At 71.4% G+C, this 56,767-nt stretch carries 48 protein-coding genes and 4 tRNA genes (1 of these 52 running past the window's edge); 29 read left to right on the forward strand and 23 right to left on the reverse strand.

Annotated features, from left to right (window positions below; all coding sequences use genetic code 11):
• Nucleotides 1-23: the end of a hypothetical protein gene (locus tag AC54T1_RS04265; RefSeq protein ID WP_484344090.1), read on the forward strand. The gene continues 337 nt to the left of window position 1, outside the view; 23 of the gene's 360 nt are visible here — the last part of the coding sequence; its start codon lies off the left edge, out of view; it ends in the stop codon at nt 21-23.
• A 13-nt stretch (nt 24-36) separates the two neighbouring features.
• On the opposite strand, the gene AC54T1_RS04270 is transcribed toward AC54T1_RS04265, so the two are convergent.
• Nucleotides 37-1,314 (reverse strand): MFS transporter, encoded by a 1,278-nt coding sequence (locus AC54T1_RS04270; protein WP_484344091.1) that lies wholly within the window; start codon nt 1,312-1,314, stop codon nt 37-39.
• A gap of 55 nt (nt 1,315-1,369) precedes the next feature.
• Between AC54T1_RS04270 and AC54T1_RS04275 the strand changes: the two genes are divergently transcribed.
• On the forward strand, nt 1,370-1,669 hold the full coding sequence (locus AC54T1_RS04275) for a GNAT family N-acetyltransferase (RefSeq protein ID WP_484344092.1): 300 nt from the start codon (nt 1,370-1,372) through the stop codon (nt 1,667-1,669).
• Between the two features lie 73 nt (nt 1,670-1,742).
• On the opposite strand, the gene AC54T1_RS04280 is transcribed toward AC54T1_RS04275, so the two are convergent.
• Nucleotides 1,743-2,486, reverse strand: coding sequence for a hypothetical protein (locus tag AC54T1_RS04280; RefSeq protein ID WP_496911159.1), 744 nt, complete (start codon nt 2,484-2,486; stop codon nt 1,743-1,745).
• A 138-nt stretch (nt 2,487-2,624) separates the two neighbouring features.
• A complete protein-coding gene (gene pgm, locus AC54T1_RS04285) occupies nt 2,625-4,295 on the reverse strand; it encodes a phosphoglucomutase (alpha-D-glucose-1,6-bisphosphate-dependent) (protein WP_496911160.1) in 1,671 nt (556 codons plus the stop codon).
• Between the two features lie 93 nt (nt 4,296-4,388).
• On the opposite strand from pgm, the gene AC54T1_RS04290 reads away from it, so the two are divergent.
• Both AC54T1_RS04290 and AC54T1_RS04295 read left to right on the forward strand, forming a co-directional pair.
• Nucleotides 4,389-5,216 (forward strand): DUF5926 family protein, encoded by an 828-nt coding sequence (locus AC54T1_RS04290; protein WP_496911161.1) that lies wholly within the window; start codon nt 4,389-4,391, stop codon nt 5,214-5,216.
• 199 nt (nt 5,217-5,415) lie between these two features.
• Complete coding sequence (locus AC54T1_RS04295; RefSeq protein WP_496911264.1) at nt 5,416-6,147, forward strand: glycosyltransferase; 732 nt, start codon at nt 5,416-5,418, stop codon at nt 6,145-6,147.
• Nucleotides 6,148-6,150: 3 nt separating this feature from the next.
• Here the strand turns inward: AC54T1_RS04295 and AC54T1_RS04300 are convergent, their stop codons facing one another.
• The 4 genes from AC54T1_RS04300 to AC54T1_RS04315 all read right to left on the reverse strand — a co-directional run bounded on the left by AC54T1_RS04300 (nt 6,151) and on the right by AC54T1_RS04315 (nt 12,642).
• Nucleotides 6,151-7,860, reverse strand: coding sequence for an alpha-amylase family protein (locus AC54T1_RS04300; RefSeq protein ID WP_496911162.1), 1,710 nt, complete (start codon nt 7,858-7,860; stop codon nt 6,151-6,153).
• On the reverse strand, nt 7,857-8,822 hold the full coding sequence (locus tag AC54T1_RS04305; RefSeq protein ID WP_484344097.1) for a TIGR03885 family FMN-dependent LLM class oxidoreductase: 966 nt from the start codon (nt 8,820-8,822) through the stop codon (nt 7,857-7,859). Before AC54T1_RS04305 ends, AC54T1_RS04300 begins: the two co-directional genes overlap by 4 nt.
• Nucleotides 8,823-8,890: 68 nt before the next feature.
• Nucleotides 8,891-11,386, reverse strand: coding sequence for a hypothetical protein (locus AC54T1_RS04310; RefSeq protein WP_484344098.1), 2,496 nt, complete (start codon nt 11,384-11,386; stop codon nt 8,891-8,893).
• 41 nt (nt 11,387-11,427) lie between these two features.
• The gene (locus AC54T1_RS04315) at nt 11,428-12,642 is read right to left on the reverse strand and encodes a diacylglycerol/lipid kinase family protein (protein WP_496911163.1); all 1,215 of its coding nucleotides are present in this window, start codon (nt 12,640-12,642) and stop codon (nt 11,428-11,430) included.
• 115 nt (nt 12,643-12,757) lie between these two features.
• On the opposite strand from AC54T1_RS04315, the gene serS reads away from it, so the two are divergent.
• The 5 genes from serS to AC54T1_RS04340 all read left to right on the forward strand — a co-directional run bounded on the left by serS (nt 12,758) and on the right by AC54T1_RS04340 (nt 18,529).
• Nucleotides 12,758-14,041 (forward strand): serine--tRNA ligase, encoded by a 1,284-nt coding sequence (gene serS, locus AC54T1_RS04320; RefSeq protein WP_484344100.1) that lies wholly within the window; start codon nt 12,758-12,760, stop codon nt 14,039-14,041.
• Complete coding sequence (locus tag AC54T1_RS04325; protein WP_484344101.1) at nt 14,038-14,850, forward strand: HAD family hydrolase; 813 nt, start codon at nt 14,038-14,040, stop codon at nt 14,848-14,850. The genes serS and AC54T1_RS04325 overlap by 4 nt, the downstream gene beginning before the upstream one ends.
• Nucleotides 14,851-15,056: 206 nt before the next feature.
• Nucleotides 15,057-16,436, forward strand: coding sequence for an ABC transporter substrate-binding protein (locus AC54T1_RS04330; RefSeq protein WP_484344102.1), 1,380 nt, complete (start codon nt 15,057-15,059; stop codon nt 16,434-16,436).
• A gap of 159 nt (nt 16,437-16,595) precedes the next feature.
• Nucleotides 16,596-17,585 (forward strand): carbohydrate ABC transporter permease, encoded by a 990-nt coding sequence (locus AC54T1_RS04335; protein WP_484344103.1) that lies wholly within the window; start codon nt 16,596-16,598, stop codon nt 17,583-17,585.
• Nucleotides 17,582-18,529, forward strand: a complete 948-nt coding sequence (locus tag AC54T1_RS04340; protein WP_484344104.1) for a carbohydrate ABC transporter permease — start codon at nt 17,582-17,584, stop codon at nt 18,527-18,529. Before AC54T1_RS04335 ends, AC54T1_RS04340 begins: the two co-directional genes overlap by 4 nt.
• 31 nt (nt 18,530-18,560) lie before the next feature.
• On the opposite strand, the gene AC54T1_RS04345 is transcribed toward AC54T1_RS04340, so the two are convergent.
• Nucleotides 18,561-19,157, reverse strand: coding sequence for a bacterial proteasome activator family protein (locus tag AC54T1_RS04345; RefSeq protein WP_496911164.1), 597 nt, complete (start codon nt 19,155-19,157; stop codon nt 18,561-18,563).
• Nucleotides 19,158-19,192: 35 nt separating this feature from the next.
• On the reverse strand, nt 19,193-20,197 hold the full coding sequence (locus AC54T1_RS04350) for an NAD(P)H-quinone oxidoreductase (RefSeq protein WP_496911165.1): 1,005 nt from the start codon (nt 20,195-20,197) through the stop codon (nt 19,193-19,195).
• A 187-nt stretch (nt 20,198-20,384) separates the two neighbouring features.
• Between AC54T1_RS04350 and AC54T1_RS04355 the strand changes: the two genes are divergently transcribed.
• The 6 genes from AC54T1_RS04355 (at nt 20,385) to AC54T1_RS04380 (ending at nt 28,610) form a co-directional block, all read left to right on the forward strand.
• Nucleotides 20,385-24,869, forward strand: a complete 4,485-nt coding sequence (locus AC54T1_RS04355) for a sensor histidine kinase (protein WP_496911166.1) — start codon at nt 20,385-20,387, stop codon at nt 24,867-24,869.
• 76 nt (nt 24,870-24,945) lie between these two features.
• On the forward strand, nt 24,946-25,395 hold the full coding sequence (locus AC54T1_RS04360; RefSeq protein WP_484344108.1) for a roadblock/LC7 domain-containing protein: 450 nt from the start codon (nt 24,946-24,948) through the stop codon (nt 25,393-25,395).
• Nucleotides 25,396-25,406: 11 nt separating this feature from the next.
• Nucleotides 25,407-25,817 (forward strand): DUF742 domain-containing protein, encoded by a 411-nt coding sequence (locus tag AC54T1_RS04365; protein ID WP_484344109.1) that lies wholly within the window; start codon nt 25,407-25,409, stop codon nt 25,815-25,817.
• Complete coding sequence (locus tag AC54T1_RS04370; protein WP_484344110.1) at nt 25,798-26,412, forward strand: GTP-binding protein; 615 nt, start codon at nt 25,798-25,800, stop codon at nt 26,410-26,412. Before AC54T1_RS04365 ends, AC54T1_RS04370 begins: the two co-directional genes overlap by 20 nt.
• 109 nt (nt 26,413-26,521) lie before the next feature.
• A tRNA-Ser gene (locus AC54T1_RS04375) sits at nt 26,522-26,607 on the forward strand.
• Between the two features lie 188 nt (nt 26,608-26,795).
• Complete coding sequence (locus tag AC54T1_RS04380; protein WP_496911167.1) at nt 26,796-28,610, forward strand: FUSC family protein; 1,815 nt, start codon at nt 26,796-26,798, stop codon at nt 28,608-28,610.
• A 60-nt stretch (nt 28,611-28,670) separates the two neighbouring features.
• Here the strand turns inward: AC54T1_RS04380 and AC54T1_RS04385 are convergent, their stop codons facing one another.
• Nucleotides 28,671-29,312, reverse strand: coding sequence for a GntR family transcriptional regulator (locus tag AC54T1_RS04385; protein ID WP_484344112.1), 642 nt, complete (start codon nt 29,310-29,312; stop codon nt 28,671-28,673).
• Between the two features lie 183 nt (nt 29,313-29,495).
• On the opposite strand from AC54T1_RS04385, the gene AC54T1_RS04390 reads away from it, so the two are divergent.
• The 5 genes from AC54T1_RS04390 to AC54T1_RS04410 all read left to right on the forward strand — a co-directional run bounded on the left by AC54T1_RS04390 (nt 29,496) and on the right by AC54T1_RS04410 (nt 34,145).
• The gene (locus AC54T1_RS04390; protein WP_496911168.1) at nt 29,496-30,497 is read left to right on the forward strand and encodes an ABC transporter substrate-binding protein; all 1,002 of its coding nucleotides are present in this window, start codon (nt 29,496-29,498) and stop codon (nt 30,495-30,497) included.
• An 8-nt stretch (nt 30,498-30,505) separates the two neighbouring features.
• Nucleotides 30,506-31,261 (forward strand): ABC transporter ATP-binding protein, encoded by a 756-nt coding sequence (locus AC54T1_RS04395; RefSeq protein WP_484344114.1) that lies wholly within the window; start codon nt 30,506-30,508, stop codon nt 31,259-31,261.
• Entirely contained in the window at nt 31,219-31,998 is a 780-nt protein-coding gene (locus AC54T1_RS04400) for an ABC transporter permease (RefSeq protein ID WP_484344115.1), read from the forward strand. Before AC54T1_RS04395 ends, AC54T1_RS04400 begins: the two co-directional genes overlap by 43 nt.
• A complete protein-coding gene (gene atzD / locus AC54T1_RS04405) occupies nt 31,995-33,023 on the forward strand; it encodes a cyanuric acid amidohydrolase (protein WP_496911169.1) in 1,029 nt (342 codons plus the stop codon). Before AC54T1_RS04400 ends, atzD begins: the two co-directional genes overlap by 4 nt.
• A gap of 243 nt (nt 33,024-33,266) precedes the next feature.
• Nucleotides 33,267-34,145 carry a CAP domain-containing protein gene (locus AC54T1_RS04410; protein ID WP_496911170.1) on the forward strand — a complete coding sequence of 293 codons (879 nt, stop codon included), beginning with the start codon at nt 33,267-33,269 and terminating at the stop codon, nt 34,143-34,145.
• Between the two features lie 181 nt (nt 34,146-34,326).
• On the opposite strand, the gene AC54T1_RS04415 is transcribed toward AC54T1_RS04410, so the two are convergent.
• The gene (locus AC54T1_RS04415; protein ID WP_496911171.1) at nt 34,327-36,027 is read right to left on the reverse strand and encodes a DUF262 domain-containing protein; all 1,701 of its coding nucleotides are present in this window, start codon (nt 36,025-36,027) and stop codon (nt 34,327-34,329) included.
• 186 nt (nt 36,028-36,213) lie between these two features.
• Here AC54T1_RS04415 and AC54T1_RS04420 point away from each other — a divergent pair, with 186 nt between their 5' ends.
• From AC54T1_RS04420 to AC54T1_RS04435, 4 genes are all read left to right on the forward strand, one after another.
• Nucleotides 36,214-36,504, forward strand: a complete 291-nt coding sequence (locus AC54T1_RS04420; protein ID WP_496911172.1) for a hypothetical protein — start codon at nt 36,214-36,216, stop codon at nt 36,502-36,504.
• A 108-nt stretch (nt 36,505-36,612) separates the two neighbouring features.
• Nucleotides 36,613-36,933, forward strand: coding sequence for a CAP domain-containing protein (locus tag AC54T1_RS04425; RefSeq protein ID WP_496911265.1), 321 nt, complete (start codon nt 36,613-36,615; stop codon nt 36,931-36,933).
• 100 nt (nt 36,934-37,033) lie between these two features.
• The gene (locus tag AC54T1_RS04430; protein ID WP_484344118.1) at nt 37,034-38,329 is read left to right on the forward strand and encodes a threonine/serine exporter family protein; all 1,296 of its coding nucleotides are present in this window, start codon (nt 37,034-37,036) and stop codon (nt 38,327-38,329) included.
• Between the two features lie 157 nt (nt 38,330-38,486).
• Nucleotides 38,487-38,575: transfer RNA gene (locus tag AC54T1_RS04435), tRNA-Ser, on the forward strand.
• Nucleotides 38,576-38,663: 88 nt separating this feature from the next.
• Here the strand turns inward: AC54T1_RS04435 and AC54T1_RS04440 are convergent.
• A complete protein-coding gene (locus AC54T1_RS04440; RefSeq protein WP_496911173.1) occupies nt 38,664-39,992 on the reverse strand; it encodes an FtsX-like permease family protein in 1,329 nt (442 codons plus the stop codon).
• Nucleotides 39,989-40,711 carry an ABC transporter ATP-binding protein gene (locus AC54T1_RS04445; RefSeq protein ID WP_484344120.1) on the reverse strand — a complete coding sequence of 241 codons (723 nt, stop codon included), beginning with the start codon at nt 40,709-40,711 and terminating at the stop codon, nt 39,989-39,991. Before AC54T1_RS04445 ends, AC54T1_RS04440 begins: the two co-directional genes overlap by 4 nt.
• Nucleotides 40,712-40,895: 184 nt before the next feature.
• Here AC54T1_RS04445 and AC54T1_RS04450 point away from each other — a divergent pair.
• Nucleotides 40,896-40,979 (forward strand) — tRNA-Ser (locus tag AC54T1_RS04450).
• Between the two features lie 67 nt (nt 40,980-41,046).
• On the opposite strand, the gene AC54T1_RS04455 is transcribed toward AC54T1_RS04450, so the two are convergent.
• Together AC54T1_RS04455 and AC54T1_RS04460 are read right to left on the reverse strand one after the other, a co-directional pair.
• A complete protein-coding gene (locus tag AC54T1_RS04455; RefSeq protein WP_496911174.1) occupies nt 41,047-42,363 on the reverse strand; it encodes an FtsX-like permease family protein in 1,317 nt (438 codons plus the stop codon).
• Complete coding sequence (locus AC54T1_RS04460; RefSeq protein WP_484344122.1) at nt 42,360-43,082, reverse strand: ABC transporter ATP-binding protein; 723 nt, start codon at nt 43,080-43,082, stop codon at nt 42,360-42,362. The genes AC54T1_RS04455 and AC54T1_RS04460 overlap by 4 nt, the downstream gene beginning before the upstream one ends.
• A gap of 216 nt (nt 43,083-43,298) precedes the next feature.
• Here AC54T1_RS04460 and AC54T1_RS04465 point away from each other — a divergent pair.
• Nucleotides 43,299-43,374, forward strand: a tRNA-Arg gene (locus AC54T1_RS04465).
• A gap of 74 nt (nt 43,375-43,448) precedes the next feature.
• Here the strand turns inward: AC54T1_RS04465 and AC54T1_RS04470 are convergent.
• The 6 genes from AC54T1_RS04470 to AC54T1_RS04495 form a co-directional block, all read right to left on the reverse strand.
• Complete coding sequence (locus tag AC54T1_RS04470; protein ID WP_496911175.1) at nt 43,449-45,182, reverse strand: alpha/beta hydrolase; 1,734 nt, start codon at nt 45,180-45,182, stop codon at nt 43,449-43,451.
• A gap of 28 nt (nt 45,183-45,210) precedes the next feature.
• A complete protein-coding gene (locus AC54T1_RS04475) occupies nt 45,211-45,549 on the reverse strand; it encodes a cupin domain-containing protein (protein ID WP_484344124.1) in 339 nt (112 codons plus the stop codon).
• A gap of 120 nt (nt 45,550-45,669) precedes the next feature.
• The gene (locus tag AC54T1_RS04480) at nt 45,670-46,212 is read right to left on the reverse strand and encodes a hypothetical protein (RefSeq protein ID WP_484344125.1); all 543 of its coding nucleotides are present in this window, start codon (nt 46,210-46,212) and stop codon (nt 45,670-45,672) included.
• Between the two features lie 26 nt (nt 46,213-46,238).
• Nucleotides 46,239-47,906 (reverse strand): ABC-F family ATP-binding cassette domain-containing protein, encoded by a 1,668-nt coding sequence (locus AC54T1_RS04485; RefSeq protein WP_484344126.1) that lies wholly within the window; start codon nt 47,904-47,906, stop codon nt 46,239-46,241.
• Nucleotides 47,907-47,999: 93 nt separating this feature from the next.
• Nucleotides 48,000-48,677, reverse strand: coding sequence for an ANTAR domain-containing protein (locus tag AC54T1_RS04490; RefSeq protein WP_484344127.1), 678 nt, complete (start codon nt 48,675-48,677; stop codon nt 48,000-48,002).
• Nucleotides 48,678-48,821: 144 nt separating this feature from the next.
• A complete protein-coding gene (locus AC54T1_RS04495) occupies nt 48,822-50,936 on the reverse strand; it encodes a thioredoxin domain-containing protein (RefSeq protein ID WP_496911176.1) in 2,115 nt (704 codons plus the stop codon).
• Between the two features lie 54 nt (nt 50,937-50,990).
• Between AC54T1_RS04495 and AC54T1_RS04500 the strand changes: the two genes are divergently transcribed.
• Both AC54T1_RS04500 and AC54T1_RS04505 read left to right on the forward strand, forming a co-directional pair.
• Nucleotides 50,991-52,730 carry a GAF domain-containing SpoIIE family protein phosphatase gene (locus AC54T1_RS04500; protein WP_484344129.1) on the forward strand — a complete coding sequence of 580 codons (1,740 nt, stop codon included), beginning with the start codon at nt 50,991-50,993 and terminating at the stop codon, nt 52,728-52,730.
• 76 nt (nt 52,731-52,806) lie between these two features.
• The gene (locus AC54T1_RS04505) at nt 52,807-53,886 is read left to right on the forward strand and encodes a YihY/virulence factor BrkB family protein (protein ID WP_484344130.1); all 1,080 of its coding nucleotides are present in this window, start codon (nt 52,807-52,809) and stop codon (nt 53,884-53,886) included.
• 31 nt (nt 53,887-53,917) lie between these two features.
• On the opposite strand, the gene AC54T1_RS04510 is transcribed toward AC54T1_RS04505, so the two are convergent.
• Together AC54T1_RS04510 and AC54T1_RS04515 are read right to left on the reverse strand one after the other, a co-directional pair.
• Nucleotides 53,918-54,118: a hypothetical protein gene (locus AC54T1_RS04510; RefSeq protein WP_496911177.1), complete on the reverse strand. Its 201-nt coding sequence runs from the start codon at nt 54,116-54,118 to the stop codon at nt 53,918-53,920.
• A 139-nt stretch (nt 54,119-54,257) separates the two neighbouring features.
• Nucleotides 54,258-54,896 (reverse strand): M15 family metallopeptidase, encoded by a 639-nt coding sequence (locus AC54T1_RS04515; protein ID WP_484344132.1) that lies wholly within the window; start codon nt 54,894-54,896, stop codon nt 54,258-54,260.
• A gap of 238 nt (nt 54,897-55,134) precedes the next feature.
• Between AC54T1_RS04515 and AC54T1_RS04520 the strand changes: the two genes are divergently transcribed.
• The gene (locus tag AC54T1_RS04520; protein WP_496911178.1) at nt 55,135-56,727 is read left to right on the forward strand and encodes an FAD-dependent oxidoreductase; all 1,593 of its coding nucleotides are present in this window, start codon (nt 55,135-55,137) and stop codon (nt 56,725-56,727) included.
• Nucleotides 56,728-56,767: the final 40 nt, after the last annotated feature.

Here is a 56,767-nt window from a genome sequence, read left to right on the forward strand (position 1 = left end):
CCGCGGGTACGCCCCTCGTCTGAGCCGCGGGGCACGTCAGCCGAGGGTCGCGGACTCCACCTGCACCTGCGCGGTGCGCCGCCGGACCAGCGGGACGGACGCGAGGGCCGCGACGGCGGAGAAGGCCGCAGCGACGAGGACAACCTCGAACCCGGCGTGCGCGCCGGCGTCGTCGATGCGCTGGCCCGCGAGGGACGTCCCGAGAGAGACACCGACCGCGAGGGCGGTGCCCAGCCACGTCAGCCCCTCTGTGAGCTGTGCGGACGGCACGACCGTCTGGATGAGGTTGTTGCCGTTGATGAGGGTCGGGGCGATGGCGAAGCCCGCGACGAACATCACGCCCGCGAGCGCCCACAGCGACGACACGAACACGAAGAGGGACACGCCCGCGGCCATCGCGAGCATCCCGACGACGAACCGGATCCACAGGGGCGACACCCAGTGCCGCGCCCCGTACCCGAGTCCCGAGATGAGCGACCCGGTCGCGAAGACCCCGAGGATCACGCCGGCGAGCGCCTCCTGGCCGGCCTCCTCCGCGAAGGCGATCGTCGCGACGTCGGTGGCACCGAAGATGGCACCCATGCCGATGAACACCCCGATGACGCCGAGCACCGCGCCGTCGCGCAGCACGGAGCGGCGCTTCACTCCCGGGACGGGCACCGACGGCGGCGGCTCGGTCGCCCGCAGGGACAGGAACCAGAAACCGCCGACCGCGACCGCGAGGAGCGGCACGACGAGCCCGGCGGTCGCCGTGACGCTCGTCGCGAGGATGGTCGCGAGCATCGGTCCGACGACGAAGCACAGCTCGTCGACGGCGGCCTCGAAGGAGTAGGCACGGTGCAGCTCACGGGGGTCGCTGATGAGGTGCGACCACCGGGCGCGGACCATCGACCCGACCGAGCCGACGGTCGCCCCGACGAGGACCGCGAACACGTAGAGCGTGACCTCGGGGGCGCGCAGCACGGCGCACAGGATGAGGCCCACGAGGGAGACGCACGTGACGGCGAACAGGGGACGCATGATGCGCGACTGCCCCGCACGGTCCACCCGGCGCGCGATCTGCGGCGAGCAGATCGCCTGGGCGATGATGTATGCCGCGCTCACCCGGCTGCCCAGCGCGTAGTTGCCGTAGATCTGCTGGAGCATGAGGACGATGCCGATACCGACCATCGACATCGGCAGGCGCGCGAGCGCCCCGGCGGCGGAGAACCGCGCCGCTCCCGGGTGCTGGAAGATCACGGCGTAGGGGTTGCGAGAAACCCTGGCACCGTCCTTGCGCGTGCTGCCATCGGTCGTGCCGTCATCCGTTCCCACGACCTCAGTCTCTCATCACGAGACGGCCCGACGAGGCTGTGTGCATGATGGCCCGATGAGCAACGACGACACGCGACCAGGCTTCCCCGTCACGCACGACGCCGCGCAGCAGCGTTTCGAGGCGGACGCGGACGGGCGGACCGCGGGGTTCCTCACCTACGAGCTCGACGGCTCGACGATGGTGACCACCCACACGATCGTCGAGCCGGAGTTCGAGGGCCGCGGCGTCGGTTCGGCCCTGGCGCGCGAGGCCCTCGGTCACGCGCGGGCGCAGGGTCTGCGCGTCGACCCGCAGTGCTCGTTCGTCCACGGGTTCGTCGAGCGCCACGCGGAGTACCAGGACCTTCTCGGCTGACCGTGGGCCGGGCGTGACGAAGGCCCGCACGGGCTGGGCGTCACCGCCCGTGCAGGCCTTCGTGGGGGATGCCTCAGGCGATGGTCGCGTCCGCGGTCGCTTCCTGGCGCTCGTCGTGCAGGAGCTCGCCCGCGTCGTCGGCCGGGGTGTACGTCACGTCGAAGGTGATGGGCGAGCCCGCCTGGTACTTGAAGTTCTCGCCGTAGGAGAACGACGCACCGGGCTCGAGGACGAACGGGGCCTCGGTGTTGCCGACGGCGATGGCGGAGTCGTTGACCTCCATCGAGGCGAAGAGGTCAGCGCCCGTGATGGTGTCCATGCCCTGCATGTACGGCCAGTCGGCGTAGCGCGCCTCGACGGCGACGAGGTTGAACGACATCGGCATCGGCTCGGTACCGGTGTTCGTCACGACGTAGTTGACGAACACGATCTCGTCGCCCTCCGCGATGATCGGCAGGTTGTTCTCGGGGTCGACGAACAGGCCGTCCTTCGGGGCCGTCGTGGTCCCCACCTGGTACACCTCGACGGAGAAGGCGTCACCCTCGATCGTCGTGAGCAGGTCCCCGGGCGTGGTCACCGGGTTCGCCCACGCGGCGCCCTCGCCGTTCCCGGCAGGAGCGTCGGAGTCGTCCTCCGCGTCCTCGCTCGGCTCGTCGGTCTCGGTCTCGGTCTCCTCGGGCGCCGGGTCCTCGGTCTCCTCGACGGCGGGCGTCGTCTCCGGTGCCGTCTCGTCTGAGGAGCAGGCGGCGATCCCGGCGAGGGCGAGCCCGGCGATCGTCAGGGTGGCCAGGGGACGGGTGACACGTGAGGTGCGCATGGAGGATCTCGTTCCGTGTGGTCGTGGGTGGTGACGTATGTGTCCTGTCCCACGACCCTAGGCAGACTCCCGTGCGCGGGCCTGCCACCTGGATGGGGAGAGGTACCCCTCCCCATCCAGGTCGGTGCAGTGGGTCCGTCAGCCCAGCGCGTCCGTGACGAGTGCCTTCGCGGCCTCCTGCACCTGGGTGAGGTGCTCGGGAGAGACGAACGACTCCGCGTAGATCTTGTACACGTTCTCGGTGCCCGACGGGCGGGCGGCGAACCACGCGTTCTCGGTCGTCACCTTGAGCCCGCCGATCGACGCCCCGTTGCTCGGCGCGGTCGTGAGCTTGGCGGTGATGTCCTCGCCCGCGAGCGTCGAGGCGCTCACCTGCTCGGGCGCGAGGCGCGCGAGCGTCGCCTTCTGCTCGAGCGTCGCGGGTGCGTCGACGCGGGCGTACCAGGACTGGCCGTGCTGCTCGACGAGCCGCGCGTGGTGCTCGGAGGGGGACAGGCCCGTCGTCGCGAGGATCTCGGAGCCGAGCACGGCGAGGAGGATCCCGTCCTTGTCGGTCGTCCAGACCCCGCCGTTCTTGCGCAGGAAGGACGCCCCGGCGGACTCCTCGCCACCGAAGCCGACGGAGCCGTCGAGCAGGCCGGGGACGAACCACTTGAAGCCCACGGGCACCTCGTCGAGCCGGCGGCCCAGGCCGGCGGCGACCCGGTCGATGAGCGCGGAGGAGACGAGGGTCTTGCCGATCGCGGCGTCCGGCGCCCAGTCGGGGCGCGCCCCGCCGTAGAGGTAGCTGATCGCGACCGCGAGGTAGTGGTTGGGGTTCATGAGCCCCGCGTCGGGGGTGACGATGCCGTGGCGGTCGGAGTCCGCGTCGTTGCCCGTGGCGATGTCGTACGGCGCGTCGCCCTTCATCGCCTCGACGAGCGAGGCCATCGCGTACGGGGAGGAGCAGTCCATGCGGATCTTCGCGTCCCAGTCGAGGGTCATGAACCCCCAGCGCGGGTCGACCTGGGGGTTGACGACGGTGAGGTCGAGGCCGTAGCGCTCGCCGATGGCGCCCCAGTACTCCACGGCCGCACCGCCGAGCGGGTCGGCGCCGATGCGCACGCCCGCCGAGCGGATGGCGTCGAGGTCGAGCACGGTCGCGAGGTCGTCGACGTACGCCTCGAGGTAGTCGTGGCGGTGCGTCGTGCCTGCCGCCAGCGCCTGGTCGAGGCTCACGCGCCGCACCTGTCCGACGCCGCTGCGCAGGATCTCGTTCGCCCGGTCCGCGATCCACGAGGTCGCGTCGGAGTCGGCGGGGCCGCCGTGCGGGGCGTTGTACTTGAAGCCGCCGTCGCGCGGGGGGTTGTGCGAGGGGGTGACGACGATGCCGTCGGCGAGCCCGGGACCGCTCGTGCGCACTCCCTGGGCGGTCGTCGCCTCGTTGTGCAGGAGGATCGCGTGCGACACCGCCGGCGTCGGGGTGTAGGAGTCGCGGGCATCGATGTACGTCTCGACGCCGGCTGCGGCCAGCACCTCGAGCGCGGTCTGCCACGCGGGCAGGGACAGGGCGTGGGTGTCGCGGCCGATGAACAGGGGGCCGTCGGTGCCCCGCGACGCGCGGTACTCGACGATGGCCGCGGTCGTCGCGATGATGTGGGCCTCGTTGAAGGCGTGGTCGAGGCTCGAGCCGCGGTGGCCCGAGGTGCCGAAGACGACCTTCTGCGACGGGTCGTCGACGTCGGGCGTGAGGTCGTAGTAGGCGCCGACGACGGCGTCCACGTCGATGAGGTCTGCTGGCTGGGCGAGGGTGCCTGCGCGTGGGTCCATGGACAGATCTTGGCACGCGTCCGGTTCGTCCGGCAGGGGATGGGCCGGACGCGTCCGGCTCCCGGGACTGACCCGTCCCGGTAGTCTCGTCACATGGCAAAGAACACGTCACCCGAGTTTGTGCTGCGTCCCTTCGAGGGGCTTCCCGGCGAGGCCGACCTCGTCGCCCTGCGCGAGGTCGTCCCTGCGGCGACCGCGACCGCGCGGACCACGAAGAAGTACGGCGCCCGGGACATCATCTTCACGACCGTGCTGCCCGCCGGGTGGCCTGCCCTGCACCGCGGTGACGGCGCCCTGTTCGTCGCGCTGCAGACCCACGCCGGGTCCGGCGACGCGAGCCGCGACCTCGCTCAGACGATCCTCGACGCCATGGAGCTCGAGCCCGGCAGCTCGCTGCCGAGCACCGTCCTGCCCGGCCCGGGGCCGCGCCTGCAGGACATCCTCGACCCGAGCGTCCCGTTCGAGGTCACCGTCCACGAGGGCTTCGACTACTGGATGGACCCGACGAACCCCATCTCGCCGGAGGTCCAGGAGTCCCTCGACGACGCGAACTCCTCGCTCGTCGAGACCCGCAAGCTCGCGGGCGTCGACAGTGCCTACTGGTGCCGCATGGGCGCACGCGAGTACCTGCGCTGGTCCCTGCCGTACGGCGAGGACACGGTCATCGACGCCGTGGCGCGCCTCCACGCCAAGCGCGAGTCCGGGTTCGCCGGCAGCAAGTTCCTCGGGGCCTTCCGCTCCTCCGGGATCGTCATCCCCGTGTGGGAGCTGCCCAAGGGATCGGAGGCCGAGGACATCGAGGCCGACGTCGTCGCGTTCTGGCCCGCCCTCAAGGCCGCGATCGAGACCGACGCGCCGCTCGACGCGAACGAGCGCCGCGCCCGCGCGGGCATCGTCGCCCGCCAGGTCACCCTCCGCTGACCTGCCGGGGGAGGTCGACGGAGACTAGGGTGGGGACGTGAGCGACGACACACAGGTGCATGCGGGTGCCCCCGACGCCCCGACCGTCCCGGCGGACCAGGACGGCTCGACGAGAGGCACCCGACCGGCGGTCGTCCGCCGGGCGAAGAGTGCCCCGTACGCGAGCGGTCGCCCGTCCGCCCGGCAGCGGGTCGCGGTCATCATCCCCGCCAAGGACGAGTCACGGCGCATCGCCGAGACGGTCCGTGCTGCTCGGGCCATCCCGCACGTGGACCTCGTGCTCGTCGTCGACGACGGGAGCGAGGACAACACGCAGGACGTCGCCCGGGACGCCGGAGCAGTCGTCGTCCGACACTCCCACAACCGTGGGAAGGCCGCGGCGATGGAGACGGGTGCCGCAGTCGTCGCGATGCGTGACGCCCCCAACCGTCCGCCGCGCCTCCTGCTGTTCATCGACGGGGACCTCGCGGAGACGGCCGTGAACACCGCTCCGCTCGTCGTGCCGGTCCTCGAGGGCCGGGCAGACATGTCGATCGCTCTGCTGCCACCCCAGCTGGGTGCCGGTGGCCGGGGGATCGTCGTCGGCGCGGCGCGTCGGGCCATCGCGTCCATGACGGGCTGGACACCGACGCAGCCGCTCTCCGGGATGCGGTGCCTGACGCGCGAGGCCTTCGAGGCGGCGACGCCGCTCGCCCGTGGCTGGGGCGTCGAGACCGGGCTGAGCATCGACCTCCTGCGGCTCGGGTACGTCGTGGTCGAGGTCCCGTGCGACCTGCGGCACCGACCGTCGGGCACGGACCTGCGCGGCCAGCTGCACCGGGCGAAGCAGTACCGCGACGTCCAGCTCGCGGTCAACGCCCGCCGGGTGCGGTCCGCGGGGGCCCGGACCCGTGCGAAGGTCACGAGATCCACACCGTCCGCGGACCGCTGATCCTCAGATGAGGCGCCGGTCGTCCTCCCGGACGACCCGCACCCACCGGTACCCGTAGGCGGGCAGCTCGAGCTCGGCGCAGCCGTCGTCCGACAGCGTCGTCGTCTGCGCCGCCAGCAGGTCGACGAGCTGCACCGTCGCGTCCGTCCCGGGCACCGTGAGCGGCACGGAGACCGGGTCGGCAGCGAAGTTGTGCAGCGCGATGACCTGCCCGCCCGCACCCGTGACGCTGTGCGCGAGCACCGCGTCGTGGGGCTGCTCGAGCACCGTGAGCTCGCCCCAGCCGATCTCGGGGGAGTTGCGGTACTGCCGCACGAGTGTCCGCATGAAGGACAGCAGCGAGTCCGGGTCGTGGCGCTGGTCCGCGACGTTGACGTGCTTCGGGGCGAACCCGTCCTCGGGGACCGGGGCGACGAGGTCCTTCGCCGCGGCACGGGAGAAGCCGCCGTTCACGTCCGCTGACCACTGCATCGGCGTGCGCACCGCCTCCCGGCCGCCGGCGGCGAGGTTCTCGCCCATGCCGATCTCCTCGCCGTAGAACAGCACGGGCGTGCCCGGCATGGAGAACAGCAGGCTGTACGCCATCCGCACGCGGCGCGGGTCCCCGGCGAGCATCGGCGGGAGCCTGCGCGTGATGCCGCGCCCGAAGACGCGTGCGGCCTCGTCGGGCGCGAACGCCTCGAACACCTCGTTGCGCTCGTCGTCCGTGAGCTTGTCGAGCGTGAGCTCGTCGTGGTTGCGGACGAAGTTCGCCCACTGTGACCGCCGGGCGAGCGGGGGCCGGTCCGCCAACGCCCGGGCCAACGGTCGGGCGTCCGACCGTGCCAGGGAGAGGTAGAGCTTCTGCATGGCGACGAAGTCGAACTGCATGGTCAGCTCGTCACCCGCGTCCCCGCCGAAGTACTCGAGCTGCTCGGCGCGTTCCAGGTTGACCTCGCCGAGCAGGATGCCGTCTCCGGTCCGGCGCCCGAGGAACGCCCGGAGCGCCCGGAGGTAGTCGTGCGGGTCGCCGTACGCGCCGGACGAGTCGGTGTCCTGGCCCGTCGTGCCGGGCGTCGCACCGCTGTCCGCGGCGGAGGGCTCGAGGAGGTACGGGACGGCATCCACCCGGAACCCGGACAGGCCGAGCTCCAGCCAGAAGCCCATGACCTTCGCGATCTCCTCCCGCACGCGCGGGTTCGAGACGTTGAGGTCGGGCTGGTGCTTGTAGAACCGGTGCAGGTAGTACTGCTTCGTCTTCTTGTCGTACTCCCACACCCCGTCCTCCTCGCCGGGGAAGACGGTCTCGGGTGCGTCCTCGGGCACGTCGTCGCGCCACACGTAGAAGTCGCGGAACGGCGAGTCCTTGCTCGAGCGCGCGGACAGGAACCACGGGTGCTGGTCCGAGGTGTGATTGACCACGAGGTCCGCGATGACCCGCATGCCGCGGTCGCGGGCCGTGCGGATGATCTCGACGACGTCGCCGTGGTGCCCGAGGCGTGGGTCGACGCCGTAGAAGTCGGTGATGTCGTAGCCGTCGTCGCGGTCGGGCGTCGGGTAGAACGGCATGAGCCACAGGCACGTCACGCCGAGCTCGGCGAGGTGGTCGAGGCGGTGCGCGAGACCGTCGAGGTCGCCGACGCCGTCGTCGTTCCAGTCCATGAACGTCTCGACGTCGAGGCAGTAGACGACCGCCGTCTTCCACCACAGGTCGGAGGTGTCGGTGACTCTCATGAGGCCTCCCGCAGGTGGGGCAGGACGTGCTCGCCGAAGACGTCGATGAACTGCGTCTGCTCGGCACCCACGTGGTGGAGGTAGATCTCGTCGAAGCCCAGGGACGCGTACTCGAGCAGCTGGTCGGTGTGCCGCGCCGGGTCGGAGGAGATGAGCACGGAGGAGTGCATGTCCTCCGGCGTCACGTGCTTGGCGGCCTCGTCGAACGCCTGGGGCGTGTCGAGGTCCCAGCACACCGGTGGCGAGAAGACGTTGGTGCGCCACTGGTGGTGGGCGATGTCGAGGGCCTCTGCGTCCGTGGGCGCATAGCTGACGTGCACCTGCAGCACGATGGGGCCGCGGCCACCGGCTCCCCGGTACGCCTCGATCATCGCCTCGAGGTGCTCACGAGGCTGCGCGATGGTCGCGAGGCCGTCGGCCCAGCCCGCGACCCAGGCGGCCGTCGCCGTGCTCACCGCGGCGCCGAGCAGGGGCGGGGGAGTCTCGGGCCGGGTCCACAGCCGGGCACGGTCGACCGTGACGAGGCCGTCGTGGCTGACCTCCTTGCCGGCGAACAGGGCACGCATGACCTCGACGCTCTCGGCGAGGCGGGCGTTGCGGACGTCCTTGCGGGGCCACGGGTCACCGGTGATGTGCTCGTTCGCGGCCTCGCCGGAGCCGAGGGCCGCCCAGAAGCGGCCGGGATACATGGCGGCGAGCGTCGACGCGGCCTGCGCGACGATGGCCGGGTGGTACCGCTGGCCGGGCGCGTTGACGACGCCGAGCCTGAGGTTGGTGGCCTCGAGCGCGGCACCGAGCCACGCCCAGGCGAACCCGGAGTGACCCTGGCGCTCGCTCCAGGGGGCGAAGTGGTCGGAGCACATGGCTGCGTCGAACCCGGCGGCCTCGGCGCGCCGGACGGCGTCGAGGAGTGCGCGGGGGTGGACCTGCTCGTGCGAGGCATGGAAGCCGATGGTGGGCATACGTGACCTCTCGGATCGGGAGCGGGGCCTCGAAGGTAGCGCGGTCCGTCCCGTCCAGCACCTGGTCGTCAGCTGTCGGTGCTCCCGCCGGCCGTGTCTCCCAGGAGTGCGGCCCGCGCCTCCGCCCGCAGCGTCGTGCGGCGCAGCGTGAGCATCCAGCTCGCGTACGTCGCCGTGAGCAGGGGGACGAGCACGGACATGCCGACGGCGAGGATGACGATCCCGGAGTCGTTGACGAGCGTCCCGATGCCCAGGGCGATGATCGTGCACACGACACCCGGCGTGAACATCGGGGCGTCGTTGTTGATCTGCCTGAGCGGCGCGCCCTCGGTGAGCCACCGGTACGGGGTGCTGTCCGGTGCGCGGGAGGCGGTGTGCAGCGGGCGGCCGAGCACGAGGACGATGACGAGGATCCCGGCGATGCCCACGAGCGCGAGCTCGTTGCGCAGGGTGCGGAAGTTCGCCTCGAGCTTGCGCATGACGACGTCGACCAGTCCGCCGTCGAGCACCGTGTCGACGAACCGCCCGAGGTGGGTGCGGTCGCCCGCGGGCCGCAGCCAGTCGACGAGAGCGAACCCGCTGACGATGACGGCCCCCACGAGGAGCACGAGCAGGACGCGCCGCCACGTGAGCCGGACGCCCGCCGCGAGGAGGGCGAGGATCGCGAAGGCGGGGACGAGCGCGGGTGGTCCCCCGAAGTCGGCGCCGATGCTCGGGGACCCGTCGAGCGTGACCGCGACGAGACCGATGACCACGATGACGAGCGCCGCGAGCCGGCGCCTGCCGAGCTCGACGAGCCGGTTGCTCGCTGCCGCAGCGAGCAGGACCGTGGTCGTCGCGAACAGCGCGAAAGCGGTGTTGTTGAACCCGTAGAACCGCCCGGCCACGGTCGGCTGGACCCCCATGAGGGCAGAGACCTGGAGGTGTGCCCCGGTCGCGACGTCGACGGCGAGCACGACGGCGGTGATCGTCGCGACGACGCCGACGGGGCCGAACAGCCAGGTCCGCCAGGGGGGCAGCACGGCGAGCGCCGTGATCGCGAGGATCCACCCGACGACGAGACCCAGGAGCGCCATCGACGGAGCACCGGCCCGCCACCACGGGCTGAGGTTCGCCAGGAGCGTCGAGACGGGGATGGCGGCGATCGCGATGCCGAGCGCCCGCAGGACGGTCAGGACGATGACGGGCACCTTGCTGATGGCCGGCGCGAGGCGGTCGGTGAGGCGGCCGCTGCTGCGGGCCGTCGTGTCGGGGCCACCGCGGCCCACCGCCTCGATGAAGCGGCGGCTGAACGCGAACGACACCGCGGCGAACAGCAGGAGGTTGACGACGACGTAGAGGGGGAAGAAGACGGGGATGAGCGGCCGGGCGGCGAGCGCATGGTCCTCCGCGTCGGTGAGGGCCGCGATGCGCTGGGCTGTGTCGAGCGTGGAGGGGTCCGCCGTCCACGGGGATCCCACGAGCACGCCGGTGGGGGCGTCGTCGGCGATGTGGAGGGCCGTCAGGACGGTCGGCAGGACGTCGGTGGCCTGGACGTACCCAGGCTGTCGGGTCGATCGGGAGGTGAGCAGGCCGACCTCCTGCCCGGCTCCGAGCATGACCGCGACCTGCATGCGTGGGGTGGTGGAGGGGTCGGCGAGGGAGGCGATGATCACCGTCGTGCTGCGCAGGTCCGGGTCGTGCTCACGGACACCGGCGAGCACCGCGGCGAGCGTCTCGTCGACGGCGGCGACGTCGGCGGCGTGCTGCGCCAGCCTCACCTCCTCCGCGACCTCCTCCTCGACCTCCTCCGAGGGCTCCTCGGAGGGCAGCAGGCTCTCGTCGACGGGCTTGGCCTCCACCGGGTATCCCTCGTCCCGCACGGAGCCGGCGTCGACGACGACGAGCGTGGCGCCGTCGAGCGCGCGCGCGACCTCGGGCCCGAGGGAGGTGTTGGCGGGGGTCGGGTTCGTCCCGGGTGTCGTCGGCGTGTAGCTGCCGGCGACGAGTCCCTCGGTCGTGGCCAGCGCGACAGCAGCACCGGGTCCGAGCGCCGCGGCGGGCAGGCCCTCCTCGGCGACGAGGTCGCCGAGCGTGCCCGGCCGCGCGTCGAACGACTGCTCGTCGACGGCCGCGAGGTACTCGTCCCAGCCGGGGACGGCCACGCCGGTCCCCGGTTCGGGGTTCTCGATGAGGCGGCAGGGTGCGGACCGGGCGTTGAACGCGTCGGCGGCGCGGTTGCCCGCCGAGACCGCGAGCCAGCCGTCCGCGGGGCACGTCGAGCTGTCCGCGCTGCGGGAGATGAGGTTTCCGGCGGCGCCGTCGGCGGCCGCGGACCACAGGGCGGGGGTGGCCTCGGGTGACACGTCCGCCCAGGAGATCCCGCCGGTCCCGACGAGCACGACGCGCTCGTCGCTCGTGGGGGCGGCCGCCGGCGGGGTGGCTGGCCGGTCCGCCGGGCCCGCTGCCGCACCGGGTGCCACGCCGGTGCCGACGAGCAGGAACGTCGCGAGGAGCGCGGCCCGGGCGGCCCGGCGGGGTCCCGCGGCGCGGCGCCGTCGGGGCAGGAACAGTGGTCGGTGCACCGGACCAGCGTAGACGCGGGTGTCCGGCACCGTCCGGCGTGCTACTTCGCGGAGAGCGTGGGGATGGGTGCCCGCACGACGAGCGCCGACGGCTCCACCCACGTGTGGCAGTCGACCGCCCGGCCGAGGACGTCTCCGTCGACCTGGACCTGCTCCCCGCCCTCGACGCGCAGGCGCACCCTCTCGGCACGGGTGTGGTCGATGCGCCCGATCTTGTTGGGCAGGTCGTTGCTCATCCCGAACCGCTGCATGGTCACCTCACCGAGGAGCTGCGCCCACCCGGCGATGCCGCCGCGGGTGTCGATCACCGCGACGTCGTGCACGCCGTCGTCGATGAGCGCGTCGGGGATGAGCGTGATGCCGCCGGGCAGGCGGCCGCAGTTGCCGACCATGACGGACCGGACCTTCATGGAGACGGGAGCCTTGTCGTCGAGCGCGACGGAGATCTGCAGGCGGCGCCCGTGCAGGTGCTTGACGCCCGCGACGAAGTACGCCATCCAGCCCATCTTCGCCTTGAGGTTGGCATCGGCGTCCGCGACCATCGCGGCGTCGAACCCGAGGCCGGCGATGACGAGGAAGATGTGCTTGGCCTCCTCGGCCGGAGCCTTGTCGACCGGGGTGCCCTCGAGGGGCACCTCGTCCCCGTCCTCGGGGATCTCCTGGCCGTTCTTGTCGAGGGGCGGCAGGGCGGGCGCAGGGGTGTCCACCTGGAGCCATCCGACGTCGATCGTGCGGTCCATGCCGGTGAGCGCGATGTCGAACGCGGCCTCGACGTCGGTGACGGAGATGTCGAGGTTCCGGGCGAGGAGGTTGCCCGTCCCCAGGGGCAGCAGCGCCATGGGCTTGCCTGTGCCGACCATGCCCTCGGCGACCGCGCGGACCGTCCCGTCGCCGCCCACGGCGACGACGACGTCCGCTCCCTTGCTGAGCGCCTCCCGGGTCTGCCCGACGCCCGGGTCCTCGACCGACGTCTCGATCCACAGCGGCTCGGGGAGGTTCTCCGCGGCGCACCTCGCGAACAGGGCGGGGCGCAGGGCGTCCGCTCCGCTCTTCGACGGGTTCGCGACGAACGCGAGCAGGGGACCGGTCGGCCCGGGCGCCGGCTCCGGGGCCGCGTTGGCCTCCGCCCGCTGCCGGGCGTCCTCGGCGAGCGTGGCGCGCAGCGCGCGCTGCTGGCGCACGACGACCACGGACAGCACGATGGCCACGAGCGCGACGACGACCGCTGCGACAAGCAGCCAGGCTTCCAGTTCCATGGCCACACCGTAGGCCCTCTGGTTCACCCCTGCCCGGTGCGGAGGGCCCCGTGCTCCGCGGCGCGCCCGGGCGCGGTGCCCCGGCGCACCACCGCCGAATGGATACCCTTGGTCGGTGATCGATCTGCGCATGATTCGCGACAACCCCGGACCTGCCCGTGCGAGCCAGGTCGCCAGGGGCGACGACCCCGAGCTCGTCGACCGCCTCCTCGAGGCCGACACGAGCCGCAGGTCCGCTCTCACGAGGTTCGAGCAGCTGCGGGCCGAGCAGAAGGCGCTCGGCAAGCAGGTCGCCCGCGCTGCCGGTGCCGAGAAGGCCGAGATCCTCGCCCGCACGCGTGCGGTGGCCGACGAGGTCAAGGCGCTGCAAGCGACGGCGGACGAGGCCCAGCGGGTCCTCGACGAGCTGACGTGGCGGATCCCCAACATCGTCGAGGGTGCACCGCCCGGGGGCGAGGACGACTACGTCGTGCTGCGCACGGAGGGCACGCCACGTGACTTCGCGGCCGAGTACGGCGCCGACTTCGTCCCGCGCGACCACCTCGAGCTCGGTGAGCGGCTCGGCGCGATCGACACCGAGCGCGGGGCCAAGGTCTCGGGTGCGCGCTTCTACTACCTCACCGGCATCGGGGCGCGCCTCGAGCTCGCCCTGCTCAACGCCGCGATGGACCAGGCGTACAGCGCGGGCTTCACGCCGATGATCACCCCGACGCTCGTCAAGCCCGAGGTCATGGCCGGCACCGGGTTCCTCGGCGCCCACGCCGACGAGATCTACCGGCTCGAGGCGGACGACCTCTACCTCACGGGCACGAGCGAGGTCGCGCTCGCGGGCTACCACTCGGGCGAGATCCTCGACCTGTCGGCCGGACCGAAGCGGTACGCGGGCTGGAGCGCCTGCTACCGGCGCGAGGCGGGCTCGTACGGCAAGGACACCCGGGGGATCATCCGCGTCCACCAGTTCCACAAGGTCGAGATGTTCGTCTACACGACGGTCGAGGAGGCCGCCGCCGAGCACGAGCGGCTGCTCGCCTGGGAGGAGCAGATGCTCGCGGCGTGCGAGCTGCCCTACCGGGTGATCGACACCGCGGCGGGCGACCTCGGCTCGAGCGCCGCGCGCAAGTTCGACTGCGAGGCGTGGCTCCCGACGCAGGGCCGCTTCCTCGAGCTCACCTCGACGTCGAACTGCACGACCTTCCAGGCGCGCCGCCTCGGGACGCGCGAGCGGACCGCCTCGGGTGAGACGCGCCCGGTCGCGACGCTCAACGGGACCCTGGGCACGACGCGCTGGATCGTCGCGATCCTCGAGAACCACCAGCAGGCCGACGGTTCCGTCCGCGTCCCCGTGGGCCTGCGGCCGTACCTCGGCGGTCTCGAGGTCCTCGAACCTGTGACAGCGTGACCGCACCGATGACGGCAGACTCCCCGATGCTCGTCGCGCTCGACGTCGACGGCACCCTCATGTCGGCCGACGAGTTCCTGTCCGACGAGGTGCGGGAGGCGGTGACGGCGGTGCGCGCCGCCGGGCACCGCGTGGTGCTCTCGACCGGGCGCCCGCTCGTCGCGCTCCTGCCCGTCGCGAAGGACCTCGGGATCACCGACGGCTGGGTCGTGTGCTCGAACGGGTCCGTGACGGCGCGGCTGGGCATCGACGTGGAGTTCGAGATCGACGACGTCGTCATGTTCGACCCGCGCGACGCCCTGGGCGTGCTGCGTGAGCACATGCCCACCGCGAAGGTGGCTCTCGAGGAGATCGGGGTGGGCTACTGGGTGACCGCGGACTTCGCCGACCGCAACCTCCATGGCCTGCACACGGTCGTCGAGTTCGACGACCTGTGCGCGCTCCGGACCGCGCGGGTCGTCGTCGCCGATGCCGAGCGACCGTCGCGAGCGTTCCGCGCGGCGGTCCGGGCGCTCGGCCTCACGGCCACGATCTTCGTCATCGCGGGCCGGCGCTGGATGGACCTGGCGCCCGCCGGGGTGACCAAGGCCTCGGCGCTGGAACGCCTGCGCGCGCTGTGGAGCGTGCCGCGGGAGCGCACCGTCGCCATCGGTGACGGTGGCAACGACATCGAGATGCTCGGGTGGGCCGGGCGGGGCGTGGCGATGGGTCACGCGGACGCGCTGGTGGTCGCGGCGGCGGACGAGGTGACCCTGTCGATCGCCGACGACGGCGCCGTCCCGGTCCTGCGCAGCCTGCTCCGCGGATGAGCCGCGAGGGTGCGTAGACGGGCGTGACCTGCACTGTTGCCCCCGGTTGCGTGACGCAATCGTTATGCCGTGACAAGTTGCACTGCTTGCGCACACGTGCCGTAACGGCTTGCATGGGGTGGAAGGCGGGGGAACGCCCAGCAGCACGGCGTGCCCGTCGACAGGAGCACCGACCCACGAGTGAGGACTCAATGATGAGAAATTCGATGCGACGCAGCTCCGCTGCGGTAGCCGGTGGCGCCGCGGTCGCCCTGATGCTCGGAGCGTGCGCCCCGAGCAGCGACGACGGTGACAACGTCGCTGGCGGCTCCGACGACTCCGTGGCGGTGGACGTCCCCGAGATCGACTGCTCGGTCTACGAGGAGTTCGGCGAGCTCGACGGCAAGACCGTCTCCGTCTACACGTCGATCGTCGAGCCGGAGCAGCAGGACCAGGAAGCCTCCTACGACCCGTTCGAGGAGTGCACGGGCGTCACCGTCAACTACGAGGGTTCTCGCGAGTTCGAGGCTCAGCTCCTCGTCCGGCTCCAGGCGGACAACGCCCCGGACATCGCCTACATCCCGCAGCCGGGTCTGCTCAGCACGATCGTCGCCGACACGGGCGCTGCCGTGCCCGCGCCCGCGGCGACCGCGGCGAACGTCGATGAGTTCTTCTCGGAGTCGTGGAAGAACTACGGCACGGTGGACGGGACCTTCTACGCCGCTCCGCTCGGCGCCAACGTCAAGTCGTACGTCTGGTACTCGCCCTCGATGTTCGAGGAGGCCGGCTACGAGATCCCGACCACGTGGGACGAGATGATCGCGCTGTCCGACGAGATCGTCGCCGACGGCAACATCCCCTGGTGCGCCGGGATCGCCTCCGGTGACGCCACCGGCTGGCCCGCGACCGACTGGGTCGAGGACGTCGTGCTCCGCGTCGCCGGACCCGACACCTACGACCAGTGGACGACCCACGAGATCCCGTTCAACGACCCGCAGATCGTCGAGTCGCTCGACGAGGTCGCGGGCATCCTCAAGAACGACACGTACGTGAACGCCGGGTTCGGCGACGTCCAGTCCATCGCGGCCACCGAGTGGGACGGCGCCGGAGCGCCCATCCTCGACGGCAACTGCTGGATGCACCGCGCGGCGAACTTCTACCAGAACCAGTGGCCCGAGGGCACGGAGGTCGCCGAGGACGGTGACGTCTACGCGTTCTACCTGCCGTCCATGACCGAGGGCGAGAAGCCGATCCTCGGTGGTGGCGAGTTCGTCGTCGCGTTCGACGACCGTCCGGAGGTCCAGGCCTTCCAGACGTACCTCTCGAGCGCCGACTGGGCGAACGTCAAGGCCGCCGTCACGACCCGTGGCGGCTGGGTCAGCGCCAACACCGGGCTCGACTCCGAGCTCCTCGCGACGGACTTCGACCGTCAGTCCGCGGATCTGCTTGCCGACCCGGAGTCGGAGTTCCGCTTCGACGGCTCGGACCTCATGCCGGGCAGCGTGGGGGCCGGGACGTTCTGGACCGAGATGGTGGCGTTCTTCGCCTCGGACAAGAGCTCGCAGGAGGTCGCTGACTCCATCGAGGCTTCCTGGCCGACGTCCTGACCTGAGCGTGACCAGCGGGTGGCCCACGGCGTGGGCCACCCGCTGGCGTAGGACCGACAGGGGCCCGCAGCGGGTCCCTGCTCACCCCGGTGCGGCCGGAACGCGCCATGTCATGCTCATCTCATCCCGTGCGCGAGGACGGGTAGTACGGAGGCCCTGATGGACTGGCTGCTCCACGCAGACACCACGACCGAGAAGCTCTTCGTCATGGTCGTCGCGATCCTGCTCTTCGTCGCGGTGATGGGCGCTGTCCTGTTCGCCGTCGACCGGCCCAAGAACCCGCCGCGGTGGGTCGTCACCGTCGGCTTCCTCGGCCCGGCAGTGCTTCTCATCCTCTTCGGCCTCGTGTACCCGGGCGTGCGCACCATCTACCGCTCGTTCTTCGATCGCAACGGTGAGAACTTCGTCGGGCTCGACAACTACGTCAAGGCCTTCACCCAGGAAGCCTTCCAGCAGGTGCTCACGAACACCGCGCTGTGGGTGATCCTCGTGCCGCTCGTCTCGACGTTCCTCGGGCTGCTCTACGCCGTGCTCGTCGACCGCACGCGGTTCGAGAAGTTCGCCAAGGTGCTCATCTTCCTTCCCATGGCGATCTCGATGGTCGGTGCCGGGATCATCTGGAAGTTCGTCTACGAGTACCGCCCGGCGCAGCAAGGGATCCCGCAGGTGGGTCTGCTCAACCAGATCCTCGTGTGGCTCGGCCAGGAGCCCCAGCAGTTCCTGCTCAACCAGCCCTTCAACACCTTCTTCCTCATCGCGGTGATGATCTGGATCCAGACCGGGTTCGCGATGACCATCCTCTCGGCGGCCATCAAGGCCATCCCGGACGACATCACCGAGGCGGCCCGCCTCGACGGCCTCGGCGGCGTCGGCATGTTCCGGTTCATCACCGTGCCGAGCATCCGTCCCGCCCTCGTCGTCGTCCTCACGACCATCGCGATGGGAACGCTGAAGGTGTTCGACATCGTCCGCACGATGACCGGCGGGAACTATGGCACCTCCGTCGTGGCGAACGAGTTCTACACGCAGAGCTTCCGGCAGGGTGAGCAGGGCTTCGGCGCTGCTCTCGCCGTGGTGCTGTTCGTGTTCGTCATCCCGATCGTGATGTACAACGTCCGCCAGCTGCGCATCACGGAGGAGATCCGATGAGTGTCCCCATTCCCCCCGTGCACCTCGTCGACGAGGACGAGCCCACCAGCGACCCGGGGCCCGTCGGCAAGATGTCGCGGCTCGACCGCCGTGCCGGCCTGGCGAAGAAGCGGCTCACGTCCCCGTGGGCGACCCTCACGGCGATCGTCATCGCGATCCTGTGGACCACGCCGACCCTCGGCCTGCTCATCACCTCGTTCCGGCCGGAGCAGGACATCCGCAGCAGCGGCTGGTGGACGACGCTCACCCGGCCCTGGTTCAACTTCGACAACTACGAGGCGGCGCTGTTCGGCAGCTCGACCCAGCTGTCGACGTTCTTCGTCAACTCCTTCGTCATCACCCTGCCGGCCGTGATCATCCCGATCACGCTGGCGCTCCTCGCGTCCTACGCCTTCGCCTGGATCGACTTCCGCGGGAAGAACATCCTCTTCATCGCCGTCTTCGCGCTCCAGGTGGTGCCGATCCAGGTCACCCTCATCCCGCTGCTGTCCCAGTACGTCACCTGGGGTCTCAACGGCACGTTCTGGGCGGTGTGGCTCTCCCACTCGATCTTCGCGCTGCCGCTGGCGATCTTCCTCCTGCACAACTTCATGAAGGAGATCCCGCGGTCCCTCATCGAGGCGGCCCGCATGGACGGCGCCGGGCACGTGAAGATCTTCTTCCAGGTGCTCCTGCCGCTCCTCGTCCCCGCGATCGCGTCGTTCGGCATCTTCCAGTTCCTGTGGGTGTGGAACGACCTGCTCGTGTCGCTCACGTTCGCGGGCGGTGGCTCCGCCGTGGCGCCGCTCACGGTGCGCGTGGCCGAGATGGCGGGCTCGCGTGGTGGTGACTGGCACATCCTGTCCGCGGGCGCGTTCATCTCGATGATCGTCCCGCTCATCGTGTTCCTCGCCCTCCAGCGGTACTTCGTGCGGGGTCTCCTCGCGGGGTCCGTCAAGGGCTGACGCGCCCCGGCTGGGACGGCGGCCCGCGCGGCTAGAGGTACTGGCCGGGCGTGGGGCGCCCGTCCGGCCCGGTCGCGGGCCGTGCCTGGGGGGCGCCCTGCAGGAGCCCGGGGGGGAGCACCCGTGCGGCACCGCCCTGACGCTCGACCTGCGCGGCCATCTGCTGGGCCACCATGGCGGTCTGGAGGCCGTGGAAGAGGCCCTCGAGCCACCCGACGAGCTGGGCCTGGCCGATCCGCAGCTCCGCCTCCGTGGGCACCGCGTCGTCGGTGAACGGCAGCGACACCCTCCGGAGCTCGTCGACGAGGTCCGGGGAGAGGCCGTCCTCGAGCTCGGTGATCGAGCGTTCGTGCACCTCGACGAGGCGGGCACGTGCCGCCTCGTCGAGCGGCGCGGACTTCACCTCCTCGAGCAGCCGTTTGACCATCTCTCCGATGCGGACCACCTTCGCGGGCTCGTGGATGATCGTGCGCTCGCTGCGGCCCTCGTCGGCGGACCTGCTGGCGGGCGGTTGACCTGGTCCGCCGCGCAGCAGGACGCCTTCGGGTGGGCGTCCGGTCGCCGGGTCCTGCTGCTCCGGGCCGCCGCTCGTGCTCGTCTCGTCTGGGTCAGGTGTGATATCAGCCATGCTGTCCAGTCTTGCCCACAGATGTCCCTACGTCCTCATGGACCGGTGACGAGCAGCACCTTGCCGAACACCTCGCCGGACTCCAGCAGCGTGTGGGCACGTCCCGCGTCGGCGAGCGGGACCCTCGCGTACGTGACCGGACGCAGTCGTCCGTCGTCGAGCAACGGCCACACCTCGTCCCGGACGGCAGCGACGATCCGGGCCTTGTCCTCAGGTGGCCTCGATCGCAGCGTCGTACCGAGGACGCTCCCGCGCAGGGCGAGGAGCCGCCCGAGGTCGAGCTCCGCCCGGCTGCCCCGCTGCAGGCCGATCACGGCGAGCCTGCCTCCGACGGCGAGCGACCGGACGTGCGCGTCGAGGTAGGCCGCGCCGACGACGTCGACGATGATGTCCGCGCCGTGGCCGTCCGTCGCACCGCGCACGAGGTCGGGCAGGACGTCCGTGATCCGGGCGCCGTCCGGTCGGAGGTACGTGAAGCCGTCCGCGGCACCGAGCTCGCGGCACCGTGCGAGCCGGTCCTCGTCCCGCGCCGTGGCCACGACACGGGCACCGAGGGCGGAGAGCACCTGGACCGCGACAGAGCCGACTCCGCCAGCCGCGCCGTGCACGAGCACGTGCTCACCGTGCCGCATGCCGGCCGCGTCGACGACCGTGCTCCACACCGTGCACACGGCCTCGGGGAGGCCAGCGGCATCGACGAGGTCGAGGCCGACGGGCACGGGGAAGAGCTGCGCCGCGGGCACGGCGACCCGCTCGGCGTACCCGCCGCCCACGAGGAGCGCGGCGACCCTGTCACCCACCCGCCAGCCGGTCACCGCGTCCCCCACCGCACCGACGACCCCCGAGACCTCCAGCCCGAGCACGTCACTGGCTCCCGGGGGCGGCGGGTAGCGCCCGGCGCGCTGCAGGAGATCGGCACGGTTGACTCCCGCCGCGGCGACCTCGACGAGGACCTCGTCGGACCCGATCCGGGGGTCCGGCCCCTCGGTGATCTCGAGGGTGGTCGCAGAATCGTTTCCGCTGACCTCTATCAACCGCATCGGTGAATCCCTAGAGTGTGTCCCGGCGTCCGACGACGGACCCGGTGAGTGGGTTAAAAGTCGACCGTGGTCCTCATGAATCCGGGGGCAGCGGCCGATCAACCCCTTGCGGACAACGAACGCTCGTGCGCAGCAATGTACGCCGTGCGCCGTTTCGGCACCACAGACGTGATTGGGAGGGGTCCAGATGCTCCGGAAACTGAGTGTGCGAGGAAAGATCCTCGCGGCTCTTGGGGTGCCGGTGCTTGTTCTGTGCCTCGCTGCCACGCTTTTCGCGTTGCAGGCGATCCGCAGTCTGCAGGTCGCGGGCCAGGTCGAGAGTGTCGTCGCGCTGCTCGAGCCCGGAGAGGCCGTCATCGCCGCCCTCGCCGCCGAACGTACCGCCTCTGTGCGGGCCGCCATCGGCGATCCGGAGTCGGAGACGGCCGTGGCGGAGGCGCGCACCCAGACCGACGCCGCACTGGCGAACCTGCGCGAGCTGTACGCCGAGCTCGACATCTCTCTCCTCGACCCTGCCGTCACCGGGACCCTCTCGTACATCGCCGTCAACAACCCGACGGAGCTGGCGATCACCCGTGACCGGGTCGACAGCGGCTCGAGCATGCTCGCGACCGTCAACGCCTTGTACGGCGACCTCATCTTCAGCTTCCTCGATGTCCCGCGGTCGCTGTCCGCCACCCTGAGCGACCGCGAGGTGGCCGGCTACCTCAACGCCTACGTGTCCACCAGCCGCCTGCTCGACTCGGCCGACGCCGAGCGCCCCCTCACCCAGAACGTGCTCGACCGGGCGCTGAGCGAGGCCACCCAGCAGCGTCAGGTCCGCGAGCTCGCCACGATCATCGGCTCGTCCAACTCGCTGTGGGCCGAGGCGACCCGCGACGTCGCCGGCCTGGCCCAGCCCGAGGCGGTCCTCGCCCCGCCGGACGCCCAGTACAACGCGATCCGCCTCCTGCTCGGTCAGGCCCAGCCCGAGGCCGTGACGCAGGCCCTCGGGGACCGCTGGGAGGAGATCTCCCAGGCCGAGCTCGAGAAGATCGCCCCGGCCCGGGACGTCATCCGTGACCTCGCCGTCGACGCCGCGGCCGCCCAGCAGGCGAGCGAGCGTACTGCCGCGATCAACACCGTCATCGTCACGATCGTCACGCTGCTCGCCTCCGTCCTCATCGCCTTCGCCATCTCGCGCCGCATCACCATCCCGCTGCGCAACCTCACCCGCGCAGCGGCGGACGTCCGCGACGAGCTGCCCAAGCTCGTCGAGCAGGTCGCGGTGCCCGGCCAGGGCCCCGAGATCTCGATCACCCCCATCAAGGTGGAGTCGACCGACGAGGTGGGGCAGCTCGCCGCAGCGTTCAACGACGTGAACGCGACGACCGTCGAGGTCGCCAAGGAGCAGGCTGCACTGCGCGGCTCCATCGCCGAGATGTTCGTCAACGTGGCCCGCCGCGACCACGTCCTGCTCAACCGCCAGCTCGCGTTCCTCGACGAGCTCGAGCGCTCGGAGGAGGACGCGAACACCCTCGCGAACCTCTTCCGCCTCGACCACCTCGCCACCCGGATGCGCCGCAACTCCGAGTCGCTCCTCGTCCTCGCGGGCATCGACTCCGGTCGGCGCGTGCGCCAGCCGATGCCGATGTCCGACGTCGTACGTACGGCCTCGTCCGAGATCGAGCTCTACGACCGGGTGCGCCTCAACCTCGAGGCCGACCCGCTCATGCTCGGCCACAACGCGCTCAACGGCGCGCACCTGCTCGCCGAGCTGCTCGAGAACGCCACGATGTTCTCCGAGCCCAACACTCCCGTCGAGGTGACGACAAACCGCTCCTCGCGGTACGTCACGGTCGAGGTCCGTGACCACGGGCTCGGGATGAGCCAGGAGGACATCGACACGGCGAACGCCAAGGTGGCGTCCCGCTCCGCCTCCGACGTCATCGGCGTCCAGCGCCTCGGCCTCTTCGTGGTCGGCCGGCTGGCTGACCGACTCGGTGCGCACGTGGTGTTCAGCAAGGCGGCTGACGGCAGCGCCGGCACCATCGCGACCGTGTCCTTCCCGCTTGCCCTCTTCGTCGACGACGCGGACGTGCCGCTCGCTGCCCCGACGGACCCGCTGCACGCGGACACGCGCCAGGCCACGCAGGAGTGGGTCGCCCCGACGCCTGCCGCGACCCCCGCGTACGCGGAGGAGGAGCCGCCCGTCGGTGTGCCCGTCGACCTCGACTCGCTCACCGACGGCTCGACGAGCATCGGGATGCCGCGCCGCCGCAAGGCGTTCTCGGCGGAGCCCGCACCGACCGCTCCGGACGCCGCGGACCTCGCGCTCAACCCGAACGCGATGGTGCTCCCCGCACTCGAGTCCGCCAACCCCGAGGTCGACCTCTCGAGCCCTGACGACGCGAGCTGGGCCCCGGACCGCACGCTCGCTGAGAGCCTGCCCTCCGGTCTCCCCAGCCGGTCGCGGACGGAGTCCGGTCTGCTCGGGTCGGCGTTCACGCCGCTCGAGACGGTGAAGGACGAGCCGATCCTCGACGGCGAGCGGCGCAGCGCGATGTTCTCCAGCTTCCGCACCCGCAGCTCCGTCGGAGGCGGGGCGACCGAGGCCGGGCAGCCGTCGAACGCCGACGTGCAGCCCGCGGACGACGCGGCCGGTGCGCCGGTCGACGACAGCCACGGGACGGACGAGGCGCAGAACGCTCGCGCCCACGACCTCGCTCAGCCCGAGGAGGCCTGGTCCCTGCAGGAGGAGGCGCCTGCTCCGGCGCAGGAGGAGCCAGCCGCTCCGGCCCACGAGGAGTGGGCCCCGTCTGTGCAGGACGAGACGCACCGCGAGGACGAGGAGTCGTCCAGGACCGTCGAGGATGTCGTCGCCGAGCGGAACGACGGGCTGCGCAGCTCGATCATCCCCGACGAGATCATCCTCCCGATCACTCCGGCCACCCCTGCCGCCCCGGTCGCCGACACCGTCGGCACCTACGGCGACGCGCCGGCCTACGACGCGGCACCCGCTTCCGACGACCACGCCTGGGGGGAGCCCGCTCTTCCCGTCCGCGGCGCCCACTTCGAGCCCGAGCCCGAGCCCGAGCGCGCGGAGGAGCCCGCGATGGTCATCCCGGGCCTCGTGCCCGACGAGGACGAGCTGTCGGAGTGGTCCGAGGCCGAGCAGCCTGCTCAGCAGTGGCAGGAGCCGTCCGACGAGCCGCGGTGGCAACCGCAGCCCGACGGGCCTGACGCACCGTTCGAGCCCGTCCAGCGGTTCGAGCCGCTGCCTGCTTTCGGCCGGTCGTCGACCCTGCCGGCCGAGCCGGAGCCCGAGGCACCCCGTCGCACGAGCGTCTTCGAGACGTCGGACGACTCGGCGTACCAGCCCGCTCCCGCCCGCCGCTTCCTCGAGGAGCCGGAGAGCGACGAGGTCTTCCAGCCGGTCCAGCAGTTCGAGCCCCTGAACTTCAGCCGACCGGCGTCCTCCGCCGGGATGCCGCAGCGCACCCCTGCCGCCGGGGGCACGCCCGTGGCCCGACCCGACTCGTTCGTCCCCGCGGTGCAGGCCTACCAGCCCACCGAGCGGATCGCGCCCGTCGAGCCGGAGCGCCAGCTCCAGCCGCGGGAGCAGTTCCGGGCGCAGGAGCAGGTCCCGCCACGGGGGCAGTTCCAGCCGGAGGAGCAGTTCCGTCCGCTCGAGCGCTTCGAGCCGCTCGGAACCGTCGACCGTGCTGAGCCCGTCGGCACGCCCGCACCTGCCCCGCACGCCGTGACACGCACTCCTGCTCGCGACGCTGCCCCTGCGCCGCAGGGCTCGCAACCGACGTTGCCGTCGTTCGCGGACGTCGTCTCTGACGGGCCCACCCGGCGCAGCTCGCGCCAGGCGACGCCCAAGAAGGGCGGTCTGCGAGGCTGGTTCCGCCGTGGTCGCGACGCGTCCACGGAGGAGCCCGCAGCACCGGCGGCACGGACGCCGGAGCCGGTTGCCGAGCCTGCGCCCCTCGCGGTGAGCGGTTTCCCGTCGTTCACGCCGGAGCCGGTCGTCCCCGCGTCGGTCGCGCCCGCGTTCCCGCGGGAGCGCACGCCGCTGGCACAGCGCGGCCACGCGCCGGCCGTGGAGCCCGCTCCGCGCGCCGAAGCCCCGACGTCCGCACCCGCTCCCACGCGCTCCCCGGCCCAGGCGTTCACGCCGCCGCCGGTGGAGCCGGCGGCTCCGGCTGCTGGGTCGTGGGCTCCTGCGGCGCCCGCCGCGGGCGCCGACGAGTCGTGGGCCCCGCGCCCCCAGGCGGCTCCGGCTGCCCGGCGGCCGTCGGCTCCGCTCGCCGAACTTCCGTTGACAGGTCTGGACGCCGGCGAGAGCTGGTCCCCCCCGACCCAGGCCAACGGGGACATCGCCTCGATGCTCGCCATGCGATCGAACATCCAGGAGCAGGCACTGGCCGAGCTGAGCCAGCTGTCCGCATATCGACCCGCAGAGGTGGCATCCCAGGCCGGCGGTCTCACCCGTCGTACCCGCGGGCATGTCGCAGCCTCGACGGACGACGTCACCTCGCAGAAGATCAGCCGCGACGCGGCCGAGCTTCGGTCCCGACTCTCGGCGTTCCAGTCGGCCACGTCACGTGGCCGGCAGGCACCGGGGGCCGCACAAGGTACAGCCCCAGGTGCAGAGGCCGGCGAACCGGTCGACGCTACCGTATGACACAGTTCCAGACTCGGCGCTTCGGCCGCGTTGATTGATAGACCATCGCCGTTGAGGCATCGGATTAGGAGGAAGCGTGAGCGCTCTCAGCACTGAGGCGACGAACTTTGGTTGGTTGCTCGATAACTTCGTCAGGACGGTGCCCGGCACCCGTCACACACTCGTGGTGTCCGCGGACGGCCTTCTCATGGCCATGTCCGAGGCGCTGGACCGGACCAGCGGTGACCAGCTCGCCGCCATCGTGTCCGGCATGTCGAGCCTCACCCGCGGCGCCTCGCGGCAGCTCAACGGTGGTGCGGTGCGGCAGGCCATCATCGAGATGGACAACGGCTTCCTGTTCCTCATGAACGTCTCGAACGGCTCGGTTCTCGCAGCCGTCGCCGACTCGACCTGCGACGTCGGGCTCATCGGCTACGAGATGGCGATGCTCGTCTCGCGGACCGAGGCGACCCTGACGCCGCAGCTCATCACAGAGATGCGCGGGAGCCTCCCGGTCGACGGAGCAACTCGCGCGCCGATCGGGTGAGGTAGACGATCATGTCGAACTTCACGCCGAACCCGCAGGCCATGGACGGCGAGCACTTCGAAGCTGCGACGGTGCGCCCGTATGCCGTGACCGGTGGACGCGTGCGTTCCGCGACGTCGAACCTGCCGCTCGAGACGCTGATCGAGGTCATGCCCGGGGCTGTGGACAGCCGCGGACTGCCCCCGGAGAAGCGCTCGATCCTTGCCCACGCCGCTCACAACTACGTGTCCATCGCTGAGGTGTCCGCGCTGCTGCGGATGCCGCTGGGTGTGGTCCGGATCCTCATCGCAGACCTTGCCGACGACGGGTATCTCACGATCCATACGTCGACGCCCGTCAATGTTCACACCGGTCACGGCCAGAACCCGGCCTTGTCCCTGAGTGTGTTGGAGAGTGTTCTCAATGGCATTTCCGCCCTCTAACGGCCAGAGCGCTGCGGCGCCGACGCCGATCAAACCTGCAGGCGCACCCACGGTCGTGAAGATCGTCGTCGCTGGCGGCTTCGCCGTCGGCAAGACGACCTTCATCGGCTCGATCTCCGACATCGAGCCGCTCAACACCGAGGCCGCCATGACGGAGCACTCCGTGGGCGTCGACGACGCCGGCGGGGTCTCGGACCGCAAGACGACGACGACGGTCGCGATGGACTTCGGTCGCATCGAGCTGCCCGGGTCGCTGTGGCTCTACCTCTTCGGTACACCGGGCCAGGACCGCTTCCTCTTCATGTGGGACGACCTCGTCCGTGGCGCCATCGGCGCCGTGGTGCTCGTGGACACCGACCGCCTGGAGCAGTGCTTCCCTGCGGTCGACTACTTCGAGTCACGCGGCATCCCGTTCGTCGTCGGGGTGAACTGCTTCGACGGGGTGGCCAAGCACCGCCTCGAGGATGTGCGCGAGGCCCTGCAGATCCCCTCGCACGTGCCGATGCTCTACACGGACGCGCGGTCGCGTGCGGCGACGAAGCAGTCGCTCATCGCGCTCGTCCAGCACGCCATGCAGCAGCTGCGGGCCGCCTGACTCGTCATCGACGCGGTCCGTGCCGTTCCCTGGGGTCACCCGGGGACGGTTCGGCCACCGGTACGCACGCGTGCCAGAATGTCGGTGCTGAGCAGTCGTGCATGCAGCTGGAGGGCTGACAGAGCGGCCTAATGTGACGGTCTTGAAAACCGTTGTGCCTCAACAGCACCGGGGGTTCGAATCCCTCGCCCTCCGCAAGGCCCCCACGCACCTCAGGGTGGTGGGGTGACGCCCCCCGCGAGGGGCCCGAAAGGGTCCTGAGCGGGGGGTTTCGTGGATGCCGGCCATCCGCAGGTTCGTGCGGACGCGCCATCTGGCGCCTCAGACATTTCGGACTTACCGTCGAGGAACGAGCGTGCCGCTCGATCCGCGAGGGAGGTCCCATGGACGGCTCTGGTGACGCCACGGCGCACACGCGTCCCGCAGGCAGCCCGACGCTCATCGTGCTCATGATCATCGTGGTCCTTCCCTCGGTGCTGCTCGCCGATGCGTGGGGGGCTGGCGCAGCGGGCATCATCGGTGGCCTGACGGGCATGTTCTCCTTGATCGCGTTCATGGGCGGCCCGCTCCGAGCGGACCTTCGCGTCGCTGCGGTGCTGGGACCGTTGCTCGTCTTCGCCGCGGCAGTCCCGCGCCTGGTCGCTGAGTCGTCGCGCCCGGTGGCGATCGTGCTGGTCGTGCTGCTCACCTTCGTCGCCGGGCTGCTGCCGCTGCTCGGCGCACGCTTCGGCACCGCGGGGCTGGGGCTGGGGATGACGACGATGTTCGGCTACGGCTATGCGCCGATCGGTGGGGCCGACCACCAGCAGGTGATCGCGGCGGCCGTCGCGGGGGTCGTCGTGGCGGTCGTGCTGCGCATCCTCATGGGGATCTCGGACCCGTCGGGACCGACCCGGGAGCAGATCGCCGCGGTGCTCGTCGGCGACGACCCGAGTGCCGCCACTGCCACCGCCTTCGGTACCTGGCTCAGCGACGGCCGGCAGCGCTGGCTTGCCGACGCGCTCGAGGGAGCCTCGCGGTACCGACTGGCCCTGCACACGGCTGAGCTGGCGGGCGATCCCGACGGCGCCACCGCACTCCGGCAGCGGGCACGCACGCTGGGGGAGGAGCTCAGGGCCAAGCCCGCACGGGAGACCTTGGTCAAGGCCGTGGTGTCCCCGCAGGGATGGGCCATCCCCGACGGTCCCCTCGGCGACGCCGAGAACGCCCTGAACACCGTCGAGCACGCGATGCTGTCGCACGACACCACCCCGGTCCAGCTCGATCGCGACCGGCGCCACCAGCTCCGGGACGCTGTGCTGCACCCCTCTGGCAGGCTGCACTCCGTCCAGGTCCGGCACGCCTTCCGCACGGCGCTGGCCGTGCTGCTCATGCTGCTCATCACCTCCCGCCTGGAACGGGGCGACCCGCTGGTCTCCACGGCCCTGCTCGCCACGTTCAGCATCCTCCAGGCCACCTGGAGCGACACAGCGGTCAAGACGAGGAACAAGGTCATCGGTGTGGTCGCCGGCTCGCTCACCGTCGCGGTGGTCCTGCTGGTCGTCCCGTCCCGCTTCCTCGTCCTCGTCGCGGGGGTCTCCCTGTGCCTGGGGCTCTGGTACATCGTCACGCGCCCGGCCCTGGGCAGCGCCTTCATGGTGGTCGTCAGCGTCGGTTTCAACGCCGTGAACCGCGACCTCGATCCGGTCACCCTGCTCCTGCAGTACGTGGGCCTCACCGCGTGCGCGGTGCTCCTCGGGGTGCTCCTCGGTTTCGCGGTGATCCCGGGCTTCCGGCCCGCGCCCCTGCGGCAACGCGTCGAGAGAGCGACCGAGGCCACCGCGAACGCGCTCCGTCTCTCGAACGGCCCCGGCCCGCAGGAGCCCGAGGAGATCGCCCTGTTCCGCGACGCTGCACGCATGCAGGCCGACCTGGTGCCTGACCGGGACCGGCTCGACGACACGCAGCTCGCCGAGCTGGACGCGCTGCGCACAGGGCTGCGGGACCTGACCGTCCTGGCCCAGGCCAGGCAGCTGACGCACGGTGACCTCGACCAGGTCCTCCAGTCGCTGAGCCCTGATGGCCGGACGGGCCGCAGCGAGCAGGACGAGACGGCACCTGAGTCGTCCGGAGCGTCGTCCTCGACCCTGTGGGGCCTGGCCCAGCAGGCCGGCTCGGCCGAGCGGTACCTGCTGCAGACGCTGCCCGTCGGCTCCTGAGCCGGCGCGGGCGGCTCCCGCCTCAGCGGGCGGCTCCCACCTCAGCGGGCGGCTCCCGCCTCAGCGGGTGGCGTCCCGCAGCAGCTGCTCGTCCTTCGCGATGTGCGCGTCCATGAGGTGCGCCGCCTCCTGCTCGTCGCCGGCCTGGATGGCGTGGAGGATGCGCCGGTGGTCCTCCCACTCCTCCTCGGAGCGGTCCGCGAGGTCGATCGCGAACATCCACCGGACCTTGTCCCGGCAGTCGTCGAGCAGCTGGGCGAGGACCTCGTTGCCGGACGCGAGAGCGACGTGCTCGTGGAACTGCTCCACGAGCTGGGGGAGTGTCTCGTGGGCGCCGGTCCGCGCGGCGCGGTCTCCTCGGCGTACCAGCTCCGCGAGGGCCTGTGCCGACCCGCCGCCCCGCCGTGCGGCGGCGAGGCGTGCCGCGGTCGACTCGAGCGAGCGGCGCACCTGGAGGTAGGCGAGGGTGCGGTCCGGGCTGGGCGACGCGACGATCGCTCCCCGGTAGGGCACGAGCTCGAGGTAGCCCTCGCTCGCCAGCTTCTGGACCGCCTCGCGCACGGGCACGCGGGAGACGCCGTGCCGTGCCGCGACCTCTTCCTCACGGATGCGCTGGCCAGGCGGGAGGGCGCGGGAGATGACCTGGTGGCGCAGGTCGTCCGCGACGACGTCGCGCAGGGGCTTGAGCCGGTGGTCCGTCATGGGCGCAGATCGTATCCCGTACCCAGGCCCGTTGGCCCCCCCGGGGTGTCGTGGCCCACGCGAAACATGGCTGTCACGCGCCCGCGACACCGTGCACACATCCAGGGGACACGCTTTCGTATACGAAAGCAGTGGCGCGCGAGCGCAGGACGCTGCAGGACTCCGACCAAGGGACCACCCGACATGGCTACTCGCAGACGAACGACCTTCGCGGCCCTCACCGCGGCCCTTGCCCTGTGCGCCACCTCGGCCTGCGGCACGCAGGGAGGCGACGCCTCCGCGGCCTCGTCCGACGGCTCGACCTCGGTGTCGGTCCGGCTCAAGTGGCTCCATCAGAGCCAGTTCGCCGGGTTCTACGCGGCGGACGCGCAGGACTACTACGCCGAGGAAGGCCTCGACGTCGAGTTCCAGCCCGGCGGGCCGGACGCTCCCGCGATCCAGCTCGTGTCCTCGGGCTCCGCGACGTACGGCATCGCGGGCGCCGACCAGCTGCTGCTCGCGCGCGAGAAGGGGATCGACGTCGTCGCCGTCGCGGCGATCTACCGCCAGACTCCGTTCGTCCTCATGACCCGCGAGGACGCGGACCTCACCGAGATGGAGGACCTGGCAGGGACCCAGGTGGGTGTGAAGTTCGGCCAGAGCGAGGAGGTCTCCTACCGCGCGATGCTCGAGGCGGCCGGCATGTCCACGCCCGAGGAGGTCGCGGTGAAGTTCGACCTGGGCCCGTTCCTCAACGGCTCGCTCGACGCGTTCCCGGGCTACTCCATCAACGAGGCCATCGCCGCCGAGGAGGAGGGGGTGCCCGTCAACCTCATCACGCCCGCCAGCGTGGGCATCCACATGTACGCAGACACCCTGTTCACGACGAGGGAGCACCTCGAGGAGGACCCCGAGGAGGTGCGAGCATTCGTCGCGGCCACGCTCAAGGGATGGGACTGGGCCGTGGCCAACCCTGACGAGGCTGCCGCCCTCGCGCTCGACCACGATGCGAACCTCGAGCTCGAGCACGAGAAGGCGATGATGCACAGCAGCATCCCGAGCATCACCCCCGACGACAAGCCGATCGGCTACATGGACACCGCAGAGTGGACGGTGCTCCACGACCTGCTCCTCGACCAGGGGCTGCTGTCCGAGCCGCAGGACGTCGAGGACGCCTTCACGTCGCAGTTCGTGGCGGACGAGTGAGCTCGCCGGTGCTTGCTCCGACGCAGGAGCAGACCGCCCTCATCCGGGCCCAGGACGTCTCGCGCACGTTCGGATCGGTGCGGGCGCTCGCCCCGACGAGTCTCACCGTCGAGCGGAACGAGATCGTCTCGCTGCTGGGCCCCTCCGGGTGCGGCAAGACGACGTTGCTCCGCATCCTCTCGGGCCTCGTGCCACCCAGCGAGGGGAAGCTCGAGGTGTCGCCGGCTGCGACCGGCTTCGTCTTCCAGCGACCGGTCCTCCTGCCCTGGCAGTCCGCCACGGATGCGGTCCTCCTCCCCGTGACCCTGCACCGCCGCGTGAGGCCGGCCGACGTCGAGCGGGCCCACCAGCTGCTGGACCTCGTCGGTCTGGCCGGGTTCGAGAAGCATCGACCGGCCCAGCTCTCGGGCGGGATGCAGCAACGGGTCGCCCTCGCCCGCGCGCTCATGGAGCGACCCCAGGTCCTGTTCCTCGACGAGCCGTTCAGTGCGCTCGACGAGCTCACCCGCGAGGAGATGAATCTCGAGCTGCTGCGCATCTTCCAGGTGGAGCCGGAGCTCGAGGCGGTCGTGCTCGTCACCCACTCGATCGAGGAGGCGGTCTTCCTGGCCGACCGTGTGGTCGTGCTCGGTGCGCGCCCCGGGCGCGTGCTCGACACCGTGCCCGTCGACCTTCCGCGCCCCCGGGTGGCGGAGCACAAAGACACAGAGAGGTTCTCCGCATGCGTCGCACACCTGCGCCAGCTGCTCCGCTCCGCCGCATAGCCCCCGCCGTCCTCAGTCCGCTCGCGTTCGTCGCGGCGATCCTCCTCACCTGGGAGGTCGTCGTGCGGGTGCTGGACACCCCGACGTACCTGCTGCCCCGGCCCAGCCTGCTGCCCGGCGCTCTGCCCGCCGAGACGTGGTCCCACGTGTGGGTCACGACGCAGGAGGTCCTCCTCGGGTTCCTCCTCGCCAACGTCCTGGCCTTCGCTGTCGCCGTCGCGTTCGCGCAGAGCCGGTGGTTGGAGCGCGGTCTCTACCCAGTGGCGATCGCCATGAAGACCACCCCCCTCGTGGCCATCGCCCCGCTGCTCGTCCTGTGGTTCGGCACCGGCCTGACCTCGAAGGTCGTGGCTGCCGCGCTCATCAGCTTCTTCCCCATGCTCGTCAACACGATCAAGGGCCTCCACGCCGCCGACAACGACCAGGAGGAGCTGTTCCGGGCCCTGCGGTCCGGCCGGTGGCAGCGCCTGCGTCGCCTCCAGATGCCGACGGCGCTGCCGTACGTCTTCGCGGCCCTGAAGATCTCGAGCTCGCTCGCCGTGGTCGGAGCGATCGTCGGGGAGTTCGTCGGCGCCAACACGGGTCTCGGCTTCGTCATCCTTCAGGCGTCCTACCGTCTCGACACGCCCCAGCTGTTCGTCGGCATCGGGCTGGCGGCTGCGCTGGGGCTCACGCTCTTCGGGCTCATCAGCCTGCTCGAACGGGTCGTGTGCACGTGGGAGCGGGTGGACGCATGAGGGTCGCCGGGCTGCACCGACTCATGACCGACGACCCCGCCGACACCTCGGGCCTGACCGCCGCCGTCGAGGCGGGGCTCGACCCGACGCGGGTCGTCGCCGTCGCCGGCAAGACCGAGGGCAACGGCTGCGTCAACGACTTCACGCGCGGCATGGCCGCCTCGGCATGGCGCGCCGCACTGGCGACCTCCGTCGTGAGCGTCATGTCCGGCGGGACGGAGGGCGTGCTCTCACCCCACGTCACCCTGCTCGTGGAGGACGACGAGGACCCGGGGCTGCCGCCGGGTGCGCTCGTCGTCGGAGCAGGGGAGAGCATCCCCATCACCCCCGACATGCTCGGGCGACGGGCGCAGGTCGATGCCGTCGCTGCAGCCGTGCGGGAGGTCTGCGAAGCTGCGGGGCTCGACGTCGCGGACGTGCAGTTCGCGCTCGTCAAGTGCCCGCTGCTCACCGCGACCACCGTCGCCCGGTGGCCGGCAGGGGCGTTGACGACGTCGGACACCTACGAGTCGATGGCGCACAGCCGGGCCGCCTCTGCGCTCGGTGTCGCGCTCGCGCTCGGTGAGATCGACGACGCCGCCGTCGCGCGCGGCCTCGCGGGCGACCTCGACGTGTACTCCTCCGTGGCGTCCACGAGCGCCGGGGTCGAGGTGGACCGGTGCGAGATCGTCGTCCTGGGCCACCACCCCGCCGCCCGGGGACGGCTCCGCGCGACGCGGACCGTCATGCGGGACGCGATCGACGCCGAGCCCGTGCTCGCCGTGCTCGACGAGATCCGCAACCAGGGCGGCACGGTCGTCCAGGTGTTCGCCAAGGCGGGCCCCGATCCCACCGGCGCGGTCCGCGGCCGACGCCACACGATGCTCACGGACTCCGACATCAACGCGACCCGCCATGCGCGGGCGGCGGTCGGAGGTCTGCTCGCGGGGCTGTGCGGCGAGACGGCCCTGTACGTGTCCGGTGGAGCGGAGCACCAGGGGCCAGCGGGAGGTGGCAACGTCACCGTGGTCTGGGCCATGGCCTGATCGGTGGGGGCATGGCCGGCGGGAGCGTGGTCGGCGGGGGCACAGTCGGCGGGAGCGTGGTCGGCGGGGGCAGGGTCGGCGGGGGCAGGGTCGGCGGGAGCGTCGTCGGCGTGCGCCGGTCGACGCCCGCCGTTCCCGTGCCGTCACGTGACGTCTCGGGAGGACATCGCGTGGATCGCTCACATTTCACCCTCGTGCGGCCGATGAGCCGCACGACATGTTGTCCGGGGGAAGTGGGACCAGGTGAAGCAGAAGCTGTTCGCGGCGCTGACCGTCGTCGTCGCGGGGATGCTCGTGTCGGGTCCCGGGGCGGGCGCGGTCGGCGATGCGCCGGCCGCGCCCGTCACCACGCAGCTCATGAGCCGTGGCGCCGGGCTGTCCGACGCGGGCGACCCGGTCGTCCGTCCCGCCGCGGCCCGGGTGGCTCAGGAGCCGATGGACCAGGCGCCGGTGGGCGACCTCCCCGCGGAGGCGTCGCCCACCGACCTCCCCGGGGCGGCCTCCGACCCGGCCGGCGACACGTCCGCGACGCAGACCGACGGTCCGGCACCGCTCCCGCCGACGACGGCGCCGCCCGCGGCGTCGGCGGGAGCGCCTGCTCCGGCGCCGGCCCCGGTGCGCAGCGCGCCACGTGCGGCGGAGCCGGTAGCCGCACCAGCGCTGCCGCCAGCGCCTGCCCCGGCGCCAGCCCCGGCGCCGGTCCCCGTGCCGGAGGTCTCGTCCCCGGCACGCGCCGCCGCATCGCCGTCGTCCGCCGGGGCGAGCGCCCTGCTTGCCGCCCTCAACGTGACACGTGCGTCAGCAGGGCTGCCCGCCCTGGCCTACGACGCCTCGCTGGAGAGCGTCGCCCAGACGTGGAGCGCGTCCATGTCGGCATCGGCCACGATGTCGCACAACCCCGCCACCCGGACGCAGATCCCGGCGGGCTGGAGGTCGTGGGGAGAGAACGTGGCGCACGCCGCCGGGTTCCCCGACCTCGCGGGGACCATCCACGCGAGCTGGCTGGACAGCCCCGGGCACCGCGCGAACATCCTCCGGCCAGGCTTCACGAGCGTCGGCATCGGGTACCACGTCGACGCGCAGGGCGGGGTCTGGGCGACGCAGGTCTTCGCGTCCTACTGACGGGCACACCCGACGTGGTCGCGCGGTGCCCCGACGACGGCGGTGTCCATCCGGGAGTGCGTTCACGCCGGCAGATGCCGCTCGTTCGGGCGGTATTTCTACATCCGCGAAGGGTGTGAGCGGTGACGTGCTCGGCAGTCCGGATGAGCTCCGGCCATGGATGCGCAGCGACGTAAGAAGGCTAGATCCTCCAGATTTCATTGTGTGCCACCGCGGCCATCGCGTCCGTGTGGTCTCTCACAGCGGCAGCCGTCCACTCCTTGCTGCTTATTATCGCCTCGGGCACGCTGTAACCGCCAGCAACCAAAATTTCCTTCTTTGTCGCGAATGGCTTGTCCGCGAGTTCCCCGTTCTTCTTCGGGTCTAAGAGGAACAAATTGCCGAGTTGACCGACGTCCAGCTCCGTCCAGCCCTCCGAGCCTATAGATGCCTGCGGGGCGACGTGCTCGATGGTGAGTTCGTCCCAGTCCACGGTAAACTTAAAGCTGTCGCGCTCAGCAAACTTCTTCAGGATGTATCGGACGAGAGCCTTCTGCTTCGTCGCCGTATTTGTAAAGGTGACGTCGCGGAAGCCGAGTGTAACCTCGTCGAGTGACGGGCGGCGTTCGCGGAGTTTCTGAACGAATGACCGAATTTCAATTGCGGCCTGGTTGGAGTCGGCGGCTTCAAACAGTTTTCGCGCAAACGAGGAATACATCCCAGATATTCCCCCGGACGAGCGCGAGGATGTGATTGCGGTAAACGTGAAGTGAAACTTCTCGATGGCTTCCACCGCCTCGGCAAGCTTCGGCAGCTTTATCTTCCCATCCTTGTACGCCCGCACGAGAGAAAGCAGGGCGGGGGTCGGCTGGACGACCCGGAACACCTGGATGGCGCGGAGGGACTCGGCGACCCGCTTCTCGTTCTTTGTCCACATGTACGAGGGCTCATGGATAGCGCGGTAGAACTCCACGTCCCGTCCAAGGGCATCCAGGTACATCCTTGCGTTCTTCGAATCGACTCTTTTCTTCAGCACGGTGTACAGTTTCTTGACTGGGGTCGCCTCATGTCGGGATGCCCAGAAGTGATACAGAAACGCGTCAGAGTTAATGTCCGCCGCCGACGCGTAGACCGTCTCGAGGATTTGGCCCCACTTGAGTTTCACCGCGTCCACAGCGCCTTTGCTCCTGAGCAACTTGGTGAAGTGATTCTTCACGAGGTCCGTGACGGCGAGATCCTTACCGCGCGTGTTGAGAGTCTCAAAAATTAGGTACGCGTCGTCCTCATTCTCAAGCTTCACGAAGATTATCTTTAAATTGAGAACAGACTCGCGAAGGTCAATCAGTTTCTCGATTTTCGCTGTCAGCTTATCGTTTTCGGGAATCGTCGAGTCGACGTCGACTGCGTGAAGCAGAGACTTCACCTTCTCCACGAGGAGCTTGCTGGCGCTCTTGAGCGCTTGCTCCTCGGCGAGCTCAACGATTTGCTCTAGTTCGGGTTCGCCGAACTTCAGGATTTTCTCTTGAAGGTAGGGGAAGCTGGTCTCGGTTCGAAGGACGTACTCGTTCTTGTTTGCTCGGTTCTTGCGCTCGACCAGTTGATGGATGCCCTCGGCTAGGTCTTGTTCCCCGAGGTCTGCAAAGGCGTCGCGGATGGCGCAGAGCAGGAGTGTGATGGTCGTAAGCCGCTGTTGACCATCGACGACGCTGAAGTCCTGCTTGGCTTCTCGGTACACCACCATCGATCCGATGAAGTAGTCCTCACCCTTGGTTGACATGACGTCGTCCCAGAGGTCGCCAATGTTCTCATCATCCCAAGAATAGGGGCGCTGGAAGCGCGGGATGCTGAAGAACCGGCCGGCGAGCAGGCTCTCGATGTCGATGTCCTCGGACTCGATCTTCATTTAATACCTCCGAGACGGAGTATCGCAGATGCCGCCGCCCGCGGCAGGCATCGGGGTGAGGAGGGTTAGCAAGCGCCGTTGCTGACCATCAAGACCAAAGCGGCAGCGTAGACGGCTCTCACTTTCCCAAAGGAGTAGTTCTGTGGATTGGCAGACCGCCTACGGCCCGCGACGCAGGAGCACGAAGTGCTCATCTCTCACCCCGACCGAGCGATGCTGGGCCGTGGCGTCGTCCGTGGGGAGTGGTACCGGGTGAAGCAGAAGCTCGTCGCGGTACAGACCTTCGTCGTCGCGAGGATGCTCGTGTCCGGTACCGGGGATGCGGACCTCGGGGACCGTCCGGCCCGGTCGGACACCATGCTGCTCCGCGGCCGCGAGGCCGCACCGCTCGGCGCGGGCCTGCCCCGGCGTGCTGCGTGCGGCTGGGCCCGCCGCGCTCCCTCCCGCCGAGGTGTCGCGCCCGCGCCCCCCGGCTGACGCAGCAGTGCCGGGAGTGGCTCCTCCTCCGACACCTGCCGCCACACCGCCGCCCGCACCGTCCCCGTCGTCGTCGTCGCCAGCACCCACCCCGCCTCCGGCCCCTGCATCGCAGGCCTCGGGCCGCGCCGCCGTCGACGTGCCCGCCGCGCTGTCGGCGGACGCGCCGTCGTCCGCCGGGGCGAGCGCCCTCCTCGCTGCCCTCAACGTGACACGTGCGTCAGCAGGGCTGTCCGCCCTGGCCTACGACGCCTCGCTGGAGAGCGTCACCCAGACGTCGACCTCGCGGGGACCATCCACGCGAGCTGGCTGGACAGCCCCGGGCACCGCGCGAACATCCTCCGGCCAGGCTTCACGAGCGTCGGCATCGGGTACCACGTCGACGCGCAGGGCGGGGTCTGGGCGACGCAGGTCTTCGCGTCCTACTGACGGGCAGACCCGACGTGGTCGCGCGGGGCCCCGACGTCGGCGGTGTCCATCCGGGACCATCGCCGCACCTCGAGGACCGTGGACCCGCGATGATGGGACGGTGAACCCACCCGCCGCCTCCGAGGACGCCCTCGAACCCGTCCGACTCATCCGCCGCTCCGGCGTCGTGCTGCGCGTCGGGACGATGCTCCTGGCGGCCGGCAGCGGCAGCTACCGCGTGAAGATCTCGATGCAGCAGGTCGCCCGCGCCCTGGGGCTCGACGGCGTCGACGCGCAGGTCATGGTCAACGAGATCACCGCGACCTCCCGGGCAGGGACGATCTTCCGCACCGAGGTCGTGCACAGCCCGACCATCGGGGTCGACGCGACCCGCATCGCCGTCCTCGAGCGGCTGTGCTCGACGCTGCGTCCGGGTGCGACCGCCGACGAGGTCGACGCCGCGCTCGACCGGATCGAGAGCACCACGCCGCACCACGGGATGTGGGCGGCCGGCCTGTTCGCCGCGATGGCCTGCGCGGCGTTCGCCTTCCTCAACCACGGTGGGCTCGTCGAGGTGCTCGTCGCCGGCGTGGGGGCCGGCGTCGGGCAGGTCGTGCGCCGGGCGCTGCTGCACCGCCGGTTCAACCCGCTCGGTGTGACGATGCTCGCCGCGGCCGTCGCGAGCGCCGTCTACCTCGGCGTGGTGTGGGCGCTGTTCGGCGTGGGCCTCGTCGACACCGTCCACGAGAGCGGGTACGTCTCCGCGGTGCTGTTCCTCGTCCCCGGGTTCCCGCTCGTCACCGCTGGCCTCGACCTCTCCCGCCTCGACTTCTCCGCCGGCCTCTCGCGCCTCACGTACGCGCTCATGATCATGACCTCCGCAGCGCTGAGCGTGTGGGCGGTGGCCGCCCTCGTGGGGCTCACGCCCGACCCGCTGGAGCGGGCGGACCTGTCCGTCGTGCTCGAGACCGCGCTGCTGCTGCTGGCCAGCGCCGTCGGGGTGTGGGGGTTCGCCATGCTCTTCAACAGCAGGTGGCGGGTGGCGCTCGCAGCTGCGGCGATCGGGATGGTCGTCAACGTGCTGCGGATCGAGGCGGTCGACGCCGGCATGGTCCCGCAGGCCGCGGCGGGCTTCGCCGGCCTCGTCGTCGGCGTGCTGGCCAACCTCGTCGCGCCGCGGATCGGTGCGCCCCGGCTCACCCTGTCCGTGCCGGCCGTCGTCATCATGGTCCCCGGGGTCTCTGCGTACAACGCCGTGTACCTGCTCAACGACGGGCAGACGGTCGACGCGCTCGCCTTCGCCGTGCAGGCGACGTTCGTCGTCATCTCCCTCGTCATCGGTCTCACCCTGGCCCGGTCCGTGACGGACGGGTCGTGGCGGCAGGTGGGAGCGCGCGGAGCCCGCACCGCCCCGTGACGCCGCACGATGGGCGTGACGCAGCGCCGCTCCGGGGTGGAGCCCTGCGTGCTTTTGCTCCGTGGGCGCGCGTGCGGGTACATTTGCACAGCCCGCAGCAGCAGTGTCGCGTGGGTGGGCGCCCCCGGTTGCGCGGGGAACGCCAGGACAGGACCCAGGAGACGTCGCATAGCCAGGTCTAGTGCGCCACCCTGCTAAGGTGGTGATGGGGCAACCCATCCGAGGGTTCGAATCCCTCCGTCTCCGCTTCACGAAGGCCCCGGTCAGGTGACCGGGGCCTTCGTCGTCCTGGCACGGGCCGGGGCTGTGCATGCGGCACCCGGGATCGCGGGTTTCAGAGTCGCACGACGTCGCGCACGACGGACCGGGACGCGGCGGACCCGGCGAGGACGAGCGCGACGGCGGCGGTCACGCTGAGGACGAACTGGACGACGACCCGGGGGTCCTGGACGTTCTCGGTTCCTCTGGCGGAGATCATGTACATCGCGACCAACGCGGTGGTGAGGACCACCGCGACGGCGAGCGGGACGAAGACCTCGCGGACCCGGGCGGCGTGCAGGACGGCTGTGTCGGTGCCGGTGAGCGCCAGTGCGCGGTACTCCGAACGCTGCGAGATCACCTGTCCGGCCTGCATCACCCCCGTCGAGACGGCGGCGAGCACAGCGACGATGGCAAGGGTGAGGTACCCGCCGGTGGCGATGTCCGCGTAGAACTGGCGGTCGACCGCTGGTGCGGTCTCGGCCACCGATCCGGACGCCACCGGGCTGATGCTCGTGATCCCCGCGACGAACGTCGCCAGGGTCACGCCGCCGATGGACCGCCACGCCGTCTTCGGGTTGTCCACCATGCGGCGCCCGGCGAGCAGCGTGGCGACGGAACGGGCGCGGCGCGTCGTGATGCGGCCCACGACGGAGACGACGAACGGGCCGGCGAGGTTGAGCGTCCCGAACCCCACGGCGAGCAGGACGATGAGGAGGCCGATCCCGGCGCCGCCCGCGCCGACTACGGCCGCGAAGACCACGAGGGCCACGACGCTCGCGGCGGCACGCAGCCACGTCGGGTGCTTGGGCCGCACCCGGTTGGCGACCCCGAGCGGGGTGATGGCGACCTGGCGCAGGCTGATGACGGCCGAGACGACCGCGACCGCGACGACGGCCAGGACGGCGAGCAGGAGGTTCGGCAGGCCCACCCACAGCTCGCCGAGCCCGAATGTGCGGCCCTGGAACCGCAGCTGGGCGAACAGCGGGACGAGCGCGAGGTACCCGACGATCCCGGCGACCGCTCCGGCGAGGGCCTGGGCGGCGGCGTCGAGCACGGTGAGTGTCGCGACCTGCCACGTGGTGGCACCGGCGAGCCGCAGCGCCGCGAGCCGGGAGTCGCGCCGGGCGACGGCCAGCCGGGCGGCGGCACCGCCGAGCGTGACGAGGGGGATGAGCAGGAGCGCGCTCGCGAGCCACGCGAGGAAGACGTAGTTCTCGGTCATGACGTCGCCCGCCCGGGCGGCGCGCTCGTCGAAGGCGTTCTGCCCGCCGACGACGATGAGCAGGATCGCGGTGGTGACGCCGAACGCGACGATCGAGAGGATTGTCGTGAGGCGCTGGGGGTCGGTGCTCGACGCGCCGCGCAGCCGCAGCAGGCGCCACAGGGCGAAGGTCGTGCTCATCGGAGGGCCCCGTCCCGGGCCTCGGAGAGGAACTCGCCGGAGACGGAGCCGTCGCGCATCGTGATGGTGCGCGAGCACCAGCGCGCGACGGTCGGGTCGTGCGTGACGACGACGAGCGCCGCGCCCGACCGGCGGGTCGCCTCGACGAGGACCCTCATCACCTCGGCGCCCGTCGTCTGGTCGAGGGCGCCGGTGGGCTCGTCGGCGAACACGACGCCGGGCGAGCCGACGAGGGCCCGCGCGATCGCGACGCGCTGTGCCTGGCCACCGGAGAGCTCCCCCGGGCGACGGTCCTCCATGCCGGCCAGGCCGAGGTTGTGCAGCCACCCCGCAGCCGTGGCCGTGGCCTTCGACCGGCTCACGCCGGCGAGCATGAGCGGGAGGGCCGCGTTCTCGACGGCCGGGAGCTCGGGCAGGAGCTGGCCGGACTGGAAGACGAAGCCGAAGTCCGAGCGGCGCAGCTCGGTGCGGCGCGCGTCGCTGAAGGAGCCGATGTCGTGGCCCTTCCACATGACCGCCCCGGAGGTGGGCCGCAGGATCCCCGCGATGCAGTGCAGGAGCGTCGTCTTGCCCGAGCCCGACGGGCCCATGATCGCCAGGGACTGTCCGTCGTAGATCGACAGGTCCACGCCGGCCAGCGCGTGGGTCGTGGCGAGCGCGTCGGTGCCGTAGACCTTGGTGAGGTTGCGTGCCACGAGGGTGGGTCGGTTCGTGTTCATGCTCCCAGCCTGGTCGCCCGGGTCACGGGCGACATCGGCCTGCGGGGTGGATCCGCGCGGCAGGTGGTCCACCGAGGGGTGGAGCCGGGAGCGCCCGGTGTCCGCCCCTGGTGCACAGCCCGCAGCAGCAGTGTCGCGTGGGTGGGCGCCCCCGGTTGCGCGGGGAACGTCAGGACAGGACCCAGGAGACGTCGCATAGCCAGGTCTAGTGCGCCACCCTGCTAAGGATGGGGCAACCCATCCGAGGGTTCGAATCCCTCCGTCTCCGCTTCACGAAGGCCCCGGTCAGGTGACCGGGGCCTTCGTCGTCCCCCGCGTGGCGCGGCGGCGCGGTCTCAGGCCTGCACGACGTCCCGCATGACGTCCCGCACGACGTACCGGGACGCACCGGAGCCGACGAGGACGAGCGCGACGGCCACGATGACGCTGCCGAGGAACTGCGCGACGACGGACGGGTCGCGCACCGACTGCATCCCGATCACGGGGACGAGGACCGTGAGGACGGCGCCCGTCGTCGCCGCCACGGCGGCCACGAGCGGGATCGCGATCTCGCGCAGCCGTGCCGCGTCGAGCACCTTCGTGTCCGTGCCGGCCAGCGTGAGGGCCCGGTACTCGGCGCGCTGGGTGATGACGCGTCCCGCCTGCATGACGCCCGTCGACACGGCGGCCAGGACCGCGACGATGGCGAGCGTGAGGTAGCTCCCGGTGACGATGTCGCGCGTGAACTCGTCCGTCTCCGTGGCGAGCGCCGCGGCGCTCGTGACCCCCGCGATGAACGTCGCGAGGGCGACGCCGCCGACGGACCGCCAGGCCGACTTCGGGTCGGCGACCATCCGTCGCCCGGCGAGCAGGGTGGGCACCTTCCGGGCGCAGCGCACGGTGATCCGGCCGACGAAGGACACCACCCACGGGCCGACGAGGTTGAGCGTCGCGAACGCGACGACGAGCAGCACGACGAACAGCCCGACCCCGGCACCCCCGACCTGCACCGCCACCGAGAACGCCCCGAAGGCGCCGACGCAGACCACGAGGCGGAGCCACGTCGGGGGCGCGGTCCGCACCCGGTTGACCACCCCGAGGGGCGTGATAGCCACCCGCCGCAGGCTGACGACCGCCGACAGCACCGCGACGAGAACGACCGCGGTGACGGCGAGCAGCAGGTTCCCCAGCCCCACCCACAGCTCCGTCAGGCCGAACGTGCGGCCCTGGAAGCGCACCTGCGCGAAGACGGGGACGAGTGCCAGGTACCCGGCGATGCCGGCGACCGCCCCGGTGAGCGCCTGGGACGCGGCGTCGAGCACCGTGAGTGTCGCGACCTGACCGGTCGTGGCGCCCGCGAGCCGCAGGGTCGCGAGCCGGGTGTCCCGGCGGGCGACGGCAAGGCGGGCGGCCGCCGCGCCGAGCGTGACGAGGGGGATGCTCAGCAGCGCCACCGCGATCGACCCGAGGATGACGTAGTTCTCGGTGGTGTCGTCGCCGGGGTTCGCGGCAGAGCGGTCGCTGAACGCCTCGAGCCCGCCGAGGACGCTGAGCAGGATCGCGGTGGTCACCCCGAACGCGACGACCGCGAGGACCGTCGTCATGCGCTGCGGGTCGTCGCTCGCGGCCGTCCGGTGACGCAGCAGGCGCCACAGGTCGAACGTCGCGCTCATCGCCGCGCCCCGTCCTCGGCGGGAGCGAGGAACTCGCCCGAGACGACGCCGTCGCGCATGGTCACGGTGCGTGAGCACCAGCGCGCGACCGTGGGGTCGTGGGTGACGACGACGAGGGCGGCCCCGGACCCGCGGGTGGCGCGGGCGAGGACGTCCATGACCTCGGCGCCCGTCGTCTGGTCGAGGGCGCCCGTGGGTTCGTCCGCGAACACCACCCCCGGGGAGCCGACGAGGGCCCGCGCGATGGCGACGCGCTGCGCCTGCCCGCCGGACAGCTCGCCCGGGCGACGGTCCTCCATCCCGGCGAGCCCGAGGTCCCGCAACCACTGGGCAGCGGTGGCCGTCGCCGACGACCGGCTCACGCCGGCGAGCATGAGGGGCAGTGCGGCGTTCTCGACGGCGGGCAGCTCCGGCAGGAGCTGGCCGGACTGGAAGACGAAGCCGAAGTCGGTGCGCCGCAGGGCCGTGCGCCGGGCGTCGCTCAGCGCCGAGATGTCCTGCCCCTGCCACATGACCGCGCCCGAGGTGGGGCGCAGGATCCCCGCGATGCAGTGCAGGAGCGTCGTCTTGCCGGACCCGGAGGGGCCCATGATCGCCAGCGACTCGCCTCCGTACACGGAGAGGTCGACACCGGCGAGGGCGTGGGTGGTCGTCGTCGCCTCGGAGCCGTACACCTGGGTGAGGTTCCGGGCCGCGAGGACGGGCTGCGTCGTGTTCATGCCCCTAGCCTCGTCGTCGCAGGCGCCCGGCCGCGTCGCCCGGTGGAGGGGGTCGGCGGCCGGGCACGCTCCACCCCGAGGGGGAGCCGGACGCCGGCACCTGCTCCCGTGGGCGGGGTCGGAGCCCGACGTGGCGCGGCTCACCCGGCTCCGTTTTGGGATCTGCCCACCTGCGCGGTAATGTTCTCGACGGTCGCCCGCGCGGCGACCAGGTCTGCGCCCGTAGCTCAACGGATAGAGCATCTGACTACGGATCAGAAGGTTGGGGGTTCGAATCCCTCCGGGCGCACCAGAACGAACGGCTCCATCCTCTCGGATGGAGCCGTTCGTCGTTGGCGGCGGTACGGCCCGCGGCCGCCCGCTGTCTCACTCGAGGGCCTCCTGGAGCCGCGCGGTGTCGGCGTCGGTCCACCCCTCGGGCTGCGTCACGGCGATCCACGCCACCGGGATGAGCTCGCCGTAGTTGTGGCCGTGCCCGTCGGGGACCTTCTTCGAGTTCGCCATGTCGACGGTCACCTGCCAGAACGTCACCACGGGGTACCAGGACATCGACGGGGTGACGTCCGGGCCGCGTGGTTCCTCGAGCCAGTCGGGGCGGTCGAAGATGAGGGCGGGCGACCACCACACGACCGGGTCGGAGGGGTGCTGGAGGTAGACCACCCGCGGCTCGATCCACTCCTCCGGATTCTCGGGCTCCGCGAGGTCCTGGGCGTCCGCAGCGAACCGGACGACGAGCCCGCTCGCGTACATCGGCTCGATCTCGGGGGACCCGGGGTCGCGGCGGTCGACGAGCGCGTGCCACAGGTCGTTCGAGTGGGGCGGTCCTGTCCACACGACCCCGTCGGTGTGGTTGCGGATGTCCGCGAGCGAGGTGAAGGCGTGCTCGGACCCCTGGGAGCCGAGGCTCTCGCCGTAGACGACGAGGTCGGGCTGCTGGTCCTCGGGCAGTCCCTCGATGTGCCCCGAGACGGCGTCGATGAGCACCCGGCCCTCCTCCTGCGACCGGCTGCGGTCCACGAGGAAGGACAACCAGCTCGGCAGGTACGAGTACTGGGTGGCGACGATCGCCGTGTCGCCGGCGTGGATGAGCTCGAGGCTGTCCGCCGCGGCTGCGTCCACCCACCCGCTCCCCGTGGTCGTGACGACCGCGACGATCGACCGGTCGAACGCGCCCGTGCGCTCCATCTCCGAGATCGCGAGGTCCGCCCGGGCCTGCGCGTCGTCGGCGCTCTCGATGCCGACGTACACGCGGACGGGCTCGGAGACCGGGTCGTCGCCCGCGACGTAGGCGATGTCGTCGGCGCTCGCCCCGCCGGAGACGAAGCTGCGCCCCTGCCGGCCCAGGGACTCCCACTCGACGAGCGACTCCGCCGACCCGGACCGCAGGGCGCTCTCCGGCTGCTGGGCGTCCGGCTCGGTGCGCTGGTTGATGCTGTTGAAGGCTGAGTCGACGTTCGTCAGCGCGAAGCGCAGGAGCACCTCGTTCGTGAACGTCACGACGATGGCTATGGCGACGATGGTGCCGATGATCGTCGAGAGCCCCGTCGGCAGCCCGAGCCGTGCGTGCAGCGCCGCGCTCACGCGTCGTTCGAGGGCGAGCACTCCACGCCCGGCGGTCACGACGGCGGCGGCGACGACGACGAGCACGGGGCCTGCGAGGAACCAGTGGCTCGTCGGGGGCGCGTCGAGCCCGACGAGGCGGGCCATGTCCGCCTGCCACCGGGCGGAGGCCGTGAGCATGAGGACGAGCGTGACGGGGATCGCGACGACCAGCACCCGCCAGGCGACCCGCGGCACCCACGGTGGCAGGATCTCGAGGAGGCGGGACTCGACCTGACGGAACCGGCTGGAGTGCCGCAGGAGCCACGCGACGAGCGCTCCCAGGCCGTAGCCGGCGGCGCCGGACAGGCCGGACACGACGCCCTGGAAGAGCCAGTCCCGGGGGAGCAGCGACGGCGTCATCGCGAGGGCCGCGAACGCGGTACCGACCACGAGGCCCCCCGCGCTGACCCGCAGGCGGGCGAGCCGGGAGGGCGTCGGTGCGCTCGGCGTGCTCGATGGGCTGGGCGCGCTCGTCGCGGTGTCGAGGTCCGCGCCCATGTCGACCCGGTCCCGGTCCGTCGGCCCGTCAGGCCTCGAGCGGGCGCCGGCCCTGGCCGGTGACCGTCGTGAGGAGGAAGGCGGAGTCCTCGAGCGCGAGGACCGCGTGCCGCTCGTGGGTGAGCAGGACGAGCTGTCCTGCGGAGACCTTCGTCTCCTCGAGCCCGCTCACCTGGACCTGCCCGGTGAGCACCTGCAGGCTCGCGGCGTGGGGCGCGTTGTGCTCCGCGAGCTCGGAGCCCGCGACGAGGGCGAGGACCGTCTGGCGCAGTGCGCCGTCGTGCAGGAGGACCTGCGCGCTGCGTCCGTGCGGGGAGGTCCGGGCGGCCGCGAGGTGGGTCTCGGCTTCGTCGGCGAGGTCGGTCATGGGGGTCCCCTCATCTGCGCGCACGCTGGTAGGGCCATCGTTGCACGTCCGGTTCGTCCCGGCTCGGGGCGAACGTCCGGCGGTGCAGCCTGGGACGTCGTCCGCGGGCGCGAGGGTGTGTCAGAACTCCGGGCCGCAGTCCTCGGCCGGGTCGCAGGGGCGGAAGCCGTCGTCGACGACGAGCACGTCACCGTCGGGTCCCAGCGTGATCGACGACGGGTCATCCGCGAGCGCGTCGCGGTCGACCTCCCACACGATGACGGTCCGCGCAGGCCGGGAGCAGTCGACGATCCCGTCGGGGTGCACCGTCTGCCACTCGAGGGTCGCGCCGTCGGCGACGACGCGGCTCCCGGCGCAGGCCGGAGACTCCGCGACGACGAGCACCGACTCCTCGAGGTCGACGTCGAGGACGGCGGTGCGATCGAGGTCAGCCGGCACTCCGGCGAGGAAGTCGTCCCGGGCGGTGTCGTCCGCGAGGAGGAGCGTCGTGTCGAGCGTGATGTCGACGGCCGAGGGCTCGTCGTGCGCGCTCCACGACACGAGGTGGGAGCCGACCTCCGGGCGCTCGTCCAGCTCGGTCGAGCCCAGCAGGGAGCATCCGGGCAGGGCGAGCAGCAGCGCGAGCCGCCAGGACGCGCGCGTGAGGGGCGTCGGGGTGTCCATCCGCACAGGGTACGAGCGGCGGCCTGTCACGTCTCGCTGACCTGGCCGTCCGCGACCGTCCAGCGCCGGTTCACCCGGACGGCGTCGAGCATGCGGCGGTCGTGGGTGACGAGCAGGAGGGTGCCCGTGTAGCCGTCGAGGGCCGCTTCGAGCTGCTCGATCGCGGGGAGGTCGAGGTGGTTCGTCGGTTCGTCGAGCACGAGGAGGTTGACGCCGCGGGCCTGCAGGAGCGCCAGCGCGGCGCGGGTGCGCTCGCCGGGGGACAGGGACGCGACGGGGCGCACGACGTGCGGGGCGCGGAGCCCGAACTTCGCGAGCAGCGTGCGCACCTCGTCCGTGGGCCAGTCCGGCACGAGCCGGGCGAACGCGGCGGACAACGGCTCGGTGTCCCCGGCCGCGCCCAGGTGGTTGCGCGCCTGGTCCACCTCGCCGACGGCGACGCTCGTCCCGAGCGTCGCCGTCCCGGCGTCGAGCGGCACGGCGCCGAGCAGGGCGCGCAACAGGGTCGTCTTGCCCGATCCGTTGGCTCCCGTGATGGCGATCCGGTCTCCGGCGTCCACCTGGAGGTCCACGGGTCCGAGGGTGAACCGCGCGTCGTCGGCGGCTGACGCGCGGTGCTGCACGACGGCGCCGCGCAAGGTCGCCACGACGGCCGAGCCGCGCGGCGCGGCGGCGATCTCGTACCGCAGCTCCCACTCCTTGCGCGGCTCCGCCACCTCGTCGAGGCGCTCGATCATCCGGTCGGTCTGGCGGGCCTTCGCGGCCTGCTTCTCCGAGCCCGCGCGCTTGGCGTGCAGCACGTGCTTGTCCCCGTCGCTCGCCTTGCGCATGGCGTTGCGGGTGCCCTTGTCGGACCACCCGCGCTGCATGCGCGCGCGGTCCTCCAGCGAGGACTTCTTGTCCGCGTACTCGTCGTAGTTCTCCCGCGCGTGCCGGCGTGCCACCGCCCGCTCCTCGAGGTACGCCTCGTACCCGCCGGAGTAGACGCCCACGTGCTGCTGGGCGAGGTCGAGCTCGACGACGCGGGTGACGCACCGGGACAGGAACTCGCGGTCGTGGCTGACGACGACGATCCCGGTGCGCTGGGACCGTACGAACGCCTCGAGCTGGGCGAGCCCGTCGAGGTCGAGGTCGTTGGTGGGCTCGTCGAGGAGCAGCACGTCGAACCGGGAGAGCAGCAGCGCGGCGAGTCCGACGCGGGCGGCCTGGCCGCCGGAGAGCCCGGTCATGAGGTGGTCGACCCCGACGTCGAGGCCGAGCCCGGCGAGCACCGCACCGGCGCGGTCCTCGAGGTCTGCGGCCCCGATGCTCATCCAGCGGTCGAACGCCGACGAGTAGGCGTCGTCCGCCCCCGGCGCCCCCGTCGTGAGGGCGTCGGTGCTCGCGTCGAGCGCGGCCTGCGCGTCCGCGACGCCGGTCCGGCGTGCGAGGTGCGCCCCGACGGTCTCGCCGGGGACCCGCTCGACCTCCTGCGGGAGCCACCCGACGACGGCGTGCGCCGGCGAGACGGTGACCGTCCCGGCGGCGGGCTCGTGCGCACCGGCGAGGAGCCCCAGGAGCGTCGACTTGCCGGCGCCGTTGGCCCCGACGAGCCCGACGACGTCCCCCGGAGCGACGACGAGGTCGAGGCCGGAGAAGAGCGTGCGGTCCGCGTGCCCGGCGGCCAGGCCGCGGGCGACGAGCGTGGCGGTCATGAGTGGATGGCGGTGAGGATCACGGCGACCATTTTAGTGGGCTGCCCCGAGCCCCGAGCCCCGAGCCCGGGACGAGGCCGACGGTGGCGGAGGTCAGCCCTTGAGGGCGTTCGCGGCGCGTGCCCATGCAGCCTCGGCGGGGCCGAGGGACTGGAGCAAGGTCTCGGCGATCTCCCGTGACGTGCGCTGGCGCTGTGCGGCCTGGGTCTCGAGGATCCGCCGCGCGCTCCCGGCCGAGACGTTGTTGAGGTGCATGAGAGCGCCGATGGCCTGTTCGACGATCTCCGCGTCCTCGTACTGGGCGTAGGTTCCCGCCGTGGACTCCTCGAGCTCGGACAGCTCGAGGCGCAGGCGCAGCGTCCGGGCAAGGAGCTGCGTGTACGCGTCCACCGTGGTGAGCACCGTCGGCGACCAGGGGTCGAGCCGCTCGGAGTACACGTTGAGCGAGACGGGTGAGTCCGTGAGGGCGAGTGCCGGTATCGCCAGGGCGGACCGGTAGCCCGCCTCGGCCGCGGCGGTGCTCCACGCCTCCCAGCGAGACTCCTGCGAGAGGTCGGGGACCACCTGTCCGACCATCTGGTCCATGGCAGAGAGGCACGGGCCGACGTTCGTCTGGGTCTCGACCTGGTCGCACCGGGCGGAGCGCTCACTGCTGCTCGCGCCGCGGACCGCCACACCGTGCGGTCGCAGGGTGACACTCACCTCGATGTCGGCACCGAGCGCCGCGGCGGCGCGGACGGCGTACTGCTCCAAGTACTCAGACGCGCTCATGGTCTCTCTCCTCCGCAGTCCTGGGTCACCAGGTCGCAGGCCCCCCTCGTCCTCCTGCGCCCTCCGCGACGCGCACACGCTACCGCTAAACGGCCGTGTCCCGGGAGGGACCCGTGGCCGCGACGCGCCAGCCCCTCGGCCCGTTCATCGGGCGTCGTGCAGCAGCATCTCGAGCGCACCCGGCTCGGTGACCGGGCGCTCGCAGACGAATCCCCGGCAGACGTATGCCGTGGGCACCGGAGCGGGGCGGTCCGCGAGCAGCGGGTGGTCCGAGCCCTCGGGACCGACGGCGATCACGGCACCGGCGGTGGGCGTGCCCCAGGCGACCTGCAGGAGCGCATCGGCCGCGTCGTCGGGTGACCGGTCAGGGCCTGCGCCCGCAGGGGGCTGTGGTGTGACGATCGCGATCTCACGTGGCCCGTCGACGAGGGCCTCGGCGACGGAGAGCGCGTGCCCCGCGAAGCGTGGCGCCCGGCCGGCGAGCACGGGGTAGACGCTCAACGCGGCCTCCGCAGCGACCCGGTGCCGGTGGGAACCGGAGAGCGCGGCGAAGCGCAGGAGCGCGCCGGCTGCGGCGGAGCGTCCCGACGGGCTCGCGTTGTCGCCCGGGTCCGCTGGCCGGATGATGAGTGCGACGTCGTCGGACGCCAGCCCGGTGTCGAAGAAGTCCGCGGGCGCCTGCGTGCCGTCCTCCTGCGGTTCTCCGGCCTGGGTGAAGCGTTCGAGGACCACGTCGAGGAGGCGTTCAGCGACGTCGTACCACCGGCGCTCGCCCGTCGCGGAGAAGAGGACGAGCAGGCCGTCGGCGAGCAGGCCGTAGTCCTCGAGGACGCCCGCGGCGTTGCTCAGGCGTGCGTCGAGCGAGACCCGCAGGAGGTTCCCGGTGCTCTCGTCGACGTGCAGCCCGACAACGTGCTCGGCTGCCACGCGCGCGGCGTCCACCCAGTCCGGTCGACCGAGGATCATGCCCGCCTCGGCGAGCCCGCCGACCGCCATGCCGTTCCACCCGGCGACGACCTTGTCGTCCCGTCCGGGACGGACCCGGTGCTCGCGGGCGGTGCGCAGCGCCTCGCGCACCCGGGCCAGGCGGACCTCGCCCGGTTCGCCCGTGCCGGGGTCCGTGGCCGCGACGAGGTCGGAGCGCACGAGCTGGAGGACGCTGGCGCCGTGCTCGAAGGTGCCCGTCGGCGTCACGGAGAACACCTGCGCCGCCCACGCACCGTCGTCCTCCCCGAGGACCTCGACGAGCTGGGCGGGCGTCCAGGAGTAGAAGCGTCCCTCCTCGCCCTCGGAGTCGGCGTCGAGGGACGACGCGAACGCGCCCTGCTCGGTCCGCAGCTCGCGGAGCAGGAACTCCACGGTCTCGGCCGCGACGCGCCGCGCCAGGTGGGCGACGTCGCCCGAGGACGAGCGGGCGAGGTGGGCGTAGACGGGCAGCAGCTGCGCGTTGTCGTAGAGCATCTTCTCGAAGTGGGGGACGACCCACCGGGCGTCGACGGAGTACCGGGCGAACCCGCCGCCGAGCTGGTCGTAGATACCACCGCGCGCCATCGCCTCGCAGGTGTGCTCGACGAGGGCGAGAGCCTCCGGATCGCCGGTGCGGGCGTGGTGGCGCAGCAGCTGGTCGAGGTTCATCGACGGCGGGAACTTCGGTGCACCACCGAACCCGCCGTTCGCGCGGTCGTGCTGGTCCGCCAGGCCACGGACCGCCGCGGCGAGGTCGTCGGCCGACGGCGCGCCGGTCGCTGTCCCCAGCTCTGCGGGCGTCGCGCGCAGGTGCTCGACGAGCCCTGCCGCCTGCTCGACGAGGTCCGAGCGCTTGTCACGCCACGCGACGCTCACGGCGTCGAGCACCTGCCGGAATGCCGGCATGCCCTGGACGGGTGTGGGCGGGAAGTACGTCCCCGCGAAGAAGGGTGCCCCGTCGGGTGTGAGGAACACCGTCATGGGCCAGCCACCCTGGCGGGTCATCGCGACGACGGCCGACATGTAGATCGAGTCGATGTCCGGGCGTTCCTCGCGGTCCACCTTGATGTTGACGAAGCCCGCGTTCATCTGCCGGGCCGTGGCCTCGTCCTCGAACGACTCGTGGGCCATGACGTGGCACCAGTGGCACGCCGCGTAGCCGACGGACAGCAGCACGGGGACGTCGCGCTCACGCGCGGCGGCGAACGCCTCCTCGCCCCATGCATACCAGTCGACGGGGTTGTCGGCGTGCTGGCGGAGGTAGGGCGACAGGGACCGGGAGAGGCGGTTCATAGATCGACGGTACGCGGGGGGCCAAAATCGCGCCGGACAGTGGATAATCGGCGTGTGCCCGTGCCACCGCCGCTGAGTGACGACCTCGAACCGCTGCTAGGTCCGTCCCTCGACGACGAGATGCGTGACCGGTATGCCCGCCTCGCCCGGGTTCGTCTCGGCGTGGCGGTCGCCATGGTCTCGCTCGACTCGCAGGCGGGATCTCCGCAGACCGCGTCGTGGGCGGTGCCCGCCGCCTGGGAGGCTGACTCCGTCCCGTACCTCGGGGACTGCTTCCGGGCCGTCGTCCTGTCGCGTGACGCACCGCTCGTGGTGCCCGACGTCGCCGCGGACGCGCAGCTCGTCGAGCGGCTCACGGGCCCGGACGCGCAGGTCGCCTCGTTCCTCGGTTTCCCGCTCGGCGACCCCGGTCCTGAGCGTCTCGGGGTGCTGTGCGTCATGGACACCGCGCCGCGCGAGTGGAGCGCCGACGATCTCGAGTTCCTCGACGACCTGGCCGCCCTGTGCTCGTCCGAGCTCAAGCTGCGGGCCGAGCACGCGCGGGCGCGCGAGATCCAGCGGGTCATGACGCAGAACAGCAGGAAGAACCGGCTGCTCCTGCTCCTCAGCGACGCCTTCGCGGACGCCGTCACCGTCGAGGACGTCGCGCAGATCGCCGGCCGTGTCGCCACGACCGGGCTGGGCGTGCGCCACACCGCCCTCGCGCTGCTCAGCGAGGACGGCCAGACGCTGCGGTACACCACGCAGAGCGAGTACTTCAGCGGGCTCGACGAGAAGTGGATCGATGCGTCCATCGACGACGACCGTCCGCTCTCCTACGTCGCGCGGACCCGTCAGACCGCGCTCTACCGCGACTTCGCGCACATGGCGGAGGAGTTTCCGTCGATCGCGTCCGCGGACCCGGGCGCCGGAGGTGGCCGGGCACTGCTGCCTCTCGTCTCGAGCGGGGAGCTGCTCGGCGTGCTCGCCCTCGTCTGGGACATGCCGCGCCAGTTCAACGAGCAGTCCGCACCCATCAAGGCTGCCCTCGCCGGCTACACCGCGCAGGCGCTCGACCGCGCCCGGCTCCTCGCCGAGCGTCAGAGCGTCGCGCAGCGCCTCCAGTCCGCGATGCTCACGCCGCTGCCCACCGTGCTCGGGCTGCAGCTCTCGACCGTGTACGAGCCCGCGGCCCGCGACGAACAGGTCGGCGGCGACTGGTACGACGCGGTCGAGCTCGACGACGGCTCGCTCGCGCTCATGATCGGTGACGTCACGGGACACGACCTCGAGGCGACCATCCTCATGGGTCAGCTGCGGTCGATGCTCCGGGCGTTCGCGTGGGAGCACGACGAGCCACCGTCGGCCGTCCTGTCGCTCCTCGACCGGGCCAACCAGGGGATCGGGCTCAACGCCACGGGAACCGGGATCGCCATGCGGTTGCGCCGGACCGCGGAGGGCGGATACGCGCTCGAGTGGTCCAGCGCGGGTCACCCGCCGCCGGCGATCCTGCGGGCCGACGGCTCGGTGGAGGTGCTGCGCGAGCGCAACGACCTCATGCTCGGCATCCTGCCGACGATCACCCGGCACGACCACACCGCGGTCCTGCATCCCGGTGACACGCTCGTGCTCTATACCGACGGGCTCATCGAGCGTCGCGGCGAGACGATCCTCGACGGTCTGCGGCGCCTCGCCGACGTCCTGGGACGGCACGCCTCCCACGACTTCGAGACGCTCGGTCAGACCCTGTTGGAGGACATGGTCGGCGGGGCTCTCGACGACGACACGGCGCTCCTCCTCGCCCGCGTCGTCTAGGTCTCCCGACTCGCGGCGGGGGCGGTCGCGTCGCACGATGGGACGAGACCACCGCGCCGAACGAGGAGACCTGCCCATGACCGGATCCGCCGAGACCAGCCCCGAGACGGTCCCCGACAAGAACGCCCCGGCGCCCGACGACCCCCGCAAGCCAGACTCCCCGCGCGAGATGTCCAAGCAGTCGTGGACGTACGTGCTGGGCAAGACGGTCCGGGAGTTCATGAAGGACCAGTGCACGGACATCGCCGCAGCGCTCACGTACTACGGGGTCCTCGCGGTCGCGCCCGCGCTCCTCGCCCTGGTGTCCATCCTCGGGCTCGTGGGCAACACGGACGAGATCATCGGTGACCTCGAGGGGTACGTGCCGCCCGACATGCTCAGCGGCATCCAGCCGCTCATCGAGCAGGTCACGCAGTCCTCCGCCTCCGGGTTCGCGCTCGTCGTCGGACTCGCGGGAGCCCTGTGGTCGGCATCCGGCTTCGTCAACGCCTTCAGCCGCGGGATGAACCGCATCTACGAGATCGACGAGGGCCGACCGATCTGGAAGCTGCGTCCCATGATGCTGCTCCTCACGACGATCCTGCTCGTCCTCGTCGCGGCGATCGCGTTCATGCTCGTCGCCTCCGGTCCTGTCGCCAGCAGCATCGGTGGGCTGCTCGGCCTGAGCGACACGGCCGTGACGGTGTGGAACATCGCCAAGTGGCCCGCCGTCCTCGTGCTCGTCGTCGTCGTCATCGCGATGCTCTACTACGGCACGCCCAACGTGAAGCAGCCGAAGTTCCGCTGGATCAGCCTCGGCGCGATCATCGCGATCCTCGTGTGGGCGATCGCCTCGGCCGGGTTCGCGTTCTACGTCGCGAACTTCTCGAACTACGACGCGACGTACGGCGCACTGGCCGGAGTCATCGTCTTCCTCCTGTGGGTGTGGATCAGCAACCTTGCGCTGCTCTTCGGCGCGGAGCTCGACGCCGAGATCGAGCGTGGGCGTGAGCTCGAGGCCGGGATCAAGGCGGAGAAGCTCATCCAGCTCCCGCCCCGTGACACGACGGCGAGCGAGAAGAAGGCGGCCAAGGCGGAGAAGGACATCGAGAAGGGACGCGAGATCCGGGAGAACAGTGGGAAGGTCCCGGGCGAGGGCAGCGAGCCGCGGGGGTAGACCCCGCCGGCGCAGCGCCCGGCGCAGTTGCTCAGGCGCGCAGGAGGCTCGGTGTGGCCGCGGCTCGCTGGACGGGAGCGGGGCGGGCCGGAGCGGGCAGCACGACCGGGCCGAGGACGCGTTCGAAGCGGCCGGTGAGGCGGGCCATCGCCAGGCCAGCCATGCCGGAGCGGCGCAAGGAGAGGAGCGTCGCGGGCGCCGTTGCGGCGGAGTCGAGCTTCGGGCTGATCACTCTGTGACAGTAGGACGCTGGTCCGAACCGCTTCAAGGTGTGCGCGGGTGAACACGTATGGGGAGAACTCCCCATGGATGAACTTGTGGGTGTTCGTCCGGACTTCCACCGGGCGGCCGCGCACGTTTCATCCGCTCGGTCATCCCTGGAACGTCCAGTGCCACGGCTCCCGTGGGACGTCCTCGACGAACCCGTGCGCCGCCCCGTTGGCACGCATCCAGGCGAGGGCCTTGGAGTCGAGCCCGAGGTCGACGCTCAGACCCCACCCGTGGTTGCTCGTCCCGGGCTTGGCAGCGAGCCCGCCCTCCGAGTAGAGGCCCTTGCGCGCGACGAGATCCACCTGACTCTCGTAGGTGCGGTAGGAGTCGGTGATCCCGATGGTCACGCCGTCGGCCTTCGCGGCCGCGAGCAACCCGTCGAACGACGACGCCGCAGGTGCCCAGAGCCGGTGACCGGTCCCCCCGATCTCGGTGAGCGCCTCCCGCGGGACCTTCCCGTTCCCGTACACCGCGAGGTCCTCGGGCACGCCGTCGGCGTTGAGCCGGGGTGCTGCGCTCGTGGGCGCGGCCCCGGTCGTGCCGCCGGTGGGGGCGACGGAGCCGACGGCCTGGGCGAGGGCGGAGCTGAACGTGCCGGCGCCCGACGCTGCCGACGCGGCGCTGGTCGACGCGGTGCCGACCAGGCCCATCGCGCCCGTCGCGGTCCGCGGGCCGGCCAGGGCCCCGATGGTGGACCGGATGTCCAGGATCCGCGAGGTGATCGCCTCGATGCCGCTCACTGTGCCCTCGTATCGCTGGTGCGGCCGATCCGTGGCCCGTGTGCAGCCGCATCCCAGCGGCCGTCCTCATCCAGTCCTATCGACCGGCGCCCGGCGCCCATGAGCGATCAGCCTGCTCCCCGACCCGACCCGACCCGAACCGCAGCAGGCGTCGGTGGCGCGCCGGTCACGCAGGGCGCCACCGGGACCGCGTGACGTTCACCGCGCGGATCGCGTGAGCGTTGCGCATCATCGAGGTATGACTCTCCTGGACACCACCTCGTTGTGGCTCGACCGGTCAGCGCGATCGACACCGCCGTCGAACCAGCTCCTCGACCCGCTCGTCAGCGGGTCCCACTACGACGTCGCCGTCGTCGGTGCCGGTCTCACCGGGTTGACGACCGCCGTGCTCCTCGCACGTGGCGGCTGCTCCGTCGTCGTGCTCGAGGCGCGGCACGCAGGAGCGGTGACGACCGGCAACACGACGGCGAAGCTGTCGCTCCTGCAGGGGACCACCTACTCCGACCTGCTCTCCCGGCACGACGAGGAGACCGTCGGGCACTACCTCGAGGGCAACCGCGAGGCGCAGTCCTGGCTGCTGCGCTACCTCGACAGCCACGGTGTGGCCTACCAGCGCCGGCACGCGGTCACGTACGCGGTCACCGACAGGGGCGTGCGCTCCGTGCGTGCGGAGCTGGAGGCTGCCGAGCGGCTCGGGCTGCCGGTCCAGTGGCGCGACGACGTCGGTCTTGAGTACGACAACGAGGGCGGGATCGTCCTGGCGGACCAGGCGCAGTTCCACCCCATGGAGGTGCTCGACGCACTCTCCGCGGAGCTCACCGAGCGCGGCGTGGCCGTCTTCGAGGCGTGCCGCGTCATGGGCGTCGACGCCGGAGCTCCGCACACCCTGCGTGTCGAGCGCGGGGCGCAGGGCCTGGCGACCGAGCCGCTGACGGTGACCGCTGGCAGGGTGGTGCTCGCGACAGGCATACCGATGCTCGACCGGGGCGGCTTCTTCGCCCAGCTCGAGCCGATGCGCTCCTACGCGTTGTCCTTCCGGGTCCCGGGAGCGATCCCGCAGGGCATGTACCTCTCCGCGGACGGCCCCACCCGTTCGTTGCGCACCTACCCGGGCCCGGACGGGGACCTCCTGCTCGTCGGCGGCAACGGCCATGTCGTGGGCCGCGAGACCCACACCCGGGCCCAGGTCGAGGACCTCGTGCGGTGGACGCAGGAGCGCTTCCCGGGTGCTGAGCTGACCCACCAGTGGTCCGCGCAGGACTACAAGCCCGTCTCGCACCTGCCGTTCGTCGGCCCGATCACGCCGGGCGACGACTCGATCCTCGTGGCCACCGGGTACAACAAGTGGGGAATGACCAACGCGGTCGCGGCAAGCCTCGCCCTGAGCGAGACGGTCCTGGGCGACGCGGAGCGTGGCTCCATGCCGTGGGCGGAGGCCTTCCGCAGCTGGAGCAGCCACGACCTCAGCGGCGCCCTCGAGGGGGCCCGCATCAACGCGGGTGTTGGTGTGCGGATGGTCGCCGACCGGCTCAAGGCGGCGATCCCGGGTGTCGTGCCCGTCGAGGGTGCGAAGGGCGACCCCGACGAGGGCGAGGGGCGCATCGAGCGCGACGGCGCCACGCAGGTCGCCGTGTGCACGATCGAGGGCCGCACCTACCGGCGCTCGGCGACCTGCCCGCACCTCGGGGGGATCGTCTCCTGGAACGACGCGGAACGGACATGGGACTGCCCGCTGCACGGTTCGCGCTTCGCGCCCGACGGCGTCGTGCTCGAGGGTCCCGCGGTCAACCCCCTGGCGGAGCACGGGACCGACGCCGAGCGCCACGGCTGAGGGAACCACCGCTCAGGGGGCCACGGCTGGGGCTCGGGTC

This window comes from Sanguibacter sp. Z41_6, assembly GCF_059621145.1.

Bases quoted from the DNA above. Each gene is read 5' to 3' on its own strand.
- AC54T1_RS04485 (WP_484344126.1), bottom strand. From the start codon at position 47,906: ATGACCGCCACGCTCGTCGCCCGCGGCCTGGCCGCCGGGCACGCGGAC.
- AC54T1_RS04275 (WP_484344092.1), top strand. From the start codon at position 1,370: ATGAGCAACGACGACACGCGACCAGGCTTCCCCGTCACGCACGACGCC.
- AC54T1_RS04390 (WP_496911168.1), top strand. From the start codon at position 29,496: ATGGCTACTCGCAGACGAACGACCTTCGCGGCCCTCACCGCGGCCCTT.
- AC54T1_RS04440 (WP_496911173.1), bottom strand. From the start codon at position 39,992: ATGAGCACGACCTTCGCCCTGTGGCGCCTGCTGCGGCTGCGCGGCGCG.
- AC54T1_RS04470 (WP_496911175.1), bottom strand. From the start codon at position 45,182: ATGGGCGCGGACCTCGACACCGCGACGAGCGCGCCCAGCCCATCGAGC.
- AC54T1_RS04350 (WP_496911165.1), bottom strand. From the start codon at position 20,197: ATGCGGTTGATAGAGGTCAGCGGAAACGATTCTGCGACCACCCTCGAG.
- AC54T1_RS04505 (WP_484344130.1), top strand. From the start codon at position 52,807: ATGACCGGATCCGCCGAGACCAGCCCCGAGACGGTCCCCGACAAGAAC.
- AC54T1_RS04345 (WP_496911164.1), bottom strand. From the start codon at position 19,157: ATGGCTGATATCACACCTGACCCAGACGAGACGAGCACGAGCGGCGGC.
- pgm (WP_496911160.1), bottom strand. From the start codon at position 4,295: ATGGACCCACGCGCAGGCACCCTCGCCCAGCCAGCAGACCTCATCGAC.
- AC54T1_RS04340 (WP_484344104.1), top strand. From the start codon at position 17,582: ATGAGTGTCCCCATTCCCCCCGTGCACCTCGTCGACGAGGACGAGCCC.
- AC54T1_RS04365 (WP_484344109.1), top strand. From the start codon at position 25,407: ATGTCGAACTTCACGCCGAACCCGCAGGCCATGGACGGCGAGCACTTC.
- AC54T1_RS04480 (WP_484344125.1), bottom strand. From the start codon at position 46,212: ATGGACACCCCGACGCCCCTCACGCGCGCGTCCTGGCGGCTCGCGCTG.
- AC54T1_RS04400 (WP_484344115.1), top strand. From the start codon at position 31,219: ATGCGTCGCACACCTGCGCCAGCTGCTCCGCTCCGCCGCATAGCCCCC.
- AC54T1_RS04290 (WP_496911161.1), top strand. From the start codon at position 4,389: ATGGCAAAGAACACGTCACCCGAGTTTGTGCTGCGTCCCTTCGAGGGG.
- AC54T1_RS04355 (WP_496911166.1), top strand. From the start codon at position 20,385: ATGCTCCGGAAACTGAGTGTGCGAGGAAAGATCCTCGCGGCTCTTGGG.
- AC54T1_RS04495 (WP_496911176.1), bottom strand. From the start codon at position 50,936: ATGAACCGCCTCTCCCGGTCCCTGTCGCCCTACCTCCGCCAGCACGCC.
- AC54T1_RS04475 (WP_484344124.1), bottom strand. From the start codon at position 45,549: ATGACCGACCTCGCCGACGAAGCCGAGACCCACCTCGCGGCCGCCCGG.
- AC54T1_RS04460 (WP_484344122.1), bottom strand. From the start codon at position 43,082: ATGAACACGACGCAGCCCGTCCTCGCGGCCCGGAACCTCACCCAGGTG.
- AC54T1_RS04280 (WP_496911159.1), bottom strand. From the start codon at position 2,486: ATGCGCACCTCACGTGTCACCCGTCCCCTGGCCACCCTGACGATCGCC.
- AC54T1_RS04385 (WP_484344112.1), bottom strand. From the start codon at position 29,312: ATGACGGACCACCGGCTCAAGCCCCTGCGCGACGTCGTCGCGGACGAC.
- AC54T1_RS04370 (WP_484344110.1), top strand. From the start codon at position 25,798: ATGGCATTTCCGCCCTCTAACGGCCAGAGCGCTGCGGCGCCGACGCCG.
- AC54T1_RS04305 (WP_484344097.1), bottom strand. From the start codon at position 8,822: ATGCCCACCATCGGCTTCCATGCCTCGCACGAGCAGGTCCACCCCCGC.
- AC54T1_RS04330 (WP_484344102.1), top strand. From the start codon at position 15,057: ATGCGACGCAGCTCCGCTGCGGTAGCCGGTGGCGCCGCGGTCGCCCTG.
- AC54T1_RS04315 (WP_496911163.1), bottom strand. From the start codon at position 12,642: ATGGAACTGGAAGCCTGGCTGCTTGTCGCAGCGGTCGTCGTCGCGCTC.
- AC54T1_RS04380 (WP_496911167.1), top strand. From the start codon at position 26,796: ATGGACGGCTCTGGTGACGCCACGGCGCACACGCGTCCCGCAGGCAGC.
- AC54T1_RS04300 (WP_496911162.1), bottom strand. From the start codon at position 7,860: ATGAGAGTCACCGACACCTCCGACCTGTGGTGGAAGACGGCGGTCGTC.
- AC54T1_RS04455 (WP_496911174.1), bottom strand. From the start codon at position 42,363: ATGAGCGCGACGTTCGACCTGTGGCGCCTGCTGCGTCACCGGACGGCC.
- AC54T1_RS04490 (WP_484344127.1), bottom strand. From the start codon at position 48,677: ATGAGCGCGTCTGAGTACTTGGAGCAGTACGCCGTCCGCGCCGCCGCG.
- AC54T1_RS04520 (WP_496911178.1), top strand. From the start codon at position 55,135: ATGACTCTCCTGGACACCACCTCGTTGTGGCTCGACCGGTCAGCGCGA.
- AC54T1_RS04445 (WP_484344120.1), bottom strand. From the start codon at position 40,711: ATGAACACGAACCGACCCACCCTCGTGGCACGCAACCTCACCAAGGTC.
- AC54T1_RS04415 (WP_496911171.1), bottom strand. From the start codon at position 36,027: ATGAAGATCGAGTCCGAGGACATCGACATCGAGAGCCTGCTCGCCGGC.
- atzD (WP_496911169.1), top strand. From the start codon at position 31,995: ATGAGGGTCGCCGGGCTGCACCGACTCATGACCGACGACCCCGCCGAC.
- AC54T1_RS04335 (WP_484344103.1), top strand. From the start codon at position 16,596: ATGGACTGGCTGCTCCACGCAGACACCACGACCGAGAAGCTCTTCGTC.